Genomic DNA, 56,260 nt, shown 5'->3' with positions numbered 1-56,260 from the left:
AATGCGGCGGAGGCCAACTGCTTCTACATGCCCGCCATGCTGCTGCCCGCGCTCCGGCATCTTGCGGATCAGGATGACGTCCGCCTGATCGAGGCGTGGCGGGATGACACATTAATCGGTCTGCTCCCTGTCGCCATAGCGTCTCGTCATGGCCGCTACCCCATTGCCAACGTCACTAACTGGACCCATCGCCATTGCTTCTTCGGCGCGCCGATCATCCGTAAGGGACAAGAAATTCACGCCTGGGAGCATTTCTTGTCCGCACTGGACGGGGCGGACTGGGCACCCCATTTTCTGCATCTGACCGGCCTGGATTCAGACGGCGCAAACGTCGCTGCACTACAGGAGGTATGCGCTCGCCAACGCCGTGGCCTGCGCTCTATCCACGGTTATGCACGCGCCTTTCTAAAAAGCCGGCTCTCCGCTGACGAGTATTGGGAAACTCATATTCGCGGCAAAAAACGCAAGGAAATCCGTCGCCTCCAGAAGCGTCTGAAGGAATTGGGCACGATGACGAGCAGCACCCTGACCCATGTAGACGATATTAGCGCGTGGTGTGATGCGTTTCTGGCGCTTGAACTGGCCGGATGGAAAGGTGTCGAGGGCACCGCCATGGCCTGCAACCCCGCGGACGCCGCCTTTTTTCGGGACTGCATTGCCTCAGCCTTTGCGGATGGAACAGTCGATTTCCTGCGCCTTGATTTTGACGGCAAACCTATCGCAATGTTGGTCAATTTCCTGATGGGCGAAGGGGCCTTTTCCTTCAAGATCGCTTTCGATGAAACAATGGCGCGCTTTTCGCCCGGCGTGCTCATTGAAATCGACAATCTGCGCCATGTGCTGGACAGTGGTGGCGCGGACTGGATGGACAGTTGCGCCGCGCCCGGTCATCCGATGATCGACAGCCTGTGGGCCGAACGTCGCCACATCGTTCAATATCGCGTCGCCCTGCGCGGTATCCGGCGATCAATCGCATGGCATGCCCTGCAAATCGTCGATAACATCACGGCGCGGCTGCGTGCCCTCAATGGCAAGAAATAACCATGACAATACAGGCTGATATAATTCCCCAGGTCTTTCCTGACACGACGCGAGCGTTGTTCGAACAGGCATATCCCGATGCCCACGTCCGGCTTGGCCACAATCTTTCGGGTCATGCGCTGCTCACACGCGAAGCACTGGCTGCGTTGGCCGAACGGTTGCCCAACGATCGCGTCGAATATAATCGCGGCGACCTGCCAATTGGCATTCGTCCTGAAGACACGCCAGCCAATGGACTATCCGTTAGCGACACGATCCGCAGTATAGACGACAACGGGTCCTGGATGGTGCTCAAAAATATCGAACGCGACCATGGCTACAGGTCATTGCTGGAAAGCGCTCTGACCGAAATCGCTCCGCTGGTAGAGGCCCAAACTGGGCCGATGCTGCATATGGAGGCCTTCATCTTCCTCTCCTCTCCGAACAGCGTCACGCCCTTTCACATGGACCCGGAACATAACATCCTGCTGCAGATCGAAGGCGAAAAGACCATGACGGTCTTTCCCCCCGGCGACGAGGCGCTGGTGCCACCCCGCCAGAGCGAGAGCTTCCATGGCGGCAGCCACCGCAATCTTGCCTGGAACGACGCATTTCTGGCCAAGGGAACAAAGGTGCACCTTACCCCCGGAGACGCCCTGCTGGTTCCAGTCAAGGCACCGCATTTCGTACAAAATGGCCCGTCGGTATCCATCAGCTTTTCCATTACCTGGCGTTCGAAACGCAGCGTGGCCGAGGGCGAACTGCACAGCCTGAATGCAACGCTTCGCCGATGGTCCCTGCCCCTTGTATCCATTGGCAAGGCTCCCGAACGGCAAGCGCTGGCTCGCCTGTTCTATCGCATCATGCGCAAACTGGGCGTCTGAATATCCGGCGGAGCAGATGCTCAACCTCAAGCATCGGTGAAAAGCGCTCCATGTTCCACCACTGTAATATCTCATGCCCGGTCGACAAGCTTTGCTTATATTGATCATTGCCAGCCAACAGAGAATAAAGACTGCACTCCATATCGGCATAGCGGGCTACTGCGGCGACATGGCACATCAGTCCCGGCTTTGCCTTTGATGAAAGGCCGGGCGCAAACGCCGACTGATAATTCATCGCCCGCCCGCGATAGACAAAATTCAGCAGATAACCGAGGATATGCCCGCCCTGTGCCACGCGCAGCAATTCAACTTCGCCATTATCCATGCCGCGCAGTACCAGCGCATGCGCAAAGGCCTGGAACAGCGGCTCATCCCAAGCATTATCGGCATGTCGCCCCGCATTCAACGTCATCATTTCGGCCAGCCAGCCATTGGCCTCCACCACAGTCGATGCACGCGTCACATGCAGATCATCCCCGCCATATTCACGCATCGAACGGCGGATCTGCCCGCGGCTATTGGCGCTCAGCAAAGACAGATAATCGCCCTTCGCCACACGGACCGCGTCCAGATCGACAAAATAGGCCGGGGATCGGCTGGTCACTATCCTGCGATGAAACGGCCCCGCCGCCGCAAACGGAGCATCGGATAGCATTCCGGCAAGCCGCAGCACCCGCCAATCATTGCGCCTAAACAATTGGCGCATGATGGCCGCTTCCGTCCCTTCAGAAGCGTCATCGGACTTCAATACGCCATTATATTCGATAAAAGCCCGGTCGGCTGGACGATCACCCGCCTGATTGAGGAACAGCGTGGGCACCCGACCCAGTGGCCGGCGTGCCATCCCATGCCCGATCAGCGCCAGTGCAATGTCCCGCCGATCGCTTTGGACACTCAGCAATTCCGGACGCGCGCCAGTGGTGGCAAGCCATGCCCCCATCCAGGTCCAGCCCAGAAAGAAGCTCCCCTGTGATCGCGCTTCAAGCCCCTGCCATCTATCCGCCAGAACGCTCTGGTCCCCAAGCGCCGATAGCTGGACATCAAGCGCGGGCATTACCATGTCTTTTGCTCAAGACTGCCGCAAAGCCGCCACTTCAACCTCAAACTTCATTTCCGGCTTCACAAGGCCAACCACGAGACAGCTGGCCGCCGGTCGAACCTCCCCAAACTTCGCGCCCAGCACCGGCCCGATTTCGTCCCAATAGGCCATGTCGGTAATATAATAGGTCGCCCGCACTACATCGGTAAGCGCAAAACCGCCTTCTGCCAGCGCCTTTTCAACCACGGCCAGCGCATTCCTCGCCTGATCCTTCACATCATCCGGCATTGCACGGGTTTCCGGATCATAACCCGTTGTGCCCGCCACAAAGCACCAATCCCCCTGCACCACCGCCCGGCTGTAGCCGACGGTCTTTTCAAAAGGCGAGCCGGAGGAAATCAAAGTACGTGTCATGGCGCGTGGGAATCCTGTTGTTCTGGGAGCGATTCGATCAGGCCGAAGCCAGCGCCTGCTCATAAAGCTCTGGCTTGAACCCCACAAGCAAGGTTCCGCCAAGGTCAAGCACCGGGCGCTTTATCATTGAAGGCTGCGCGATCATTAACGTCTTTACCTTGTCCGCATCCAATCCTTGCTTGTCAGCGTCAGGCAGCTTCCTGAATGTCGTGCCCGCCTTATTCAGCACCACGTCCCAACCAACCTTGTCAAACCAGTCATCCAGCCGCGCTGCATCGATTCCGACAGCCTTATAGTCATGAAAATCATAGGCGATGCCATGGCTTTCCAGCCACACCCGCGCCTTCTTGATGGTATCGCAATTCTTGATGCCGTACATGGTGACCGTCATTGAACGATAATCCCCTTCATTCCCATGCGAGTGTTCGGTTCCGTAACCAAGCATTATTCAAAAGGAAAAATCAACCGCGTACCGGCGGTCCGCGCCCCGCATGCACCAGCGTTACGCCTGCTCTGGCAGCGCCCAATCGATCGGCGGCAGGCCGTGACTTTCCAGAAATGCGTTTGCTTTTGAAAAATGCCGGCAGCCCAAAAAGCCATTATGCGCCGACAGTGGCGACGGATGTGCCGCCTTGAGTACCAGATGGCGGGCGCTGTCCACGAATGCAGCCTTTTTTTGCGCGTAGCTGCCCCACAGCATGAACACGACCGGTTCATAACGTTTGTTCACCTGTGCAATTACGGCGTCGGTGAAGCGTTCCCACCCCTTGCTCTGATGCGAAGCGGCCCGTCCCATTTCCACCGTCAACACACTGTTTAAAAGCAGCACGCCTTGCCGTGCCCAAGCTTCAAGAAATCCGTGTCCCGGCCGGGCGATACCGAGGTCGCTATGCAATTCCTTGAAAATATTGACCAGGGAGGGCGGCGTTCGCACCCCCGGCTGCACCGAAAAGCACAATCCGTGCGCCTGCCCCTCGCCATGATAGGGGTCCTGTCCCAATATCACCACGCGTACGGATTCCAGCGGCGTTAGATCCAGCGCGCGGAAATACTCGCTTCCTTTAGGAAAAATCCGCTTGCCGCGTGCCTTTTCGTCCAGCAGGAAGGCTTTGAGCCCCTGCATATAAGGACTGGCAAACTCGCCCGCGAGCGGTCCGCGCCAGCTTTCATGCAATTTCACTTCGCCGCTCATGAACGTCCCTTTGCCAGCACCTGTTTGACAGCCATCCTGCCGTGCGGTGTGCGCAAAGCAGGATCGCCCGTCAACCGGTCCTGAAGCATGTCCAAACGGGGAGTCGCATCTATTTCAGAGTGGTGATGCCCACCGGCCCTGGCTTGGTTGAAGGGTTGGACGCATTCTGCTTCTTGGGTTTTTCCGCCTTGGGTTTACGAATTTCGCGGCTCGATTTCTTCTGGCTCTTGGCCATGACGACTTCCTTCATGGGCGTGGTGCCCAGGCAATGCCTAGACCCTTGACACGCCAATAGCCCGAAAAATCTTTGCGCGCAGAATGTAAAAAGGCATCAACAGGCCGCATGCGCCAGCCTGTCATTCAACCCAAGAGATTGCTTGACTGGCAGGCGCCGGACTCAATGCCCACCCATGTCTTCAGGTTGTGTAAAACGTCGCTGGCAGAGCGGCTCAATGCTGGAAATTGCATGCTCCCCAATGCGACCAAGATGCTTGTGGCGAGCGCAACGCCGGTCAGGACCATATGCCTTTGGCTTTTGGAGCGGGATTTATGCAACGCCGGGATTTTCCAGACTCCCCGCTCCCAGTCATAATCGCTCAGGCTCTTTCGGCCTTCCAACGCGTATCGCCGCCACGCCAATCGCCCGCGCAGATCGAATCTGTAAAACTCTACCAATGTGCAACCCCTCTTTTTGCGCGCAGCATATTAATTGCTGCGGCCTTGGCCATTCCACATTGGCTCTACGGCGTTGGATATAGGGGGGTGCCGTGAGCGCCGCCGACGCCGTTCTGCTGAAGCGGCTTCTGGATAGCCAATAAGGCTCGCCTGCCTGAAACAACCCAATCGGCGCATTTCCCCGCTGGCATATATGCGCCCGCGCGCTACATAGGGCGATATGTGGCAGCTCTATCAATTCCCCCTATGTCCTTTCTCCCGAAAGGTACGGCTGTTGCTGGGTGAAAAGGGAATCGGGTACGATCTGGTGCGCGAATCCCCATGGTTGCAGCGGGACGAATTTCTCGACATGAACCCGGCGGGCAGTACCCCTGTCATGGCCGATGTGGAACGCAACATAACCCTCATCAATTCACAGGCGATCTGCGAATATTTCGAGGAGACAGTCGAAAAATTCCCGCTGATCAGCGGTAGCGCGACGAACCGTGCCGAAATCCGGCGGCTAACCGCGTGGTTCGACGAAAATTTCTATGGCGATGTAGTGGCTCCGCTCCTGCATGAGAGGATGCGTAAACGAATCGTCGACCGCGCCGCTCCTGATGCGCGGACCTTGCGAGAGGCGATGAAGCGCGCCAATACGCATATGGATTATATGGACTATCTGCTGGACTATCGAAACTGGATGGGTGGCGCAACGATGAGTCTGGCGGATATCAGCGCGGCGGCGCACATTTCAGTCGCGGATTATCTGGGAGGCATCGACTGGATTGGGCACGAACCGACCAAGCGCTGGTATGCCGGTTTTAAATCCCGCCCATCCTTCCGTCCCTTGTTGTCAGAACGAATGGAAGTGATTGCGCCCCCCTCCCATTATGAAAAGCCGGATTTTTAAAGCGGATAAACCGACCATAATGTAGCCTGGGCAGCGACGCGCGGACCTTCCGACCTTCATTGAAAGTCAATGCCGTTAACCCCCTGAAGGGCGAAAAATATTTTTGTGCAGAGCCTGTTCGCTGCGCCTGCCAGCACCGTATACGCGCAAAGCCGCAGAGGGCCTTGGTTTGTCACAATATTGTGATCTCAGCTGCCGGTGGGACGAGTCCTTTTGGCGGCGAATCGAATCGTCGAAGCCTGTTTTACCCTCTTGCATCAAGATTCATCTGTGGCACTATCTGTTGTATCAGGGCTTACGGGGGTGACCCAACAGATTGTGTTTCATGGCGACGACTTGTTTCGGTGCCCGGTCTCATCTTTGCCCGTTGGACAGCGGAAATTTTGTAAATTCGTGGTCCAAATTGCTGACGGATAATGCTAGACCGGACGCTTGCCTCAAAAGCGGTTAGCCGAGTCGAACGGAACGGGAACATTCGGGGGCGAACATGGATTTCAGAGATACCCAGGAAACAGGTGCAGGCGACGTGACAATGACACAGGACAGCGAAGTGTTGGAAGCGCCGGCAAAAGCCGCGCAGGCGGCAACGGAAAAGTTGGCGGAAGCCATGGCCTCCGCAGCGACGGAAGAGACCAGCCACACGGTGCGGCCGCAGCTTTATCCCGTGAAAAAAGATGAAAGCCGTGACGCGCTGCTGACCGATTTCGGCAAGGAAACGCTCAAGGACCGCTATCTGCTGCCCGGCGAGAGTTTTCAGGACCTTTTTGTACGCGTCGCGTCGGCCTATGCCGATGATGCCGAGCATGCCCAGCGCATCTACGACTATATCAGCCGCCTGTGGTTCATGCCGGCAACGCCTGTGCTGTCGAACGGCGGCACCGGACGCGGTCTGCCGATCAGTTGCTACCTGAACTCTGTTGACGATAGTCTTGAAGGCATCGTCAACACATGGAACGAGAATGTGTGGCTCGCCTCGCGCGGTGGCGGCATCGGCACCTATTGGGGCCATGTACGCGGTATTGGCGAGCCGGTAGGTCTCAACGGCAAGACATCGGGCATCATCCCCTTCGTTCGGGTCATGGATTCGCTCACCCTCGCAATTAGCCAGGGCAGCCTGCGCCGGGGGTCTGCGGCCTGCTATCTCGACGTTTCGCATCCGGAAATTGAGGAGTTCCTTGAAATCCGCAAGCCGAGCGGCGACTTCAACCGCAAGGCGCTGAACCTGCATCATGGGGTGCTCCTGACCGACGCCTTTATGGAGGCGGTGCGTGATGGGACCGAGTGGGAGCTGAAATCCCCCAAGGACGGCTCTGTCCGGGCGAAGGTCGATGCGCGCTCGCTGTTCCAGAAACTTGTCGAAACCCGTCTTGCCACCGGCGAACCCTATATTGTTTTCTCCGATCAGGTGAATCGGATGATGCCCCGGCATCACCGCGAATTGGGGCTGAAGGTTTCAACGTCCAACCTGTGCAGCGAAATCACCCTGCCGACCGGACGCGACCATCTGGGCAACGACCGCACGGCGGTATGCTGCCTTTCTTCGCTCAACCTGGAAACCTGGGACCAATGGAACGGCGACAAACAGTTCATCGAGGATGTCATGCGCTTCCTCGACAATGTGCTGCAGGATTATATCGACCGCGCGCCCGACGAAATGGCTCGCGCGAAATATTCGGCAAGCCGCGAACGCTCGGTTGGCTTAGGGGTCATGGGTTTCCACAGTTTTCTGCAGGCACGTGGCCTCGGTTTTGAATCCGCGCTGGCCAAGAGCTGGAACCTCAAAATCTTCAAGCATATCAACGCGCGGGTGAATGATGCGTCGATGATGCTGGCGCAAGAGCGTGGTCCCTGCCCCGATGCAGCCGAAATGGGCGTGATGGAGCGGTTTTCCTGCAAGATGGCAATCGCACCGACCGCGTCGATCTCTATCATCTGCGGCGGCACCAGTGCCTGCATCGAACCGATCCCGGCGAACGTCTATACGCATAAGACGCTATCGGGCAGCTTTTCGATCAAGAACCCGTATCTCGAAAAACTGCTGCAGGAAAAGAGCAAGGACAGCGCCAATGTCTGGAACTCGATCCTCGAAAAAAATGGTTCGGTACAGCATCTCGACTTCCTGACGCCCGAAGAAAAGGACGCGTTCAAGACCAGCTTCGAAATCGACCAGCGCTGGCTACTCGAACTGGCCGCCGATCGCACGCCCTATATCGATCAGGCGCAATCGCTGAATCTGTTCATTCCGGCGGACGTCGACAAATGGGACCTGCTCATGCTCCACTATCGCGCGTGGGAGCTGGGCATCAAATCGCTCTATTACCTGCGGTCCAAATCGGTTCAGCGCGCGGGTTTTGCAGGCGGGGTAGAGGCGGACAACACCGCCGACGCGCCGAAATTCGAAATCGGCGAAAGCACGGATTATGATGAGTGCCTTGCATGTCAATGACGGGGGCATTGGCAATGCGGGGCGCTCCTCGCATGTCAATGACGAGGTGAGGGCATAGGTACATGGCCTATATCATCCCCTTCCTTGTCGCCGCCGTCTTCATCGGCATAGGCTTGTTCCTGCTTCTCTGGGGCAAGGTGACATTGAAGCCGGATCGGCGCAAGGTGATGGACAGCCACGGGCATATACGCAGTTCCTTTTCTCTGCGCGTCACACGGGGCATCGGCCTTGTCTTCATTCTGGGTGGCATACTCACCATATTAGGTGCGTTTCACCTGTTCGACAGCATATTAAACTATTGAATTTACTCGGCGGGAGTAGCCCACATGCCTCTTCTTCAAGCGTCCAAACAGTATAAGCCCTTCGAATATCCCTGGGCGTTCGATTTCTGGAAGCGCCAGCAGCAAATCCACTGGATGCCCGAAGAAGTGCCGCTGGGCGAGGATTGCCGCGATTGGGCACAAAAGCTCACCGACCATGAGCGCAATCTGCTTACGCAGATCTTCCGCTTTTTCACGCAGGCCGATGTCGAGGTGCAGGATTGCTATCACGACAAATATGGCCGCGTGTTCAAGCCGACCGAGATCAAGATGATGCTGACCGCCTTTTCCAACATGGAAACGGTCCACATCGCCGCATACAGCCATCTGCTTGACACTATCGGCATGCCCGAAAGCGAATATGGCATGTTCCTTCAGTACAAGGAGATGAAGGACAAGCACGATTATCTGTCCACATTCGGCGTGGATAGCGATGAGGACATCGCCCGCACGCTCGCCATGTTCGGCGGCTTTACCGAAGGACTGCAACTGTTCGCCAGCTTCGCCATGCTGATGAACTTCCCGCGTTTCAACAAGATGAAGGGCATGGGCCAGATCGTCACCTGGTCGATCCGCGACGAAAGCCTGCATTGCGAAGGCATTACCAAGCTGTTCCACGCCTTCGTCAAGGAACGCGACTGCATGACCCGCGCGGTGCGTGAAGACATTATGGACGTGTGCCAGAAAACCGTCCGGCTGGAGGATGCATTCATCGACCTGGCCTTTGAACATGGCCCGGTCCCCGGCATGACGGCGAAGGAAATCAAGAAATACATCCGCTACATCGCCGACTGGCGTCTGGGCCAATTGGGATTCCAGCCGATCTACATGATCGACGAACACCCCCTCCCCTGGCTCGCCCCGCTCCTCAACGGCGTCGAACACGCCAACTTCTTCGAAACCCGCGCGACGGAATACAGCAAGGCCGCGACACGGGGGAACTGGAACGAAGTCTGGGACAGCTTCGACCGGCGCAAGAAGGTCAAGGCGAATGATGACGCCCCAGCGAAGGATGACGGCGAGGACATGTTCTCCAAGGCGGGGATCGCGGCGGAGTAAATGGAGAATCTTTGGACGGTCCTTGCGACGGCGTTGGTGACGCTGATAGGAGCCTATTTCGCTTATTGGCTTACTGGGAAACCTCGGCTGATTGCTTTCAGCCCAAATTCGGCTTGGTTCGAGCTTAAGCAACAAAATGATAACCCACCGTTTACTCTTAAGGCGGGACAACTTATCGTTCAGAATCAGGGTCGCAAAAGCGCTAATAGGGTTCAGCTAACAGCCCAACCCGGACCTCATCCATGGGGGTATTCGATTTTCCCAAGTGTAGATCATGAAATTAGAACAGGTGCTCGTGACGAGTGGATTCTAGAAATGCCTTACTTGGGCCCAGGAGAAATCGTAACAGTACAAGTTCTGAACGGCCCTTTAATAGATACTGTTCGATCGTTGGAAGGTCCTGCCAAAATGGTTCCGGTAATTCATCAGCGTTTGTTGCCAAAATGGTTCAATTTAGCTGCTTTAACTTTGCTTATTATCGGATTAATCACGGCTATATATGGATTATATTCTGTCGCACGATTTTTGATACAGATTGCTACCATGGCGGCGGATTAAAACAAGACGCAGCACTCCCCCTCTCCCGACCCTCTCCCCTAAAGGGGAGAGGGCTTTGGTCAGTCTCCCTCTCCCCTTTAGGGGAGAGGGTCGGGGAGAGGGGACTGTCCGGCCCACAAGGGAAAGCACCTGAAGAAATGCGCGACCAGACCGCCATCGACCGTGCAAAATCCCTTCGCCTCGCCCAAACTCCGCCGGAAACGCGCCTCTGGCTTGCTCTGCGCGCCCGCCGGTTTCAGGGGGTCAAGTTTCGCCGCCAGAAAGTCATCGGTCCCTATATTGCCGACTTCGCCTGCCGCGATCCGATGCTGGTCATCGAACTGGACGGCGACAGTCATGGCACGCAGATCGCGCATGACGCCCGCCGGACGGCATTTCTGGAAATGCAGGGCTATCGGGTTATTCGTTTCACCAATGCGGAGGTGATGAGGAATCTTGAGGGCGTGCTGGAGGCGATTGGGCAGCTTGTAGGCCCCTCTCCCAACCCTCTCCCCTGAAGGGGAGAGGGCTTTAAGCTTCTCCCCTTCAACCAGTCTCGGGAATCGGTACGGCCCGATGCCCTGGCGATCGCTGCGCCAGTCCTCTGGCCCAACGGATGGTGGGTCGTTCGACATAGCGGTAGCAGAGCGCCGCCGCCGCCAGCACCAATGGAAACGCCGTCGCCAATGCGGCCAGCGTCGCCACCTGGTTTAACCCAAGCGGCAGCACCACGAACCAGGCGAACGCCAGCATGATCGGCATGTGCAGCACATATAATCCATAGGACCGCTCACCGATCCAACGGAAAAGGGAGAGCGTATAAAGACGGTTGGCCAGTGCCGTCACCCGATAGCGATCCCCCGTCGCGGCGAGCATATAGGTTCCCGACCAGATCAGTAATGGCAACCAATTATGCCCCAGCCCGCGCAACAGGGCGAGGACCGCCACCACCAGCGCGACCAGCACCGGTAAACGCGCCGTGCGTGCCCAATCCCACCCGTGCGCGCACAAGATGCCCAGCGCGAACAGGTCAAGCCGCATCGGCAGAAACGCCGGAACCTTCGCTGTCCAATAGGCCTTTGCCGCGAACCGCAGCAATTCGATGATGATCAAAGAGATGACAATCAACGGCCATCGTCCGCCCCTGCGAAAATCAAGGACAGAAGCGAGGAAGGGCGCGACCAGATAGAATTGCCATTCCAGCGAAATCGACCAGAGCGGCCCTGAAAAGCTGAGCGCCGAAAGCGGCAGAACGGAATCGGGGATTGCGCCATGCAGCATGGTGAGATGAAGCAACAGGTGCGACCAGAAATCGCGCGCCAGCACATCGCCCCGGATTGCGAAATTATCCGCCGCTGGCGCCCCGAAATGGGATGCCCCTATCACTGGCCCATAAAGATCTGTCGTCGCCCATCCAAGCAGCAGCGCGATCAGGAAGAGCGGGTAAAGCCGCATGAATCGGCGAAACAGATAGCCGCCATAAGGTTCGGGATGGCGGTTGATCAGCAAGGTAATGACAAATCCGCTGAGTATCACGAAAATATCAACGGCCTTACCGCCATCGTTGATCGGTCCCATATGGATTTCGGAAATCAGCAGGATATGGCTGACAAAGACCCAGCTCGCAGCAAAACCGCGCAAGACCTCGAACTGCTGGATATGCCTTGTCACGCGCATTGCCCTCTTGGCCGGGATCGACAGGGCATAACCGTTTCACAGTCGCTGGAAATTCGCCAAGAGGCCGGACGTGCCATCGACACGTCGATCTGCACCTATTTCAAACCGACGCACGAACAGGATCTGGAGTGAACCTGTGCTGAGACGTTAAAATCCGGCGCCGATCAGAATTTGAAGGCTGTGCCGATATAGACGGCCTGGCTGTCCTGCCGGTCATCGGTCAGGGGTGCAAGGCGGTTGGCGGATCCGCGATACCGAACGCCTGCTTTCAGGTCCAGATTGCGGGTCAGGGAATAGGAGCCGGCCACATCGACGGAAATCGCTTCCGTACCGGCCAGCGTTTGTGGCGAGGTGGCGATCGGGCGTTCGCTGTCCAATTGAACACTGGTGCTGAACTTCTTCTTGCCGGTCAGGCTGAAGCTGTCGGCGGCTTGCGAACTGCTAGCGCTGGTTTCAATTGCGACCGGCGGAATTTCGGCCCTGCCCACCGAATCGGGCAATGCAAATTTCTTCCACCCACGCGCAACGCCCAGATTATAGGACACTGGCGTGATACTCATGGTTGTGGATAGCCCGCGATCAGAAAGCGCGGAGAAAACGCCAGCACGAACGGCAATGGTCACAGACCGGCTGCCGCTCATCGATCCACTGGTGGGCGTGAAACGGAAGGAGTGATTCGACTGCAACGACGCCTTGGCATAAGTTGCCGCAAGCCGGGGATCAGGATTGGCAGGGGTGAAGGAACCGATGCTGCCCAACCGGCTAAGCGATACGGAATGCGATTCGCCCGAACCAGTGACCAGATCAGCCACGGCCCCGATTGCAGGTGACAAGGCAAGGGCGGCCACGGCAAAGGCCGCTCCAGTCCAAAGCACATATCCCCGACGCGTACGCATGATCCCCCAATACTCCTCCGTTAATTTTATGATGTATCCATATCACCATTTTGCCGGTCACGGCTAGTCCTGTGAGTCGGTTTTCTGCGGCTTTGTGGCATTAAACACACAGGCCGGATGCTGCTTTAGCAAGAATCGCCTGTGCGACAGGCTTGCTCCAGCCGCAAGACCAACTATAGAAGCCTTCGAGACATCCAGATTTTTCAAGGAAAAGCTTCATGCTTCGCCCGATTTCCATGCCGGCCATCCGCACCGTTCTTATCATTGCCAGCCTGTCGGTGCTGGCGGCCTGCGGATCGCGGCAAGAGCGTCCCAAGGCCGATCTTGCCGCATCGCGGGTGACGACGATTGGCGTCAACAGCTATTTGTGGCGGGCGACTCTTGACACTTTATCCTTCATGCCGCTCCTGCAAACCGACTCCAATGGCGGCGTTATCGTCACCGACTGGTATGCCAATCCGACCGCGCCCAATGAACGCATGAAGCTGACCGTATCGATACTGGATCAGGATTTGCGTGCCGATGCCCTGCGCGTTGCGGCCAGTCGTCAGGTCAGTCAGGCGGGACAATGGGTCGATGCGCCCGTTCAGGCGGCAACCGTTCAGAAACTGGAAGAAATCATTCTGTCCAAGGCACGCGACCTGCGACGCAGTGCCATTGGCGGCTGACGCCCTACGCGGCAGACCTTATCTTGGGAGTGAATATGCAAAGGCGCTTCAACCCGCTTGAGGCCGATGCCCGCTGGCAGAAAATCTGGGACGAACAACAGAGTTTTCGCGCCTCCGACGATAGCGTCAAACCGCGCAGTTATGTGCTGGAGATGTTTCCCTATCCCTCCGGCCGCATCCACATTGGCCATGTCCGCAATTATTCCATGGGCGACGTGCTGGCGCGCTTTCGTCGTATGACGGGGCATGAGGTGCTGCATCCGATGGGCTGGGACGCTTTTGGCATGCCTGCCGAAAATGCCGCCATGGAAAAGAAGGTGCATCCGGGAAGCTGGACGCGCCAGAATATCGCCACCATGCGGGCGCAATTGAAAAAGCTGGGTTTCGCGCTGGATTGGTCGCGCGAACTTGCGACCTGCGAACCTGAATATTACGGTCACGAACAGGCGCTGTTCCTCGATCTGTACGAACATGGTCTGGTCTATCGCAAGGAATCGGCGGTCAATTGGGATCCGGTCGACATGACCGTGCTCGCCAATGAGCAGGTGATTGACGGCAAGGGCTGGCGTTCGGGCGCAACGGTCGAAAAGCGCAAGCTTTCGCAATGGTTCCTGAAGATCACCGATTTTGCCGACGAATTGCTCGATGGTTTAAAAACGCTCGACCACTGGCCCGAAAAGGTCAAGCTGATGCAGGAAAACTGGATCGGCAAGAGCGTGGGGTTGCAGTTCAGTTTCAAGCTGGATCAGGCTGTGAATGGTCATAGCGAAGTTGCGGTTTTCTCTACGCGTCCCGACACGATTTTCGGCGCAAGCTTTGCCGCCATCGCTGCCGATCACCCCATCGCGCAGGCGCTGGCGGAAAATGATGCGCTGCTGACCGCGTTCATCGAGGAATGCCGCGCCACTGGCACCGCCGCAGCCGACATCGAGACGATGGACAAGAAGGGCCACGATACCGGTCTGTCGGTCGTCCACCCCTTCAATCCAGACTGGAAACTGCCACTATTTGTCGCCAATTTCGTGCTGATGGACTATGGCACCGGCGCAGTCATGGGCGTGCCCGGACACGACCAGCGCGATCTGGATTTTGCGCGTAAATATATGCTGCCGGTCGAGCGCGTCGTCGCGCCTGAGGGACAGGAAGACGCGCCAGTTCATGACGAGGCCTATACGGGGCCTGGCCATCTGGTGAATTCTCAATTCCTGAACGGCATGGATGCCGAATCCGCCAAAAAGGCCGTTATCGACCGCGCCGAAGCCGAAGGATGGGGGCATGGCACGACCGTTTGGCGGTTACGCGACTGGGGCGTATCGCGCCAGCGTTACTGGGGCACCCCGATCCCGATCATTCACTGCGATACATGCGGCCCGGTCGGGGTTCCCAAGGCACAGTTGCCGATCATCTTGCCCGATGATGTCAGCTTCGATGTTCCCGGCAACCCGCTGGACCGGCACCCGACATGGAAGCATGTGGACTGCCCCAAATGCGGCAAGGCAGCGCGGCGCGAAACCGATACGCTCGACACCTTCGTCGATTCAAGCTGGTATTTCATCCGCTTTGCCAGCCAGCCCAGCGACAAGCCCTTCGATGCGGAAACCGTCAAGAAATGGATGCCCGTCAGCCAGTATATCGGCGGCGTCGAACATGCGATCCTGCACCTGCTCTATGCCCGCTTCTGGACCCGCGCACTCAAGCACATCGGCATGCTGGACATATCCGAGCCATTCACCGGCCTGTTCACGCAAGGCATGGTGACGCATGAAACATACAAAGCGACCGACGGCCGCTGGCTATCCCCGGATGAGGTGGAAAAGCGCGGCGACCGGGTGGTCGTCCTCGAGACCGGTGAGAATGCGACGCTCGGCCGGGTAGAAAAAATGTCCAAGTCGAAGAAGAATGTCGTCGATCCCGATGACATTATCGAACAATATGGCGCGGACGCGGTGCGCTGGTTCATGCTGTCGGATAGCCCGCCGGAACGCGACCTGCCGTGGACTGCGGCAGGAATTGAAGGTGCATGGCGTTTCGTCAATCGCTTGTGGCGGCTTTTTGGCCAAATCGATGCGGCGGCAACGGGTGAGGACAAGCCGCTCGATCGCAAACTGCACCAGACCATCGACGGCGTGGCCAAGGACATTGAGGCGCTATCATTCAACAAGGCGGTGGCGAAAATTTACGAACTTGCGAATGCCGTTGAGAAAGCTGCTCCATCGGCATCGCGCTCCGCCGCCATTCGTGCGCTTGCCCTGCTGGTGGCACCCATGACGCCGCATCTGGCCGAGGAAGCCTGGGCCGACATGGGCGAGCAGGGCCTTATCGCAGATGCACCCTGGCCGAACGTCGATCCTGCGCTGCTGGTCGAGGATGAAGTTACTGTTGCCATTCAAGTGCAGGGCAAGTTGCGCGACACGCTGACCGTCGCCAAAGGCACGCCGAAGGACGAACTGGAGCGTCTTGCACTGGCATCGGTAAAGATTGTCCGCTCGCTTGATGGCGCAGTTCCGAAAAAAGTGATTGTCGTTCCCGATCGATTGGTCAATCTGGTCATATGAAACGCCTTCTTCCCTTGTTGCTGATCGCCGCCAGCCTGTCGGGCTGTGGCTTGCGTCCGCTTTATGCCGGCGGCAGTGAGGGGGCGGTCGCACAATCGCTGCGCGATATTGAAGTGGCCCCGATTGAGGGAAAAGGCGGCTGGCTTGTCCGAAACGCGATCAACGATCGTCTGGCCGCCGTGCCCACAGCATCCCCTCGCTATCGTCTGGTCGTCAAACTGGATGACGAAATTACAGGCTTTGGCGTGCGTTCCGACGATGCCGTGACGCGCGAGCGACGCACCCTGCGCGCTCGATACCAGTTGATCGAACTGAGCGGAAAAACGGTAGTGCTTGATGCAACGGCCGGTTCAGACGCCGGGATTGACGTCACCAGTTCGGAATATGCGACCATCGCAGCGGAAAATACCGCGCTTGAACGTTTGGCACAGACAGTCGCCGATCAGATCATTTCGCGCCTTGCGCTCTATGCGACGCGCGGCGCGAATGACCAGTGAAGGCCAATAAAGGCCAGATTGAACGCGCACTTGATGCGCCACCCGCCGATATTCGCCTGTTCCTGCTTTACGGTCCGGACGAGGCAGGTAGCCGGGCGCTGGCAAAACGGCTGGAACGGGCCATGGGGCCAAATGCCGAGCGTATCGATCTGGACGGGGCGACCTTGAAGGGTGATCCGGCACGCTTGGCCGATGAAGCCGCTTCGATCTCCATGTTTGGTGACGCTCGTTGGCTGCGTCTGACCCTGTCGGGCGATGAGGCGTTGCCTGCAATCGAAGGACTGTTGAATGCCGCTCAAGCTGGCAATCCGGTCGTGGCGATAGCGGGAGAAATAAGGAATACATCGAAAATTCTCAAGCTTGCGCTCGACCACAAGGCCGTCATGACTTGCGCCAGCTATATGCCCGAAGGTCGTGATGCCGAACAGCTTGCTGCCACGATCGCCCGCGAACTGGGATTACGTCTCGCACCCGATCTTGCCCGGAGAATCGCCGAACTGACCGGCGGCGACCGCACGTTGATGTCGGGCGAAATTGAAAAGCTCGCCCTTTATTTGAATGCCGCGCCGGACCATCCGATGGATGCGACGCACGATGCCATAGACGCATTGGCAGCCGAGACGACAGAACAGGATATTGGTGCGCTGGTCAATGCCACGCTGAGCGGCGATACAGCCAAGCTGGTCCACGAATTGCAGATTCTGGCGCAATTGGGTGCCAGTGAGGGTAGTATGCTGTGGGCATTGCTGCGCCGAGCCCATCTGCTCGCTGCGATTCGTGCAGAGGTAGAAAAGGGCAGCAGCCCGGACGCCGCTATGGCATCGGCCGGTCGTGCTGTTTTCTGGAAGGACAAGAGCGCTGTGCAGCGGCAAGTCCGCCTCTGGTCTTCCGATGGTATCGCGCGCATCATCCACCGCCTGGGTCAGGCAGAACGACTGTCACGATCCAGTCGGAATGCCGGCCCTGTTTTGATCGAACATGAACTGCTGATCATTGCCCGGCAGGCCGCCCGTGGACAATAGCAGTGCGGAGAATCCTCAACACGGACATTGATTCCCTATTTGTCCTGAAGACCTAGGAGTATAGTATCCCGTTCAACAGGGCAGATACCACGGGACGATCCCGCGCTGACGACATGGAAGGTCCAAACCATCGCCATTGCTGCCTATATCAATGCCATTGGCACTGCTGTTCCCGGTCATGACATCCATCAGCCTTTCATCGCATGGGCGCAAGCGCAACTGACCAGCGACACCGACCGCGCGCTGTTTCAGCGGATGGCGCGCCGTAGCGGCATTTCCCACCGCTGGTCGGTCCTGCCAAAAGCAAACGGCACAGGATCGCCGGTGGAGCCGGGCGGATTTTATGCGAGCGCCGAATTTCCTCCAACGTCGACGCGCATGAAATTCTATGCGCAGGCAGCGCCCGCACTGGCATTGCAAGCAATTGACGCTCTTGCAAAACAAGTGAAAACGGATGGTATAACCCATCTGGTCGTTGCAAGCTGCACCGGGTTCGTGGCGCCGGGCGTCGATCAGGTCATTGCCCACGCGCTCGGCTTATCGCCTTCGGTCGAGCGGCTGCTTGTCGGCTATATGGGCTGCTACGCCGCCGCCGCCGCGCTACGTTCTGCTCGGCATATCGTTCGGTCTGATCCGGGCGCACGCGTGCTTGCTATTTGCGTAGAGCTATCCAGCCTGCATCTACAAAAATATGACCGGCTGGAAACCCTTCTCGCCGCACTGCAATTTGGCGACGGCGCAGCGGCGGCACTGGTGACAGCAGATCCGGCGGGTTTGCGTATTGATGCTCCCTTTGCCGCGACGCTTCCCGATAGTCAGCACCTGATTCAATGGCATATCGGCGATCATGGCTTTGCCATGCATTTGTCAGGCGAAGTACCCAGGCGCATTGCCAATGCATTGGCGGAATCTGAAATGCGCGCAATATTATGCCCGGAGGGCGTCAAAGAGGTGGACGGCTGGGCTGTGCATGCAGGGGGGCGATCGATTCTGGATGCCGTGGCGCATGGGCTGGATCTGCCCGAACACGCCCTCGACAGTAGCCGGGCTGTGCTGGATGCATTCGGCAATATGTCGTCGGCTACACTCATGTTCGTATTGGCTGGAATGCTGGCAGACAAAGTTCCCCGGAATGGCATCGCTTTGGCCTTCGGTCCGGGACTTGCCGCCGAAGGTTTCTCATTCTCAAGTCCATGATGCACAACCTTTCCATCCGCGCGCTGGAAGAAGAGCAGATGGACTCAGTCGATCTGCCGGACGCAGATTATGCCGCAGCGCTGCAAGGGCTTGGCCGCGTCAATATCGCTACGCTTGCTGTGCGGCCTACGCTGGATTTTCTATGCCGCGCTGCACGACGAGACCGGCCCTTTCGTTTGCTGGATGTCGGCTTCGGCGATGGTGGAATGCTGCGCAGCATTTATCGCTGGAGCAGGCGAAATGGCTTGTTATGCGAACTGACCGGCATCGACCTGAACTCACGCAGCAAGGCGGTAGCGCGGGCCCTGCATCCGGCAGGCGCGCCGATACTATACCGCAGCGGTGACTATGCGGATCTGGCGCACGAACCGTGGGATTTCATCGTCAGCAGTCTGGTCACCCATCATATGAGCGATGCGGAACGACACGCTTTTCTGCTCTTCATGGAACGACACGCCACACGCGGGTGGTTCATCAACGACCTGCATCGTCATGGTCTTGCCTATCGCAGCTTCCCCCTGCTCGCCCGCCTGCTGCGTGTTCACCCCATCGTGCGGGAGGATGGGCAGCTCAGCATCGCACGTTCCTTTCGCCCGGCAGAGTGGCGAGCCATGCTTGCCGCGGCTGACCTGACCAGTGTTGCGCATGTGCGGCGCTATTTCCCGTTTCGGTTATGCGTCGAACGCCGCCGCTGATCATCGGCGGAGGACCGGCTGGCGCCGCCGCTGCAATCCGCCTCGCAAAAGCGGGATCCGGTTCGACGATTATCGAGCGGCAGGCCATAGCAGGCGATCCACTATGCGGGGGGTTTCTCAGCTGGCAAACCCTTGAAGCGCTGGAAACACTCGGTCTATCGGGTGACGAACTGCAAGGCCATGAAGTCCATACGCTGCGCATTTTTGCGGGACGCCGTATCTACGAACTACCGCTGCCCGCGCCTGCAAGAGGCGTTTCGCGCGGGCGGCTGGACAGCCTGTTACTTGCAAAGGCAGAAACTCTGGGCGTGGTCGTGCGGCGCGGCATTGCCATATCCGAATATCGGACGGAAACGGGCGAATTGCGATTCGACGATGGAGGAATTCTGACGCCGGAAAGCCTGTTTCTCGCTACCGGCAAGCACGATCTGCGCGGACTGCCACGCCCAAGGCATGCAGCGGGGAACGATCCGATGCTGGGCCTGCGCTTTCGGCTACCTGCATCCAACACCCTGATCGATATTCTGAGCGGCCATATTGAAATGCATCTATTCAACGGTGGCTATCTGGGGATTGTTGTACAGGAAGGGGCAATCGCCAATCTATGCATGGCCGTGCGCAAAAGCCGCCTGGGCGTCGCCCAAACCCGCCCCGCAGCGCTTTTTGCCGAACTGGCGCAGGATAGTCCCGCTCTGGCCGAACGGCTGGCAGGCATGCCTGCCGCATCGCATATCGATGCTATTGGCCGGGTCCCCTATGGCTGGCGTGCACGAACGACACAACCGGGTATCTTTCGTCTGGGTGATCAGGCTGGCGTCATTACCTCTCTTGCTGGTGAAGGTATTGGCATTGCACTGGCCAGTGCCCGGTGCGCCGTGGAATATTGGCGAGATGGCGGTAGTGCCGCCGCTTCCGCTTATCAACGCGCCTTTGCCCGCCAACTGCGTCGGCCACTTGCAATCGCGGAACTGCTGGGCAGCGTTGGTCGGCATCCTGATATTGCCGCCTTGCCCCTTGCCCTGCTGGCGGCGATACCCGGAGCAACGACGATGATCGCGCGGGCGACACGGGTGTAATAGGATATTGATCCAGCGGCGTTCGGACACCATATTCGCGCAATGGAAAAGAAGATTCTCTCTGATGCCGAATGGAAAGCCCGACTGACCCCGGAGCAATATCATGTTCTGCGCGAAGCAGGTACCGAGCGCGCCTTTACCGGAAAATATTATCATAATGAAGCCGAAGGCCGCTATTTTTGCGCAGGTTGCGGCGCGGAACTGTTCGACAGCGGCGAGAAATATGACAGCGGTTCGGGTTGGCCCAGCTTCACTGCGCCAGTCGATGGCGATGCAGTCGTCGAGCATATCGATATGAGCCATGGGATGCGCCGGGTAGAGATACGCTGTGCCAGTTGCGAGGGGCATCTGGGCCATGTTTTTCCCGATGGGCCGGGGGTTACCGGCCTGCGCTATTGCATGAACAGCGCTTCGCTAGATTTCAAACCGCATGGCGAAGACAAATAGACCATCCTTCAAAATCCCTGCCGTTCATCACCGGTAAAGCCGCAAAGCGCTTGTAGGCGGAGCAGGCAGCGCGTAATCGGGCACATAGATGGCGAAATCAAACAAGACACAGTCGCAGGGACGAATGCGCAGGATCGTAATGCGTATTCTCCAGATCGGATTGTTCACAGGAATTGCAGGGGGCATTGCGCTGATCGTGGCGGTCGCTGTGGCAATGTCGTCCTTGCCCAGTTACGAGGCCATGAAATCCTCGCCCAATGGTCAAATGATCCGTGTTCACGCCGCCGACGGCTCGGTCATCGTGTCCCTGGGACCAAGTTTCGGCAAATGGCTGCCCTATGGCCAGATTCCAAAGATCATGGTCGACGCCATGGTGTCCATCGAGGACAAGCGTTTTTATATGCACCCCGGCATCGATCCCATTGGCCTAACCCGCGCCACATGGCTTGCGATTTCCAATCGCGGGACCGGTCGAAGGATGCAAGGCGCCTCGACCATCACGCAACAGGTCGCCCGCAACATATTCCTGAACAACAGCTACAGTTTCGGGCGCAAAGCACGGGAGATGATCCTGGCAATGGCGCTGGAGCGTAAATTCTCCAAGCAGCAGATTCTGGAACTCTACCTTAACAAAGTGTATTTTGGCGGCGGCGCTTATGGAATCGATGCGGCAAGCCGCAAATTTTTCGGCCATCCAGCAACCGAACTCAGCCTTGGTGAAGCGGCCATTGTCGCTGGCCTGGTAAAGGCGCCCTCGCGCTATGCACCAACGGCCGATGCACAGGCCGCTATCGGACGGGCAGGAGTCGTTCTTGACGTCATGAAGGAAAACGGTGCGATAACAGCAGCACAAGCGGCAGCGGCCAACCCCGAAGACATCGTCATGGCGCCGGAAGCACCGCAGAACAGCGTCCGCTATTTCACCGACTGGGCCTTGCCGCAGCTTGATACGCTAATCGATGAAACCACGCAGCCGCTGGACGTGTGGACAACGATCGATCTTAAAATGCAGCGCGCTGCGACTCTGGCCGTCAGTAACAATGCTCCTGCCGGAACGCAGGGTGCATTGGTCTCGCTTGACCGCGATGGAGCGGTACGCGCTATGGTTGGCGGCCTGGATTATGTCAGTTCCAACTATAACCGCGCAACCCAGGCCGAGCGTCAACCCGGCTCAGCTTTCAAATTGTTCGTCTATCTGGCGGCATTGGAGGCTGGGTTTACCCCCGATACGGCTGTCGTGGATGAACCGGTCGATATTAATGGTTGGCAGCCGCGCAACAGTTCTCGCCATTTCAATGGGCAAATCGACGTGCGCACCGCCTTTGCCTATTCCGTCAATACGATAGCCGCAAAAATAGGCGCAGAGGTCGGATTTTCCGCCGTTGCCGATATGGCCCGCCGCTTTGGCATAACCACCCCGGTCAATACCCATCCATCCATGGTGCTTGGCACGTCGGAGGTGCGGTTGATTGACATGACCCGCGCATTTGCTTCCGTTGGTCGCAAGGGCGTGGCTGTCATTCCCTATGGCATAACCAAGGTGACGACTGCCGACGGCGACCTGTTGTACGAGCATCAGGACGACACCAGCCGGGTTCTGGTGGCGCCATGGGTCGCAGCTGGCATGACCGACCTGTTACAGACTGCGGTCAATACCGGCACGGGCCGCGCGGCACAAATCGGCCGACCAGTGGCGGGCAAGACCGGCACCACCAACAGCAACAAGGATGGCTGGTTTCTTGGCTTTTCGAGCGGCATTACCACGGGCGTATGGATGGGCCGCGACAATGCGCGCGCGGTCGGCGGTTTGCAGGGCGGGAGAGCGCCCGCCCAGGCTTTCGCCCAATATATGAAGGTAGCGGTCGCCAAACGGCCGGCGGAAGAATTCGACACCGCGCTTAAACTGCCCGAATGGCAATTGGAACCCGATGATGAAGCGTATTTCGGCGCTCCTGACAATGGGATGTATGTTGACGAAAACGGGATGCCGCTGGAAACCCTGCCTAATGACGGAATAGTGGGCGCGGCACCCCAGGTCCCAGGCGAAAGCGCTCCCGGCAGCGTGCCTACATCCCCCCGGCTTGACCAGAGATGGATCGACGAAGTGCTGGGCCGCCAGGATGGTAAAGGAACGCCTGCGTCACCCGCACCTCCGGCCACCCTCGCCAATCCTCCGCGTCAACAACCAACGGCGCCGCAGAGTCCGCCTCCCCAATAAGATCTCCTTACCTGCCGATACGGTGCAACATTGCGCCATGTTCACGAAGCCAACGTCGCGCAGGAGCAGGGTCCTCGCCATAAATTTGTGCATGGCGGGCATGAAAAGCGGGACTATGATCCATGTGCGCCAGATGCGCGACTTCATGCGCCACAGTCGCTTGCCGCACGAAGATCGGCGCGCAGATCAGCCGCCAGCTATACCGGATATTACCACTTGCGGCGCAACTGCCCCAGCGTGAACGGGGATCGCCAACTGACACCTGACCAAGACGCAGCCCTGCCCGTGCTGCGTAGAGCCCGGTTTCATGCGTCAGCTTTTCCCGCGCCACCTGTCTAAGCCAACGCAGGATCCGAGGCGAAATACTCGATTGAGGGCCGCCTACCACCAAGCTATCGCCCTCTTGCACCACGCGACGCGGGGCAGAGGACGACCAGTTGATCTGCACATCGCGTCCTTCAAAGGGAATAATAGCACCGTGCGATAGAATAATGGTGTCGGGCGCCGCAGCCAGTTGTCCTTCCAGCCAAACCCGCTGCTCGCTTACCCATTTGAGAGCCTTTCGCAGGCTGGCCTTGGGAGGAAGGCCAAGACGAATTTCCAGCCTGGCAGGGTCGATAGATAGCCGAAAGGATCGTGTGCGAGCATGGCGCCGCACACGCAAGGGATATTCGATACCCCCGACAGTCAGTCGGTCGTCAGAGCTCTCTTTCGACCACATGATGTTCCAGATCACCCGCCTGCGTCTCCGATACGGTCCATCCGCGAATCGACTGACCCGCACGATGCACCGCTTCGCGATCACCGCAGATCAGATAATGCCATTCAGGCAGCGACTTGTCCGCAGCACGCAATTTATAAGCACAGCTTTCGGGCAACCACGCAATGTCCTTCAACATGGGAAGAGTGAGGCGCAGGCAATCGGGAACAAAGGCCTTGCGATGGCGATAATCACTGCATCGGGCACTGTGCCGGTCAAGCAGCTTGCAGGCGACATTTGTGGGATAGATACGGCCGGTATCTTCATCCTCGACCTTGTGCAGACAGCATTTGCCGCAGCCGTCGCACAACGCCTCCCATTCGGCCCGATCCAACTCTTTCAGCGGCCGCTCCCAAAACGGCGTGTTCATTTCACCCAGCGATCAAGTTCAGCCGCCACTGCTTGCGGGGACCCTTCATCCTCGTCCGTGTTCGGCTGGTCTGTAGGCAGGATGGCGATGGGCTTGCCATCAGGCCCCATCAGATAAGGCGAGCGGCTGTGATTGACCAGATAATCGCTGGCTCCGTCCTTGCCGTCTTTTGCATAATAGACGGCGAATTCCTTTGCGACCTTTGCAATCTCCTCGGGCGTGCCGGTAAGGCCAATGAGTTTGGGATCAAAGGCAGAAACATAATTTTTCACAACCGGAACGGTATCGCGTTCGGGATCGATGGTGATAAAGATAGGTTGCACCCTGGCCGCACGCGCAGAATCCTGCTTGGCGAACTGACGATAGCCCTGCATCAGCTTTTGCAGGTCGAGCGGACATATATCCGGGCAATAGCTGTAACCGAAATACATTATCCGGTACTGGCCATCGAAATCCTTCCAGGAAACTTTTGCTCCATCCTGATTGGTCAGGGTGAATGGTCCGCCAATGCTGGCCCCGGCCAGCGGCGCTTCACCTTGCCGGGCCGCCCCGTCCTGTGAGCTGTTGCAGGCCGCAAGCGACAATGCAGCGAGAAAAGCGATCGAAAAACAAGCTTTGTTCATAGCGTAGCCAGCCATGCCTTGCTAAGAATAGAAATTCAATCACTTCCGACGAAATGAACAGGGTGGCGAGACATGCGTGGTCGACTTGGGATAGTTTTTGCTCTGACGCGAACAACGGTATTTGCAGGCTTGGCAGCGGCAGTTTTGATCCCAAGCTCGACCTATGCGCAATTTTCCGACAGCTATAATTTCCTGAAGGCCATCAGGGATCGTGATGGGGCCAAAGCCACTGAATTCGTCGATCAGCCTGGTACTACGGTCATCAATACACGGGATAGAGAAACAGGTGAAACCGCCCTGCACATTGTTATCTCGCGGCGAGATGCCGTCTGGCTCAACTTCCTTCTGGCCAAGGGAGCCAAACCCGATGTGGCAGACAATAGGGGCACTACACCGCTGATGTTGGCGGCGGAGCTTCGTTTTCTTGACGGCGCACAGCTATTGCTTGCCACAGGCGCGCAGGTCGACAAAACCAATGACAAGGGCGAAACTCCGCTGATCCGCGCGGTGCAGCTCCGCGACCTGCCGATGGTTCGATTGCTCATCGCAGGTGGTGCAAATCCTGAAAAAGCGGACACATTGGCCGGCATGTCCGCACGCGACTATGCTAAACGCGACAGCCGGAGTTCGTCGTTGCTGACAGCACTCGATACAGCAAAGCCGGCACAAAAGGCGACAGCCGAGGTAGAAGGGCCCAAATTGTAATTCTGGATCAACGAGCGACCATTTACCTCAGCGATAGAAAATATGATTGTCGATGGCGACGAGCTTGGTACGTCTCCAGCCCGGTGAGACACGGCGAGCATGAAAATAGAGAGCGCCCTTGGCTTCGTTAGTCCAGCTATTATCCAGCGCGATCTTTGCTATGGCAACGGCCCTGTGCCATGCCTTGCTTGAGGTATTGATCGCCGGCATCCGACCGCCACGGACGAAAGAAAACTGGCTTCGCTGGTAAATGACGCCACATAAACTGTCGGGGAAACGTGACGATTCGCTGCGATTGATGACCACGCGAGCGACAGCGAGCTGTCCCGCAAGGGGTTCGCCTTTGGATTCGAAATACACTGCGCTGGCAAGGCACTGCATTTCAGAATCAAGCGTACCGGAAACGTCCTGTTGTTTCACCAATTCAGCAAGGCTTGATGCATCCGAATCCATATCGGTATCGTCCAGAATGCGCGGCGTCACGGTCACGGAGCCATCAGCGTTATGAACGATGGAAACTGGAGATTGAGGCGCTGTGTCTTGCATGGCTGAAACAGCATCGGTGGAAGACAAGGTGCGGCTCGCCATGGCAACGGTTCCCGCGGAATCGGCGGCCCCGGAAGCAAGTGAGGGATCTGTTGCAACCAGTGAAGCAACTGCAGATATAATAATTGCCGCCAATGAGGCAGCCTTCAAACGCAAACTCATAAAGTCACATGTTCATGCGGTTGGTCGATCCTGAACACCCAAAAAACCTTAGACCCGGACGTTCGATCGCCCCCCGTCTGCGTGTTTGCCGATCATGTCCCCCCTGGACCGGATACGGTAACCTGCGCGTTGAGCAGGGGGCTCTTCGTCTGGCAGGCTGCCAAAGTCAATGCTTAACAAATTGTTTCAGCGGCGAACCGTTCCGGTTGCGGGATGTTAAGTTCTATTAACCATATATCGGGGTCTGACTTGGTACGACGCTCAATATATTGCGTGCGTTCGGTCTGCGATTCGCTCCCCGTTGGGCCGCAGGGGACCAGCCTGTATCCACCAGCATAATCGGGAATCCGTTCGAACAGTCCGGTTTCAATCCCTCTTTCGAGGCATATCAACAAAATGGTTCCGGCAACTTCATCGCCCTTGCGTACAATGGTAGCAAAGCCTCCCTCCTGTCCTGCGCGGCGGATCAGAGCGCTTGCTAGCATGCGGCTGGTCAGCCGGTCAGACACGGTTGGAACGACCACCCTTTGCCGGTTCGGGCGCATAGCCGGAAAGTGAGGAGAGCGGTATATGCGACCGCATGAAGGTTCCGGTTCCGCGTGCCACCTCATCGCCGGCGGCGTCGATAAGCCGAGCGTCAGCGACATAAACGCGACGCTTGCCACTGATCCACCGTCCTTCCGCAACGACGGGTCCGGTGGTCAGCGGTTTGGTGAACAGCAGGTTGAACGCGGTGGTCAACAGAAATCGATCATTAACCAGGCTGTTCGCGGCATAAAAGGCCGCATCGTCCAGCATCTTGAAATAACTTGTGCCGTGAACTGCGCCAGCAGCATGGTAGAAATTCTCATCCACCAAAAAATCTATCCGACTGTGGCCCTGCTCGGTAATAGTCAGGCGTGATTTGAAAATCCGATTGATGGGTGCGGATAGATACAGCCGTTCCAGCGCGCGAAAATGCGCGGTTTCACCGCTAGCGGCCGGATGGCCTGTGGGCGGATCAAGCCGCGTCACGCGCCTCGTTTCCCGCCAGTAGGGCAAACAGCGCTTCGTCCGATCCCGCACCGCGCAATCGCGCCATGTGGCGTTCATCACGCAAATAACGCGACACGCGCGCGAGTGTCTTCAAATGCTCGGCACCACTGTCGATGGGTGACAACAGCGCAAAGACAAGATCAACAGGCAACCCATCCACAGCATCGAAGGTGACCGGCTCTTCAAGCAATACAACCACAGCTCTCATACTCGTCAAATTATCGAGTTTCGCATGAGGAATAGCCACACCGCCGCCGAATCCCGTAGAACCAAGGCGCTCGCGTTCCATCAGGCGTTCGAAAACCACATGCTCATCAAGAGCATAAACTGTCGCAGCGATTTCGGCGATGCGCTGGAATAATTGTTTCTTGTTGCTTGCAATCAGGCGGCTATTGAGCGCCTTTGGCAGTAAAATATCATCAAAATGAGGCATAATAAACTCGAACGGTCGACCGGAAACTAAAGTACGTGTTCCGGTCGATCCTGTGTTGCATCTGAAACTGAAGCCCGGCCAGATAGGGACTGGGCGGGATCAGGTCAACTGCTTCTGGGTTCTACCCAACCGATTGTGCCATCACGGCGCCGATACACCATATTATAGTTACTGGTCCCGCTATTGAGGAACAACAGCGCGTTGGTATTCCGCAGGTCGAGCATCATGACGGCGTCGGAAACCGTTGCTTCGGGTATATCCACACGGGTTTCCGCCACGATCAACGGAGCTTCAGGCGCTTCCTCCTCCTCGTTTGCGGCCTCGAAAATTGTATAGGCTGCACCGTCGATTGCTCCATCAGGCACTCGCGCCGCTTCCGCCGCCAATGCCTGTCCATGACGGTCTTTCAATCGACGCATATAACGGCGCAGCTGCTTTTCGATACGCTCTGCCGCCTGTTCAAAAGCGAGGTGGGCATCTTGTGCCTCGCCCGCTCCTTTCAGTACCAGCCCTTGCATCACATGACATATGATATCGCAATGAAAGGCGCTGTGTGGCGCCAGGCCGAATGTTACCTGTGCGGAGATAGTTCGGGCAAAATATTTCTCGGCCATCGATTGCAACCGCTGATCAACATAGGTTTTCAGTGCGTCGCCCGTATCGATCTGATGTCCGGAAACACGAATATCCATCGTTTCTTCTCCTTCAAACCGGCTAATCCAGACAGGATAGCCGGACCTTCATGCAGAAGAACCGGAATCAAGCCACAAAGGCTTGTCCAGCGCCGCTACAAATGATGCATGCCGTTCCAGTTCCGCCGATGAGGCGCTGTGTGCGCGTGCCGGACGATGAGAACGAGCCTGAGTGGCAATGCTGCACAGACCATTTGCCTTCCTCTCAGTCTCAATACCCAGCACCAGCCCAATCTGCCGCCCACCGGTCAGTTCGATATAAAGTTGGGCCAGCAGTTCCGCATCCAGCAGCGCACCATGTTTAATACGATGGCTGCGGTCTATGCCATAACGGGTACAGAGTGCATCCAGGCTGTGCTTGGCGCCTGGGTGCAGTGTTCTGGCCATGGCAACAGTGTCAATCATCCGCGTCATGCTGATGCCGGTCCGACCGCAAAGCGTCAATTCATGGTTTAGAAAGCCAAAGTCGAACTTGGCATTATGCGCGACCAGCGGACTATCACCCAGAAATTCGAGCAGCGCATCGACGCCGGCCGGAAATAATTGCTTGTCGGAAAGGAATATATCGGAAAGGCCATGAACTGCCTCGGCCGCTGCGGGCATGGGCCGTTGGGGATTGTAATAAGCATGAAAGGTTTGGCCCGTGGGTACACGATTGACAAGTTCGATGCAGCCTATTTCCACAAGTCTGTCCCCAGTTTGAGGGTCGAACCCGGTCGTCTCTGTATCGAAGATGATTTCGCGCATGCTTTGAGTCTCTCCAATCCCTTATCGGCCTGCGCGGCGACTTAGACAAGCGGTCAACCGCCGGACGGCGGCTCGCGTACGCTCGAATGTCGTGCCTGTATCAATGATATAATCAGCCCGACGTCTTTTTTCAGCATCGGGGAGCTGTAATTTTTTGATCGCTTTGAATTTTGCCGGTGTCATGCCCGGGCGCCGCAACACCCTGCGTCGCTGTTTCCAGGCGGGCGCAGTAACCACGATTATACCTGCGAGGCTGGATGGGGGGCCTTTTTCGAACAAAAGCGGAATATCCAGCACGACCATTGGACGTGCGCGGTAACGACGCAGAAATTTTTCCCTCGCCCGGGCAACCGCAGGATGGATAATATGTTCCAGAGCACGTAATTCTGCGGGATGACCAAGCACGACTGCTCCCAATTTCTGCCGGTCGACACCTTGGGGACCAGTTGTGCCGGGAAAGCGCGCCTCGATGATTGGCACGAGTGAACTGCCAGATTGCTGCAGTTTGTGGACTTCGGCATCGGCATCGAACACCGGGACTCCCTCCTTGCGGAACATGGCCGCGACGGCTGACTTGCCCATGCCGATGGAGCCTGTGAGGGCATATACGCTCATGCCGTAAGCAGCGCCCTCAATTCGAAATCATGATCGCGCGGCGCCTCTGCACCAAAAAAAAGCATAAAAGCTGTCGCCGCCTGACCTATCAACATATTCAGACCATCCAAAGTCCGCAAACCGCGGCCAGCCGCTTCGACCAGCAAAGCCGTTTCAAGCGGCGCATAGACAATGTCATAGATAATGGCCTCGCTCGGCAAGCCCGACAGATCGGGATTCAACGGGTCATATCCTGCCATGCCGAGTGCCGTGCTGTTGACGACCAATGCAACCGCCGGCAATGGCGCAAACAGAGGAAGAACATTACCTTTGATTCCCAATTCCTTAAGCAACCCCCAAGCGCGGTCTTCGCTACGATTGAGAATGGTCACATGGGCTATGCCAATATTGCGCAGAGCGACAAGAATCGCGCGTGCCGCCCCTCCCGCACCGTAAACAGCAGCTGTTTTACCCTTCAGCATGATATTATTGAGCGGTTCGGCAAATCCGCTAATATCGCTATTGTGTCCGCTGGGCCTTTTGGCGCCATGGGGGACAATGATGTTCATAGCTCCTACGCTTGTGGCAAGACCTTCAGGATCGTCCACAAGAGGCAATATCTTTTCTTTATGTGGGATAGTCAGGTTTGCCCCACGCCACAGCGGATCGGCGCGCCTTTCATCGAGCCATATCTCAAGACCGTCTGGCGGGACCAGCGTTTTGCGGTAATCCGCCTTTATACCCAGCTTTTTCAGCCAGAAATTATGAATGATCGGCGATTTGCTATGCGCAATCGGATCACCAATTACCTCAGCATAAGGCAGTGTCATGACGTCAGCACTCCCCTGATCCGAAGATACTCCAGCAACGGCAGCAACGGCAATCCCTGAATCGCGAAGTGGCTTCCGTCGACCCGCACAAAAAGCTGCGCCCCGGGACCTTCAATCCGGTAGCAACCTACACACCAGCGGCAATCGTCCCAGTCGGCGTCTAAATAGGTAGCGATGAACGAGTCCGACAATGGTCTCATTGTCATCTTGACGCGTTCCAGATGCCGCCATACCGGCTCTCCACCCTGCGAGATAACGGCAGCGCTATGCAAATAGTGGGACTTGCCGGACAAAAGCTTTAAAATTCGAGTCGCATCTTCACGATTTTCCGCTTTGTCGATCAATTCACCTGATTCAAGGGCCAGTGTTTGATCGCATCCCAACACCAGATCATCGGGCCGTCGACGTGAAATGCGCATGGATTTGAGTTCGGCCAGTGCATCGGCCAAACTGCGTGCATCAAGACCGTCCGCGCGAAGGGCCGCTTTCGCCGTATCTTCATCAACACCGGGCGCGATGGCTTCATGCGGCACTCCTGCTGCGGTCAGCATCATCCGTCGGCTGGCACTTTGAGAAGCGAGGACAAGCATTTCTTCAGCCGTCAGCTTGAGCGATATACCGCTCGTTGTATATATTGATAATCGCAGCGGCTGTTTCTTCGATCGATCGACGCGTGACATCGATCACCGGCCAGCCATTATCCGCAAATATCCGTCGGGCGAATGCCACTTCTTCCTTGACCTTTTCCTGATCGACATAGGTCGTTTCGGGTGCCTGGTTCAGCGATAAAAGTCGATTGCGCCGTACCTGGATCAATCGATCGGCACTGGTGGTCAGGCCAACGATCAAGGGGTGTTTCAACGTAAAGAGAGAGGGCGGGGGCGGAGATTCCGGCACCAGTGGAATATTCGCCGTCTTGTAGCCGCGATTGGCGAGATAGATTGACGTCGGCGTCTTTGATGCACGCGATACAGCGGCAAGAAGTATATCCGCCTCTTCCCAATTTTCCCAATTGACGCCGTCGTCATGGGCAATCGTGAACTGAATAGCGTCGATCCGGGCAAAATAGGCATCGTCCATAATATATTTGCGGCCCGTGCGATTTCGCGTTTCCTGTCCCAATATGTTGGACATGGCATCCATCACCGGATCCAGCGCGGCAACGATCGGAAGCCCGAAGGCGCGACAACGATTTTCCAGTTTTCGTCGCAATTGCTGGTTAGCCAGCGTAAAAAGGACCAGCCCGGGATTTTGGGAAATTTCCTCCAGTATCCGTTCCAGATGAACTTCGGACCGAACCATGGGCCAGAAATGCCGGATAGTTTCGACATTGTCGAACTGCGCGATCGCCGCCTTGGCGATATTTTCCAATGTTTCGCCTGTTGAGTCGGACAAAAGATGAAGGTGAAGCCGCGTCATCCCGACATCTTTGTGGATAGGTTGTGCATAAAGCAAGGGATAGAATGCTACTACCGCGGTACGGAAATTTTCATGTGCGCTGACCGGATTTTTGTCCACAGCTCGTCTACAGCTTGGTTATTTCACCCACAGCCTGTGTGTAACGTGGAAAGCCGACGAGACTCGCCTCTGAATCTTCATCCTCTTTGAGACAAGCTGTTGGCAAGAGCGGGCTTAACGCATAAACCCCGCTCTTCCATGAACCTACTATCATCATCTATCCTTATATCATTCTTTTAAGATTATAGTGAAGAAGGAACACCCTGGTTGACTGACCCGAACGCCCAGACATTGTTACGCGTACTGCATGGCGAAAAACTGGACATTCCGCCTTTGTGGTTGATGCGGCAGGCCGGACGCTACCTGCCGGAATATCGCGCTTTGCGTACTGAAAAGGGTGGATTTCTGGAGCTGGTCTACGACAGTCCAGCGGCAGCAGAAATCACATTGCAGCCGCTTCGCCGCTTCGGCTTTGACGGTTCGATCTTGTTTTCCGACATATTGATCGTCCCTTATGCGCTCGGGCAGGATTTGTGGTTCGAGGCGGGAGAGGGGCCAAGGCTTGCGCCGCCGCTGTGCGAAAATGACCTTGCCGGGCTGACTTTGCGCCGGGAAAAGCTTGCACCAATTTATGAAACTGTAAAGCTGGTGAAGGCGGAATTACCGCAACATACCACTTTTCTGGGTTTCGCTGGAAGCCCATGGACAGTGGCGACCTATATGGTCGCTGGCGCAGGCAGCAAGGATCATGGATTGGCTCGTCGTCTGGCTTACGGCAATCCTGTGCGTTTTGGCAAAATCATTCATGCGATCATTGATCTGACGGTTGAATATCTGGCCGGGCAAGTGGAATCGGGGGTCGAAGCTATTCAATTATTTGATAGTTGGTCGGGCAGTCTGTCCCCACTTGAATTCGATAAATGGGTAATTGAGCCAAATCGCGCCATTGTGGAGCAATTGCGGGTTCGCTGCCCGGGAATCCCGATCATTGGTTTTCCAAAGGGCGCCGGCGGAAAACTGGCTGCTTATGCGCAGGGAACAGGCGTGGATGCCATTGGTCTTGATGAAACCGTGGATCCGCATTGGGCAAACCAGGTTCTCCCAAAAGGACTTCCGGTACAGGGCAATCTGGATCCCCTCGCGTTGATTGCAGGTGGTGAGGCATTGAAAACTGCGACCGAAAATATTGTGTCGGCATTTGTGGATCGGCCGCATATCTTTAACCTGGGCCATGGGATATTGCCGGATACGCCGATCGAACATGTTGAAATGCTGATAAAATTAGTCCGCAAGGAGGACAAATGACAGGTTTTCTCGGCAACGCCTATCTCTGGGTTCTTGCAGGTCATATCATTTTCGTCATCTTTTTGATGGCGGGCCTTTTCATGATGCCGCGTTTTTTCATCTATCATCAGGAATGCGCGGTTGGTTCGGATGAAGAACAGAAATGGATTCGGCGCGAAGGGAGATTACGCAAGATCATCCTCAACCCGTCGTTGATCATCGTGTGGGTTTTCGGTTTGATGCTGGCTTTTCATACCAATGCCTGGGCCGAGGGCTGGTTTCATGCCAAATTATTCTTTGTGCTGGTTCTGTCGGGGTATCATGGCTGGGCGGTTGGTTATTCAAAGAAGCTCGCGGCAGGCTTGCGGCCCTTTAACGACAAGAAGCTGCGGATGTGGAATGAGGCCCCCGGGATATTGGCGGCGATCATTGTTGTTCTTGCCATCGTTCGGCCCTTCTGACGGACCTGTCCGTTCCAAATCCCGTTGACTAACGAAGAGTCCCGGCGTAACGCGGAACCATCGTTCTTTGCCGTTCGCGCATCAAGAATCCCTTCCCCAAAAGCGCGATCCGGCTCTTCTCACCATTCCAGATTTCCGGATTTACCACCCATGCACCTTAAAGAACTCAAGAGAAAAAGCCCGGCCGAACTCGTTTCCATGGCGGAAGAACTGGGTGTGGAAGGTGCTTCGACCCTGCGAAAGCAGGATCTGATGTTCGCGATCCTGAAGGCTGAGGCTGAAAATGGCGAGCAGATCATGGGTCTGGGCACAATTGAGGTGCTGACCGATGGCTTCGGTTTCTTGCGCAGTCCGGAAGCCAATTACCTTGCGGGTCCGGATGACATCTATGTCTCGCCTAATCAGGTGCGTAAATTCGGTCTGCGCACTGGTGATACGGTCGAAGGCGAAATCCGCGGCCCGAAAGACGGCGAACGCTATTTCGCACTGACAAAGCTTACAGCTGTCAATTTCGATGACCCGGAGGTCGTCCGCCATCGCGTCAATTTCGATAATCTGACACCGCTCTATCCCGATGAAAAACTGCGACTCGACACGTTAGATCCCACCGTCAAAGACAAGTCGGCTCGCGTCATCGACATTATTGCACCGCAAGGCAAAGGCCAACGCGCTCTGATCGTTGCTCCGCCGCGCACGGGTAAAACAGTGCTTCTCCAGAACATCGCCAAGGCGATCACAGACAATCATCCAGAGGTTTATCTGCTCGTTCTGCTGATTGACGAGCGGCCCGAGGAGGTGACCGACATGCAACGCAGCGTGAAGGGCGAGGTGATTAGTTCGACCTTCGATGAACCCGCTTCGCGTCACGTCCAGGTTGCTGAAATGGTGATTGAAAAAGCCAAGCGTCTGGTGGAACACAAGAAAGACGTCGTCATTCTGCTCGATTCCATCACCCGTCTTGGTCGCGCCTATAACACCGTGGTCCCCAGCTCCGGCAAGGTGTTAACTGGCGGTGTTGACGCCAATGCACTGCAACGCCCCAAGCGTTTCTTTGGCGCTGCCCGCAATATCGAGGAAGGGGGTTCGCTCTCCATCATCGCCACTGCACTGATCGACACCGGCAGTCGTATGGACGAGGTCATATTCGAAGAGTTCAAGGGCACCGGCAACAGCGAAATCGTGCTGGACCGTAAAGTATCCGACAAGCGTATCTTCCCCTCGCTTGATGTCGGCAAATCCGGCACGCGCAAGGAAGAATTGCTGGTTGAAAAGGACAAGCTTTCCAAAATGTGGGTTCTTCGCCGCATCCTTATGCAAATGGGCACCATCGACGCCATGGAATTCCTGCTGGACAAGATGAAAGACAGCAAGACCAATGAAGATTTCTTCGACAGCATGAACCAGTAAGGGCAGAGAGCGTTACCCAGTCATGATCGATTTCATTACAGCTGGTGCTGCCGCGGCAGCCTCTCTTGGGACGCCTGCCGAAATTTGGGCCAGCATAGTCCATGATTTCACCAATCTGGATAATCCATCAGCTCTGGCAGCTTTTGGTCAGGTTTTGTTGATCGACCTTATGCTGGCAGGGGACAATGCTATCATTGTCGGTGCGCTGGCCGCTGGTTTGCCAACCGATCAGCGGCGCAAGGTCATCCTGATCGGGATTGGCGCGGCACTGGCCCTGCGCATTGTCTTTGCATTGGCCGTAAGCGTGCTGATGGGCGTTGTGGGCCTGATCCTGGCAGGCGGCTTGTTGTTGCTGTGGGTAGCATGGAAAATGTGGCGCGAATTGCACGCGACAGGGCAAAGTGCGGGATCGCCTGAAATAAAAGGCGATGAGCATAGCGGCCTTCGTCCCGCGAAGAGCTTTGCCGCAGCCGCATGGGCAGTGGCATTGGCCGACGTTTCCATGTCTCTCGACAACGTTCTGGCTGTTGCAGGTGCAGCCCGCGAACATCCGGGCATCCTCATTATCGGACTGTTACTTTCGGTTGCGCTGATGGGACTCGCTGCGAACGTTATCGCCCAATATATCGAGCGTTACCGCTGGATCGCGTATGTTGGTCTGGTCATCATCCTTTATGTTGCAGCCAAGATGATCTACGATGGAATTGTCGATCATCAGGTCGGGATACTGACGCTTCTGGCGTGAACTATTTTCACCCATATGGTTATACGCTTCTTATCTCCGCAACAGGGCGAAAAAGCTTGGCAACCTAACGAACTGGTGATTTCAGCTGGCCAGGCGATAAGGCGTGGCCCACGCGTATCAGCCTAAATGCTCCGCAAAAAAATCTGCTGTTCGTTGATCGGCCAGCTTGGCGCCAGCATCATTGCGGCGCTTTCCTGTTTCAGCGGCGAAGCCGTGATCGAGGCCGGGATAATCATGCAGCACGACTTTGGGATGGCTGTTCAATCCGTCATGCACAATTTTTTGCGTTTCAGGTGGCACAAAATGATCGGCGGTCGGAACATGCAGCATGACAGGGTGTGCGATGGCATGCGATTCATGCAGCAAGTTATCGATACCCACGCCGTAATACCCTACGGACGCGCTGATGTCGGTACGGGTCGCCGTCATGAAGGCCAGGCGTCCGCCAAGGCAGTATCCGACACATCCCACCTTGGCTCCGTTGCCGAGAGTTTTGCGCGCTGCATGGATGACGGCTTCTATGTCACGGACACCAAGCCCCTGGTCAAATTCGCCCATTAGTTGCAGCGCTGTCTGGAATTCATCCGGGATGTCGGAGTCCAATTCAACGCCGGGCTTGATGCGCCAGAAAAGATCGGGCGCATAGGCAATATAGCCTGCTTTGGCCCATGCGTCGCACTTGCTTCGAATACCGGCATTCACCCCGAATATCTCCTGAATGACAATAATCGCCGCTTTGGGTTTGCCTTCGGGTTGGGCAACGTAGCAGCCAAAAACACTATCGCCTTCCAGGGTGGGGACGGAGATCATTTCGCTCATGCCAAATCCTTTTCTGATTTCTGAGTCGGAACCGCTACCGCACTATGTCACGTCACGGCGAGACTTCAAATATTTGCGCTATATTGAAAAACTGGCAATCTGCCCGATCATGCGGCATGAAGGAGACAGGTTGCTGCAATGCCGCCTTGATAACACCGGGAGCTAGAAGTCCATGAATGTCACCGTGAACGTGGATTGCACGCCAGAGGAAGCGCGCACCTTTTTGGGGCTGCCTGATGTGTCGCCCATCCATGAAAAATATATTCAGACTATGTTGGAAACGATGAACGGTTCAAACAGTGTAGAGCAGATGGAAAAACTGTTCAGCAACTTTTCGCCTATGATGGGCGATGCCGGAATGCGTCTGTTCCAGCAGATGATGAATCTTGGCATGGGCGGGGGCGGGAGCACCGACAAATCCGATAAATGAACCCGCACGCGCGATGTAAAAGCTGCCAGATATGACGGAGCGCGCCACCATTTTCGCTCTATCGAGCGGGATGCCGCCTGCCGCCATTGCCATAGTCAGAATAAGCGGCTCGCTGGCTGCCATGGCAGTGAAATCGATGGCCGGGAAATTGCCATTGCCGCGCAGGGCAAGTGTGCGGACACTGCGTCATCCGACTACCGGGGAGCATCTGGATCGCGCGTTGGTGCTGTGGTTTCCGGGACCTGATACCGCTACAGGAGAAGATCTAGCCGAACTGCATTTGCATGGTGGTCGGGCGGTAGTTCAGGCAGTGATTTCCGCGTTGGCGGGGCAGGACGGCATGCGAGAAGCTTTGCCCGGAGAATATACGCGTCGTGCTTTTGAAAATGGACGAATTGACTTAAGTGAGGCTGAAGGTCTTGCTGATCTGCTTTTTGCCGAAACCGAAGCGCAGCGCCGTAGCGCTATTGCAATGGCAGAGGGTTATTTTTCAAGGCGAGTCGCACAGTGGCAGACAGATATACTTGGGATTTCCGCCCTGGTTGAGGCCGAGCTGGATTTTTCGGATGAAGACGATGTGTCGGGGAGTGCCGAGGAAAAGGTTGCAGAGGCGCTTGGCAGGATAGTAGCGGAAATAGAAGGCGAACTGCTGCGTCCGACTGCGGAGCGTTTACGCGACGGTGTTCGCGTGGTGCTGGCTGGCCCCCCTAATGCTGGTAAATCGACTTTGCTCAACGCGTTGGTTGGGCGTGATGCAGCCATTGTGTCCCCCATTGCCGGGACGACCCGGGATCGGATCGAGGTGCCGGTCGCTATTGGAGGTTTCCCTTTTCTCGTCACGGATACTGCAGGCTTGCGGGATAAAAGCGGTGACGAGATCGAAGGCATTGGCATAGACCTTGCCCGTCGCGCCATGGTGGAAGGTGATATCGTTCTATGGCTGGGGCCGCCGGAATTATGTCCGCAAGATCTCGTAGACCGGTTGATCCGTATAGAGACGAAGTCTGACTTGCCTGGAGAGCGGGCGTATCCGGAATCTGACATCAGCTTGTCGGCCTTAACGGGCGAGGGGATGAGTGTGCTGCAAAAAATGCTTGTCGAACGTGCGCAAACATTGTTGCCTCGTGACGGGGAATACGCTCTGAACAAGCGTCAGCGCGTGGCGCTGACGCAGTTGAAGCATGAACTTGCGATGGGCATGAAAACGAGTGATTATTTGGCTGTTGCAGAACATCTGCGGGTGGCTCGGGCTGCACTCGACGCGGTAACGGGTCGGGCTAGTACAGAAGACATGCTGAATACGCTTTTTGGTTCTTTCTGCATCGGAAAGTGAGAGACGTTTCACGTGAAACAATTTTGACCCAAGGAATTAAATTAGGTATGAGCGCCGCTATGCGGACGATGTTTGACGTGATTGTGGTTGGCGGAGGCCATGCCGGTTGTGAAGCTGCCGCAGCTGCTGCGCGCAAGGGCGCGCGCACGGCGCTCGTCAGTTTCTCCCGGGAAACGATCGGTGCAATGTCCTGCAACCCGGCGATTGGCGGCTTAGGCAAGGGACATCTGGTCCGCGAGGTCGACGCGTTTGACGGCCTGATCGCGCGAGCAGCAGATTCCGCGGCCATCCACTATCGCATGCTCAACAGCAGCAAGGGGGCGGCAGTGCAGGGTCCGCGCATTCAGGCGGATCGCAAGCGCTACAAGGCTGCCATACATGAGCTGCTCGACGCGCAGCAGGGACTGGAGATCATCGAAGCCGAAGTTGTGGCGCTGGATATAAACAGTGGACGGGTGAGCGGCTTGCGCCTCGCCGATGGTTCTGTTCTGCCAGCGTCATCCATTGTGTTGGCGACAGGAACCTTTCTGAACGGCAAGCTTTTCCGCGGAGAGGATGTCGCTTCTGGAGGACGGACCGGCGAGCGTTCAGCCGTCACTCTGGGCCAACAGCTTCGGGATGCTGGCCTGCCCATTGGCCGATTGAAGACAGGTACGCCGCCCCGGATCGATGGCCGCACCATCAATTGGGCTGCATTGCCTCAACAGCCGTCCGATAGTGGCGAATGGACAATGTCGGCGCTGACTTCGCGGCGCCCTTTGCCCCAGATATTTTGCGCGATCACCCGAACTAATGAACGCACCCACGAGATCATCCGGACTGGCCTTGATCGCTCACCATTATTTAGCGGAGCGATAGAGGGGAGGGGGCCGCGCTATTGTCCTTCCATCGAGGACAAGATTTTTCGGTTCGGAGACCGCGATGGTCATCAGATCTTTCTGGAACCAGAGGGATTGGATAACCACCTCGTCTATCCCAACGGCATCAGCACATCATTACCAGTCGACATACAGGAAAGCATGATCCGCAGCATGGCCGGTCTGGAGGCCGCGGTGATCGTCGTTCCCGGCTATGCTGTCGAGTATGACCATATCGATCCGCGCGCACTCGACAGCAGTATGGCGGTGCGTGGCATTCCAGGTCTTTATTGCGCGGGCCAGATCAACGGTACGACGGGTTACGAGGAGGCCGCAGCGCAAGGGCTCGTCGCCGGTATCAATGCTGCGGCTTTTGCCCGAGGGGAAGACGCTCTTATCCCTGACCGGGTAAGCAGTTATATTGGAGTGATGATCGACGACCTGACTTTGCAGGGAGTGACCGAACCCTACCGTATGCTAACCGCCCGCGCAGAATACCGTTTACGCCTGCGTGCCGACAATGCGTGTACCCGGCTGACGGGGGTGGGTATCGCGCATGGCGTGGTTGGCCAGCAGCGACATGCATGGTTCAAGGACAGGACCGATGCGAGATCGGCGATTAAAGCGCTGCTGCATCGGGTGGTGACTGCTTCCGAAATGATGAAGCTCGGTTGCGCTGTGCGGCAGGATGGGTCGCGTCGATCGCTATTTGAATGGGCCCGCTTCCCGGAAGTTGGGCTGGCGCAACTTACGGAACATGTTCCAGAGATGGCAGACCTGCCCATCGATCTATGCAATGAAATCTTTGAAGACGCGCATTATGCGCCCTATCTGGAGCGGCAGGAAGCGGAGATCCGAACGTTACGCGCTAATGAGGCAGTCCACCTTCCTGCATCCCTTGATTATCGGACGGTCGCTGGCCTATCGATTGAAATGATAGAGCGCCTTGAAGCGGCGGCACCCGAAACGCTTGCATCGGCCGGACGCATCCGTGGGATCACGCCAGCCGCTCTTGCCGCCATCTTGATTCACGCGAGACGGAAGGCTGCGTGACTGAGGATGACGCGAAGCTCTGGTTGGACGATTCTGGTGTTTCACGTGAAACAATGGATCGGCTGACGGCCTATGTTGAGCTTCTTCTGGAGGGGATGCAGCAGCAAAATTTGATCGCTGCGTCGACCCGTGATCATGTCTGGGCGCGCCACATTGTCGATAGCGCTCAGCTCCTGCGCCACGCCCCGGATAATGATGGCGGCACATGGCTTGATCTTGGATCGGGCGCAGGTCTGCCAGCTATTGTCATAGGCATTTTGAGTGACTGGTGCGTTGAAATGGTCGAGTCCCGTAAAGGGCGCATTGCATTTTTGAACCATGTTATTGTGGAGCTCGGATTGACGCGGGTAACGGTGCATGGTTTGCGTCTGGAGTCGCTTGAGGTTACGGCCCCGGTCTCGGTCATCAGCGCTCGTGCTTTCGCACCGTTGGACAGATTGTTTGAAAAAGCGGTCAGATTCTCGAGTGACCGAACGATTTGGCTTTTGCCAAAGGGCAAAAATTGCCAGAATGAATTGCAACAGGTGCGACCCGCGTGGCAGGGGCTGTTTCACGTGGAACCGAGTATCACTGATCCGGAAAGCGCTATATTGCTGGGCCGGTCAGTCCGGAAAAGGGGCAGAAAATGATACGCTTGGCAGTTGCAAACCAGAAGGGCGGTGTGGGCAAAACCACCACTGCTATCAATCTGGCCACCGCGCTCGCCGCGACCGGATGGAAAACCTTGCTTGTCGACCTCGATCCGCAAGGTAATGCGTCAACTGGGCTGGGCGTCGGCCAGGCTGAACGCGATTGGTCAAGCTATCATTTGCTCACCGGAGAGTGCGGTCTGGCTGAAGCGGTTATCGCAACGCGGGTTCCCAATCTCGATATCATCCCATCGACGCAGGATTTGTCGGGGGCGGAGATCGAACTGATTGACTATGAAGAACGCACGCATCGACTCGATCACGGTCTTGCCCAGGCACCTGAAGGGCGCTGGGATATTTGTCTGATCGATTGCCCGCCTTCGCTTGGGCTATTGACCGTAAACGCGATGGTCGCGGCACAATCGTTGCTGGTCCCGCTACAATGCGAGTTTTTTGCGCTGGAAGGGCTTAGTCAGCTACTGCAAACTGTTGAGCGAATTCGCGGTCGTTTCAATCCAAATCTTTCCATATTGGGAGTTGCTCTGACCATGTATGATCGGCGCAACCGTTTGACGGAACAGGTGTCCGACGATGTGCGGGCGTGCCTTGGCAATGTGGTGTTCGATACCGTCATTCCCCGAAATGTGCGTCTGTCGGAAGCCCCGAGTCATGGCTTACCGGCGCTTATATATGATTATCGCTGTTCCGGGTCGGAGGCTTATATGCAATTGGCGCGGGAGCTGATCGGGCGGCTCCCGCCTATGCGGGATATAGCCGCATGAGCGACGCGGACAAGACAGGCGAAAAGGTTGCAAAGCCGCTTCGCCGGGTATCGGGTCTTGGCCGGGGCCTCAATTCGCTGCTGGGTGACGTGGCGCGTGAAGAGCCTGTTGGAACACCGTCAGGTTCCTCAGGAAAATCGATACAAAGTATTGATATATCTATGATTTCTCCACATCCCGAGCAGCCGCGTCGACATTTTGATGCCGATGCGATGGCTGAACTGGCTGACAGTATTTCGCGGCGCGGCGTTATTCAGCCCATCATCGTTCGGCCGCTGGATAGAGGGTATCAAATTGTCGCCGGCGAACGTCGCTGGCGTGCAGCGCAACGGGCGCAATTGCATCGCATTCCTGCCATCGTGCGGGATTTCAGCGATACCGAAACGCTGGAAATCGCGCTCATTGAAAATATTCAGCGCGAAGATCTCAATCCCATTGAAGAGGCGGAGGCCTATCGGAAACTGATAGCTGAATTCGGTCATAGTCAGGACGCGCTGGGACGCCTTGTCGGCAAATCGCGCAGCCATGTGGCCAATCTTATGCGGTTGCTCGATCTGCCATCCCAGGTGCAGTATATGGTGACGCGCGGTGAGCTGAATATGGGGCACGCCCGCGCCTTGATTGGCGCTCCCGATTGCGAAGCCCTGGCCAGGATCGTGGTGGAAAAGGGTCTGTCGGTTCGAGAAACAGAAAAACTGGCAAAGCAGGCGAAGCCAGTGCGCAACAACAAGGTTTCCCAAAAGCCGCCGCGCAGGGATGATGCCGATTTGACCGCGCTTGAACAACATCTCTCTGACCTGTTGGGTCTACATGTCCAGATTCATCACAAGGGCAGTGGTGGAACGCTGACGCTGGGTTATTCCAATCTGGATCAGCTCGATATGGTTTGCCTCCGTTTGAGTGGAGAGGGCATCTGACTGCCCTTCATTTCCGTTTTGCTCAATCCATCGATTGCAGCCCACCCGTAAGCGTTTAATTGCCGCAATATCTTTGCTTGTATTGCCGTCATGCCGCCCAGCGCAACGACAGGTCGCCGTGCCTGTCGCGCAAGAAAGGCGAATTCTACCCGCCCTAATTCCGTCGCCTGCGGGTGTGATCGTGTAGGGAAAAGAGGAGACAAGAACAGGAGGTGCGCGCCCGAACGTTCCGCTTGGCAGATTTCGATCAGGTCATGGACGGGAGCCGTTCGAATCAAATGGCGATGTTGGGATTTGTGCAGGGTTCGCCCGTGAAAACCATCGGCTTTCCATGCAAGTGCCAGACGTTCCGACCCCGCGATAACCAGAATAAGCTTTCGGCGCCGCGTGATGCTCTGCACTTGAAGGAATAATGATCGTCTTGCGGATTGTGACAAGCCATAGTGCCGGAAAATGACTCCTGCGCCGCGGGGCAGGCGCTTGACTGCTGCCAATAGCGCTTCATCGTTGATGCGTTCATCACTCATCAGCCAGAGACGGGGCAGATGCACTTTCGTGACATTTCGGGACTGGTGGCATAGCATTGCTCTGCCTATAGCAGCCGTTATGACTGGTGAAAGCAACGATAATGAAGCAGCGCAGCGCCTGGCTCGTGTTTGCGATCGGATAGATCGGGCGGCTTGCAACGCAGGCCGTAAAAGCGAAGACGTCGTTCTTATCGCCGTTTCCAAGACGCAGGGCACCGACGATATTGTACCGCTGATTCATGCGGGTCAGCGTGTATTTGGGGAAAACCGAATACAGGAAGCGCACGCAAAATGGCCTGCTCTGCGGGAGGTTTATCAAGACATCAGCTTGCATATGGTCGGCCAACTGCAATCGAACAAAGCCGAAGAGGCGGTCGCCTTATTTGACTTCATCCATTCGCTCGATCGCCCGTCACTGCTCATGGCAGTCGCCCGGGCCATGGATAAGCTCGGTCGCCATCCGCCCTGTTTCATTCAGGTGAATATTGGGGATGAGTCACAAAAAGGTGGGTGTGCTATCGACGCTTTGCCAGCTTTAATCGCTGCTGCACAGGGCGCTGGAATCCCCTTAGCGGGCCTGATGTGCGTACCTCCTGCCAACGTCGAAGCTGCGCCCTATTTCGCGCTTCTGGCGAAAATCGCGCGCGACCATGACCTTACCGGACTGAGTATGGGGATGTCGGGTGATTACGAAACTGCTGTGATGCTGGGCGCGACCCATATTCGCGTGGGTACGGCCCTGTTCGGCGCGCGCAAATAGCGCATTCCTATTTCCTTTCGCCCGCGAACCAGCGTTCAACATCTGCTTTGATTCGTGTGCGCGTAGCGATGCTTTCCCGGATGCGGGCAATCGCCTGATCGATCGGCTTGCGTGATTCCGGCGTTAGATGGGCGGTCGCATAGGCGTCGAGCTTGTCGAGCATGGCTTTGTCCTTTGATCCACCGGCCAGCCGCGCCACATAGCGGGAGCGCGAGGAGGTATCGACCAGCTTTTCCACCTCCGGCAGATGGGCAAGCGCGAAATCGACCGCCATGTCGGGATAACGGCTGCTGACACGTGAAATGAGCGCGGCGCTGTTGGTTGCGCCCGGCTCATCGGTCAGGGCCAGATCAAGCGCCTTCTGCGCGAGCGCCTTATCATAGGCGGCTCCCAACAGGCTGAAAAGGCTGCTCTTTTCCAGCTGCGACGGAGCAGCGTTGGCCATGGCGCGCAGCTTGTTCCAGGTGGCCTGGTCGGCATGCCGGGCGGTGACATTGAGCCAGGTTGTGCGTAGCGGTCCATCCAACGCCGACCGATCATGATCGAGCTGTGCGAAACGCTCGTTCGCAGTCTCCAGCACCATGGAATTTCCCATCGCGCCCAAGTTAATGAGCAGATTACTGCGCAGGATCGCGTTTTCGCTGCTTTCGCCTGCGGCCGGGGCAAACCCTAAGCGGCGCAATGCCGGTTCAAGCCTCGTGGTCGCAAAGGCCGCGATTTTCGTTTGCAAGGGAGGATCGCCGTCAAAGGTCGAATAGAGTCCATAAAGATAGTCCGATACAGCATTCAACAACTTGGGCTGTGCGTCGCCGGGCACCGCGTCGAGCAAATCAAGCGCTTTGGATATTGGCTGCCTGTCGGCATAGGCCATCGCAAAATTATCGCCCAGCAGGCCGAGTTGGTCGATCGGTTCCAGCGCCGTGAAATTGCCCTTGAGAGCAGAAAGCGTCGTTTCATCGTACAGCACGCGATAATAGCCGCTTTGCCCCGCATTCACGATCAGTGGACCGCAGCCAGCCAGTGTCATATTTCCTGAACCATCGGCGATGATTGCGCGGCTTTCTGTCTGGCCGGCAATGCGGGCGATGACGGGAACGTGCCACATGAGTGGTGTCTTGTTCTTGCGGTCGCGGGTGAACTCCCCTTGCGAGAGTGACAGTTTGGTCATGCCGTTCTCGCAAGCCGCTTTCTTCACCTCGATAAGTGGAATGCCTGGCTGAAGCGTGAAATCATGCGCGATCTGCGTCACGCCCTTGGCGCCAGCCTTTTCTACAGCGGTCCAGAGGTCATCGGTCACGGTATTATGATAGGCGTAATCCTTCATATATTGCCGAATGCCGCTCCGCCATACGTCCTCACCGGCAAATCCCTCCAACATGGTAATGACGGCCTCGCCTTTCTGATAGGTGATGGCGTCGAAGGCCTGACTGGTTTGTTCCACCGTCTGGATCTTCTGGATAACGGGGTGGGTGGTAACAAAAGCATCGAGCGACCTGGCGGCCTCTTTGCTGTCGACCTTATCCAGTTCAACATGCCATTCCGGGTTGAAATGGGCTGTCGTTTTGCTCTCCATCCAGCTTGCGAATCCTTCATTCAGCCAGAGATCGTCCCACCAGGCCATGGTCACGAGATCGCCAAACCATTGGTGCGCCATCTCATGTGCCAGAACGACGTAGATGCGTTGCTTATCGGCTTCAGTCGTGATCTTTGGATCATCGAGCAGCACACGTTCAAACGAAAAGATCGCCCCCCAATTTTCCATGGCGCTGAAGAATTGGCTCTGGCCTGGGCCTGCCACATTATCGAGTTTGGGCAGCGGAAAATCGATGCCGAAATAGTCATTATAAAAAGGAAGAATTTCCGCTGCCGCCTTCAATGCATATTGCGCCTTGTCGGCGTTGCCTTTGCCCGTCACGATGCCAACTTCGGTCTTGCCCGCCATCATGGCCGTGCGTTCCAACTCACCGACACCGAAGAAGAGTAGATAGGACGACATTTTCGGGGTGGTGGCGAAGGTCACTGCCACCCTGCTATTCCCCACCTTTTGACGGGATTTGATCGGCATGTTGCTTATGGCGAGTTGATCGGCAGGCACGATCGCCGTCAGGTCGAATGTTGCTTTATATAATGGTTCGTCCCAACTGGGCACGAATCTCCGCGCATCGGGGGCTTCGAATTGGGTGAAGAGGGCTCGTTTCTTTTCGCCGCCAATTTCATAATCGAGTGCGAACAGCCCGGCGGCCTGGGTGTATATCTTGCCGGAATAAGCGATGTTCAGCCGGTACTTTCCAGGCGCTAGGCTTCTGGGAAAGGTGAATGTCGCCGTCTGCGCATCGGGGTTGATGCTGACCTTGGGCGTGATCGCCTTGCCCCCGATGGCGCTTATGTCAGCGCTCGAAATGTCCAGATCCGCCGCATTCAGTGTCAGACTGGAGGATGGCTCCAGAAGGTCCAGGTCAATCGCCACCCTGCCGGTGAAGCTGAGTTTCGCAGCATCAGGCGTGACGGAAAGGGCATAATGAGTTGGACGGGCATTGACGGGAAGCTGGGTGGGCACATCGCCAACATGCGCTCCAGGAGGAACGGTATCCTGCGCAAGGAGGGCGGGCGTTGCTGTAGCAAGAGCGAGAGGTGCCGTCGCAGACAGGCAGGCATACCGGAAAAAGGGTGAAAACATGGGCAAATCTCCGGGGGAATGACATTGATATACCACGATTATTCGAGTCGCGGATGATGCATGTCAATCCCGCATTTAAGAAATGCGGTATGTCGTTGCGTCCCGGCCGGCGCATATGTGTATGACTACTGGCTTTGCAAACGCTTAATCCATCAGCGAAAGCATCTTGCTGATCGGGACAAAGGCAAATGCGACTGAGCTGTCGGCTACGCCATATGGCATGAAGATATGCTTTCCATGCTTCATGGCGCCACATGTATAGACGACATTGGGCACATAACCCTCACGATCCTCATCAGCAGCTGTCAGAACAGGTTCGCGTGTGCGGGCGAGGACTTTCGAGGGGTCGGTTTTATCCAGCAATATGGCACCGATAGAATATTTGCGCATCGCGCCGACACCGTGTGTCAGCAATAGCCAGCCCTCGTCCAGCTCGATAGGCGAACCGCAATTGCCGATCTGTACCAATTCCCAAGGATAGACGGGCTCCAACAGTTTCTCGCCATCGTCCCAATGGCCGAGGCTATCCGATTTCAATAGAAAGAGATTCTGTCCATCCTGTCTGCCAATCATCATATATTGGCCATCTATGGTGCGGGGAAACAGAGCCATTCCTTTATTGCGCGCCGCCGACCCGGTCAGTGGAACAAGATCGAAACTGCGGAAATCGCAGGTGCGCAGCAATTCAGATTGAATCTCGCGTCCGCTATATGCGGTATAGGTGCCCATCCATTCGATCGAGCCATCGTCGTGTGTGAATTGAACCAGACGCAGATCCTCCAGGCCGTTTGCCTGCGCCGGGGTGATCGGAAAAATGACCGTCCCAGACAGAGTGGCGTCTCGGTGGCGAAATACGGTGACGGGACCTTCAAGCTGGATATCCTCGCTCCGATGCGCGTCTGTAGCCGTTGCAAAGGGCGGTTCGGGCGCAAGACTGAAATCGCCGTCTTCGGTGATGATGCCTTCCCGGAAAGCGACTGAACTGATATGGCCTTCACCCACTGCGCGCAGTGACATGATAACGCGCCGTGACCCGTCGGAGATGCCGCTTTGGTCATGATGGGGCACCACGCTGGGGTTCATCAATGCGGCGGCGGCATAGCTGTATTCATGGCAGAAATAGGCCCCGATGAGCTGTCTTTTGTCATCGCTTATGTTGCTGCTGTCCAGATCGAGTTGCGCTTCGATTTCCTCGTAGCGGGTCATGAAAACACGACGGGTTTGCCAATGGCGCTTCTCGAAATCTTTGAACACCGCTGCAAGTTGAGCGCGCGCGATATGCTCATCCATTTTCAGCACCGCATCGACAAGCCGTTCCGAACGGCTGGCAATGGGCCCTTTCGCCTGCCAAGCCAAGTGAAAGGGTCGCACCACGACGCGCGACGGATCGGCATAGAGGCGAAGACGATGGTTATGGACACTCAGCACGGCGCACCCCCGACGTTTGAACATCGTGCCACAACTTTGTTTTCAGGCCGCGGCACTCGAACTATGTGGCACGTCCACGCTGCTTTGGGAAAGCCGCAAAATTGCACAAGACGCCAATTGCAGTGCGAGGATCGATTCTGCGCCCTGGTTACGATTAACCCCCGTTGGCATCAGCCCGTCAAAACAACCGCCGTCCTCTCTGCTGTTAAGGGGAAGGTCCAGGTCGTTGCGTCCTAGAAACCAGTAGTACGCCTTTTCCGCCTCATGGCGCCAGCGGCGGTTGCCGGTGACCATGAATGCGGCTGCGCAGGCGTCTATTGTAGCATGGGCCTCCAGCGGCTGTTGATCGAACGGAAGGGGCGGGAGATATTCGCGACCGAAACTGTCTGTGCCGATGGCGCGGAAATGCCCTTCCGGCGCGGTCTGCTGTTCGACGATCCATTCCAGTGTCGCAAGGCCGCAATCCATAAAGTCTGCCCGACCCAGTGATTTCCCGGCACGTAGTAAGGTTTCGGATAATCGCGCATTGTCATAAGCAAGTACCGCTTCGAACCAGGCCCAATCGGGACGCCGTGAAACGTGCAGTAGCGAAAGAAGCTGTTCACCAAATTGTTCAAGCAGGCGTTTTGAAAGGCCATGGCCGGGATGTGCATCCTGCATTGCCGCCGCGCCCAGCATCGCAAAAGCTTGCGCCCGCGGCGAGCCCAGTTCGTGCGAATGCCCTGCCACCTGATCGAAAAGGGTTGCCGCCCAATCGCAATGCTTGCCAGCGCTCGCATCGCGCGCGGTAACTCCGATGGACCATATCGCCCGGCCAAAGCTGTCCTCCGAGCCCTCCTCTTCGACCCAGCTCCTGTCAAAGCGCATGAAATTCCGGAATCGCCCGCGCTCCGGGTTCCAGGCGTGCTGGATAAAGGATGCATAGATACTGGTCAGCGCATCGCGCTCACCTTCGCTCATGCCTGGCATCTGACTCATGAGAATCAGTGCTCGGGCGTTGTCATCCAGACAATAACCATGTTCTCGATTGGGGACTGAATAGATACTGTGTTGTAACATCCCTGTGGCATCTGTCATGCGGATGACCGCCGCCAGATCGGGCTCCAAATATTCGAGCCGCGGTGCGGCAGGAATGCGCACGGGTCGTGTCATTTCCACTTCGCCTAGCAAAGCCGCCGCCGTTTCCGCCATCTTCGACCAGATCATGGTCCGTCCGCGGGCATAGGCTCGCTCGGCCAATGCGGCCCGCGCAGGATTATCGGCCAGTAGTGCATTGACTGCGTTGGCCATGGCCTCACTGTCACCGAAACCCACTAGAACGCCGTGGCTATCGGCCAATATCTCCGTAGCATGGATATAGGGGGTTGATACGACCGGTTTGCCCAGCGCGATTGAATATGACAGCGTTCCCGACGTGATCTGCGCGGGGTTATTGTAGGGCGTTACATAGATATCGGCTGCTTGCAGATAATCCAGTAACGCATCATGGTCGACGTAGGTGTCGATGAAACGAACATGATCCATCAGGCCAAGGTCGTGCACCAGGGCGTGAAGGAATTTACGCAGCGTCTCGCCTTCCTGTCGGATGATGTTCGGATGGGTAGCACCCAAAACAACATAGAGGGCGTCGGGATGTTCAGCCACAATCGAGGGCATAGCCCGGATCATGTGATCGATACCTTTGTCGGGCGCAATCAGGCCAAATGTCAGCAATATTTTGCGTTCCGCGAAGCCGAAAAGCGCCTTGACGCTGTCTGGATCGACATAGGTCCGGTCAGGTACGCCATGGGGAATGACTTTTATCATCCGGTCCGGAACACCATGCACCCGGGTCAGAATTTCCCGCCCCATGTCGGACATGACGATAAGGCGTGCGGAGCGCCGGATGACTGCTTCGAGTACGCGACGTTCGTCGGGATTCGGCCGCTCCAATATCGTATGCAGCGTGGTGAGCATCGGAATGTCCGTGCGACGCAGCAGGTTCAGCAGCATTTCACCCGCAGGGCCACCGAAGATTCCATATTCGTGTTGAAGCCAGATCGCGCTCGTTCCGCTGGCTTCGATTGCGCGCGCCGCAGCAAGGTAACTGGCCGGATCATGTTGAGCAACGGTCGTAACCCCGGAAGGATATACAAGGCCGTCATGCCCCTCATCCATTGCGTACAAGTCGATCCGCATATCGGGAAAGCGCGCTCGCATCGCTTCGACCGTGTCTGTGGTAAAGGTTGCAATGCCGCATCGGCGCGGCACGCTGTTGCCGATTACGGCAATATGTCCCGGAAGTTTTATCTGGGCTTTTTGTCCTGAGGCTTCATTGTTCATGCCAACCCCTTTTGCGTGCGCACGGTAAAACCTCTTGCTCTAATCCAGACCCTTTCAAACGACTCAAGATGCGAAGCGTTGCGCTTTTTGTGCGGCGCAGCAAGATAAAACTTCGAGCGGTGGCAAAATCGCGGTTGGTTGTGGTGAACGGATTACGCGATGATAAAATATCATACTTCGAAATCAGCCCCTGCCACGATAACCGGGCACATCCTGTAGTGGTAGCCACATGCCTGCTGGGGGCTCTGCCGATTGCCAGAAGACATCGATGGGAATGCCGCCGCGGGGATACCAGTACCCGCCGATGCGCAGCCAGACTGGCCGCATTTCGGAAAACAGCCGCTCTCCTATGCCAACGGTGCAATCCTCGTGAAAGGCGGCATGATTGCGAAATGAGCCTAAAAACAGTTTCAGCGATTTCGATTCGACAATGGTTTCCCCCGGCGCATAGTCAATAACCAGATGGGCGAAATCGGGTTGGCCGGTGACAGGGCAAAGCGACGTGAATTCAGGCGCTGTAAAACGAACCAGATACGGCCTGCCCGGACGTGGATTGGGAACATAGTCCAATACCGCCGCTTGCGGGGAGTCTGGAAGCACGCTGTTCTGGCCGAGATATTTTGGGTTCATCCAAGGATTCTTTGTGCAAGGGGTCAAGCGGGGCGTACTATAAGCGCAGGACCCATATTTGAACAGGCGGCCACAAGAATAGTGGAGATTTTACTAATCGCTTGCATTCTGGCGATGTTTCGGAGAAAAAGTTGAAAGCCCGGTAGAGGCTGCCTTTTTCTCCCCAGGTCCAATCTGGAAACCGCTTTTGCCAGGGAGAGTTTTGATGGACATGCTTGTTTCGACCGAATGGCTTGCCAATGAACTGGGGGCGTCGGATCTGCGCGTCGTGGATGCCACGCAATATATGCCGGATGATCCGCGCACGGCGCTGGCTGAATATGAGGCAGGCCATATTCCAGGCGCTGTCTTCATGGATCTGGCTAATCTGGTCGATAGCAATAGTCCTGTCGATAATACGCTCCCGCCGCCGGAAAAGTTTGCAAGTCGCATGCAATCGCTTGGGCTTGGCGATGGTAGCCGCATCGTCCTTTATGACGAGAGCCCGATCAAAAGCGCAGCGCGTGCATGGTTCATGCTGACCATGTTTGGTGCCTATGATGTGGCAATTCTGGATGGCGGGCTTGCCAAATGGAAGGCGGAGGGGCGTCCCCTGACGCAGGGCAAGGAGGCATTGCGCCACCGTCATTTTACGGTCTGGAAAGATGACAAGGCCGTCCGAACGAAAACTGACGTGGCTGCCAATATTGCCAACGCCGCCGAGGAAGTCGTCGATGCCCGTTCCGCCGCCCGCTTTACCGGCATGGAACGCGACCCGCGGCCCGGCATGGCGCCGGGGCACATTCCCGGTTCGAAGAACTTGCCTTACGGTGAGTTATTCAATGCGGATGGCACGTACAAGACGGGTGCGGCGCTGAAGGCGGTCTTCGATGCGGCTGGCGTTGACATGACAAAGCCCATGGTTACCACATGTGGATCGGGAATGACTGCATCGGTCATTGCCTTTGGCGCCCGCTTGCTGGGCAAAAAGGATATTGCCCTGTATGATGGAAGCTGGGCAGAATGGGGCGCCGATCCTGCCACCGAAAAAGCGACCGGAGCAGCGTGCGTAGTCTAGGTAAAGACAAAAAGAAGCGAGGCGAGACCGGCGATGCGACCCGGCTGGTGGAAGCGGGACGGCGACCGGAATGGACGAAGGACCCTTCGGGCACAGGCGCAATCGTAAATCCGCCGGTATGGCGCGCATCCACCATATTATATGACAGCGTCGCGGACATGCGGGCGCGGGTGCATGACACCCATGAAAGACTGTTTTATGGGCGGCGGGGAACGCCGACGACCTGGTCTTTGGCTGACGCACTGACGGAATTGGAACCCGGCGCGGAAGGGACGATGCTCTATCCCTCCGGTGTCGCTGCCATCGCTTGCGCACTGCTGGCGGTATTGTCGCCGGGCGATGAGTTGCTGATGGTCGACAGTGCCTATGATCCGACCCGCGCCTTTTGCGACAACATTCTGCGGCCGATGGGCATTGCCACTGTCTATTATGATCCATTGATGGGCGACGCGATTGCCGGACTGGTCACAGAGCGGACCCGCGCCATTTTCATGGAAAGCCCCGGCAGCCTGACGTTCGAGGTCCAGGACGTACCCGCTATCGTTGCAGTGGCAAAGGCGCGGGGGCTTGTTACCCTGATCGACAATACTTGGGCAACGCCGCTCTATTTCCGGGCAATGGGCCATGGCGTCGATATATCCATCCTCGCCTGCACCAAATATATAGCGGGACATAGTGATCTGATGTTGGGATCGGTTACGGCCGTTCCCGCCCTGTGGCAGAAAATTCGCAAGACAGCCTATGCATTCGGCCAGACGGCAAGTCCCGATGATTGTTACCTTGCCAGCCGGGGGTTGCGCACCTTGTCGGTACGCCTTGCCCAGCATCAGGCGGGGGGGCTTGCAGTTGCCCGGTGGTTGCAGGACCAGCGGGAGGTTGCGCGCGTGCTGCACCCCGCTCTTCCCGATAGTCCGGGACATGCTATATGGAAGCGCGATTTTACGGGGGCAAGCGGGCTTTTTTCCATCGTCCTGAATGGCGGTGACGATGCGGCTCGGGTGGCGATGATCGATGGGCTCCAGCATTTCGGAATTGGCTATAGCTGGGGCGGCTATGAAAGTCTGGCCGTGCCATCGGATCCCCAAAATTATCGCGCAGCGACGCAGTGGCAGGCGGAAGGTCCGCTCGTACGACTGCATATCGGGCTGGAAGACCCCGCAGATCTGATCGCTGATCTTGCGGCTGGGCTGGAACGTTTCCGGGAATGCCGCTGATGTCACTCAGGCCCCTCTTCGCCGGCTGGGGCATAGACCTGCCGACAGGATGGGACGCGATTGAAGTAGGCACAAGTGCGGGTATCGCTCTCCTTATACTCCTTCTTTCCTGGTTTCTGGCGCGCTGGGCTCGTCCGCGCTTGTATCAGCTGTGGCTGGACAAGGCGGGAACGCATGGGGAGGGCCTGGGTAATCGGATAGGGCCCATCCTTCGTTATGGCTGTGCCTCCTTTTTCCTGGCGCTCACCGCGAACATATGGCCGTGGGGAAATCACGCGGCGCTGCTATTGGGGATCATACTGGCGATAACGACGGCAATGCTGGTGCTTCATGTATTGCGCGGTTTGCACATGCCAGGCTGGGTCAGCATCCCTGTTACGCTGATCGTGGCGATCGCCATCATTTCAAACAAGGTCGGCGGCTTCTTCCCGCTGACTGATGCACTTGAACGTATTGGTTTTGATGCAGGCACACGCCGTTTTTCGCTGCTCAGTCTGCTGACTTTGACGGTGACGGCGGTGGCGCTGTTCGCGGGCGTGCGATTGGCCAACCGAATCATCGAACACGGTATTTCGCGGATGAAGGACCTGGACGCCACGCAAAAGCTGTTGGGGCAGAAGCTGGCGGGAATCACGATCATTGTTATCGCGTTCTTTGTCGGCATCGACATTGCGGGTATTGATCTTACGGCCTTTGCTGTTTTTTCAGGCGCATTCGGGCTGGCGGTTGGTTTTGGTCTGCAAAAAACCTTTGGCAATCTGATTGCCGGGATCATCCTGCTCATGGATCGGTCGATCAAGCCGGGCGATGTCATCGTCGTGGGCGATAGCATCGGCATGGTCAACAAGATCGGCGTACGCGCAGTCTCCATCATAACACGTGATGGCAAGGAACATTTGATTCCAAACGAAAACCTGATGACGCAGGAAGTGGAGAACTGGTCCTATTCCGACCGCAATGTGCGTGTGCGTATTCCAGTCGGCGTTTCTTATAGCAGCGACATCAAGCTGGCGCAGAAACTGATGTTGCAAGCAGCATCCGATTCCCCCCGCGTGTTGCGTTCACCCAAGCCCAACGTCTGGTTGAGCGGTTTTGGTGATAGCAGCGTCGATCACGAGGTTCTGGTTTGGATCAGCGATCCCGAAAGCGGGATTGGGGGAATTACATCGGATGTGCTCACCCGCTTGTGGGGGCTGTTTCAGGAACACGGGGTCGAAATCCCCTTCCCGCAACGCGACATCCATGTTCGCAGCATGCCCGATAATATCGTGATAGAACGCAGGACCGATATGCAGGACAAGCCAGCATGACGCAGCAGCATTTATAGTCGATCTGAAAAATATCAGATCTGAACTATAGCTGAATATGCAATGCAACAAAATCAAGGCAAATTGACTGAAACAGCTCTTTCTGAACGACTTGTTCATCGCTGATTCATGTTAATAATATCTCGCCTTTTCATGATGTTGTATCTTCGCAACAACCTCGGCAATATTCGTTCTCTGTTACATTTTTAGTGTTGTGCATCGCAGCGTCCGGGTGCAGCTACGCCGCGTCCGGTCGCCATGCCAGATGGGATGACATGGCGGCCGGCCGGCCTGTCGCCCGTAATGGGTGGACTGCACCAAAGTGAAAAGGATTATATATGCGTAAGACCCTTATCGGCCTTGGCAGCCTTGCCATCGCCCTTGCCGCCGCAACGCCTGCTTTCGCGCAAGGCGACAGCAGCGATGGCATCATCATCACCGGTGGCGCTAGCGTCGTTTCCGACTATCGTTTCCGCGGTGTGTCGCAGACCGGTGAAGATGCCGCAATTCAGGGCACGATCGGCGTTGCTCATAGCAGCGGCCTTTATGCCGGCGCATGGGGTTCCAGCGTCGATCTGACCGCCAGTGACGGCGCTCGCCTCAATACCGAGCTCGACTTCTATGCCGGGTACAGCAGAGAAGTCTCGCCGGGCATCACCGCCGATGTTGGTCTGCTCTATTATTTCTATCCCAAGACAGGCAGCAGCAATGCCGCAACTGATTATTTCGAACCCTATGCATCGCTTTCCGGTGATCTGGGTCCGGTCAATGCGAAAGTCGGCCTGGCCTACGCATGGGGCGGACAGAATGCTTTGGGCAATGATGACAACATCTATGCCTATACCGATCTGAAGACGGCGATCCCCAGCACGCCCTTCACGTTGAAGGGCCATGTCGGCTATACCGACGGCAGCCTTGCTTCGACCTCCGGTGCGATCAGCGGAAACTATTGGGACTGGTCGGTCGGCGCGGAAGCCAGCTACAAGATGCTGACTTTCGGTGTTTCCTATGTCGACACCGACGTCAGGAATGCTCCGTTCAGTGTAAGTCCGGGAGCGAATGCTATCGGTTCCGATAGCGGCCTTGTCTTCTCGGTGGGCGCAAGCTTCTGATTTTGTAAGAAATCATGAAAAAAAGGCTCGCGGCGCGAATGCGCGTCGCGGGCCTTTATGGGATGGCCCGCCCCTTTTCCCCGGCATCGGTTATGATGTTGGTGCTTAAGAAGGAAAGGAGCGGACCG

General features: G+C 56.6%; 59 protein-coding genes (1 of these 59 cut by a window edge). 33 read left to right on the top strand and 26 right to left on the bottom strand.

Translation table 11 applies throughout. From position 1 onward, the window contains the following. Positions 1 to 1,041, top strand: partial view of a GNAT family N-acetyltransferase gene (locus tag L3X40_RS05125; RefSeq protein ID WP_237364682.1) — the 3' portion only. Its footprint begins 72 nt before the window's first position; the window shows 1,041 of its 1,113 coding nt (coding positions 73-1,113); its start codon lies off the left edge, out of view; the stop codon is at positions 1,039 to 1,041. 2 nt (positions 1,042 to 1,043) lie between these two features. Continuing rightward, positions 1,044 to 1,904: a cupin-like domain-containing protein gene (locus L3X40_RS05120; RefSeq protein ID WP_237364681.1), complete on the top strand. Its 861-nt coding sequence runs from the start codon at positions 1,044 to 1,046 to the stop codon at positions 1,902 to 1,904. On the opposite strand, the gene L3X40_RS05115 is transcribed toward L3X40_RS05120, so the two are convergent. The 5 genes from L3X40_RS05115 to L3X40_RS22305 form a co-directional block, all read right to left on the bottom strand. Continuing rightward, complete coding sequence (locus L3X40_RS05115; protein WP_237364680.1) at positions 1,882 to 2,958, bottom strand: GNAT family N-acetyltransferase; 1,077 nt, start codon at positions 2,956 to 2,958, stop codon at positions 1,882 to 1,884. The two genes, L3X40_RS05120 and L3X40_RS05115, sit on opposite strands and share 23 nt — an antisense overlap. A 15-nt stretch (positions 2,959 to 2,973) precedes the next feature. Further along, on the bottom strand, positions 2,974 to 3,357 hold the full coding sequence (locus tag L3X40_RS05110; protein WP_237364679.1) for a RidA family protein: 384 nt from the start codon (positions 3,355 to 3,357) through the stop codon (positions 2,974 to 2,976). A gap of 37 nt (positions 3,358 to 3,394) precedes the next feature. Then, a complete protein-coding gene (locus L3X40_RS05105) occupies positions 3,395 to 3,748 on the bottom strand; it encodes an ArsC family reductase (RefSeq protein ID WP_237364678.1) in 354 nt (117 codons plus the stop codon). Positions 3,749 to 3,859: 111 nt separating this feature from the next. Beyond that, on the bottom strand, positions 3,860 to 4,549 hold the full coding sequence (gene ung / locus L3X40_RS05100; RefSeq protein WP_237364677.1) for a uracil-DNA glycosylase: 690 nt from the start codon (positions 4,547 to 4,549) through the stop codon (positions 3,860 to 3,862). A gap of 109 nt (positions 4,550 to 4,658) precedes the next feature. Continuing rightward, on the bottom strand, positions 4,659 to 4,784 hold the full coding sequence (locus L3X40_RS22305; RefSeq protein WP_272907924.1) for a hypothetical protein: 126 nt from the start codon (positions 4,782 to 4,784) through the stop codon (positions 4,659 to 4,661). A gap of 660 nt (positions 4,785 to 5,444) precedes the next feature. Here L3X40_RS22305 and L3X40_RS05095 point away from each other — a divergent pair. From L3X40_RS05095 to L3X40_RS05070, 6 genes are all read left to right on the top strand, one after another. Then, positions 5,445 to 6,116 (top strand): glutathione S-transferase family protein, encoded by a 672-nt coding sequence (locus tag L3X40_RS05095; RefSeq protein WP_237364676.1) that lies wholly within the window; start codon positions 5,445 to 5,447, stop codon positions 6,114 to 6,116. 487 nt (positions 6,117 to 6,603) lie between these two features. Then, positions 6,604 to 8,562 carry a ribonucleoside-diphosphate reductase subunit alpha gene (locus L3X40_RS05090; RefSeq protein ID WP_237364675.1) on the top strand — a complete coding sequence of 653 codons (1,959 nt, stop codon included), beginning with the start codon at positions 6,604 to 6,606 and terminating at the stop codon, positions 8,560 to 8,562. Between the two features lie 62 nt (positions 8,563 to 8,624). After that, positions 8,625 to 8,864, top strand: coding sequence for a hypothetical protein (locus tag L3X40_RS05085; RefSeq protein ID WP_237364674.1), 240 nt, complete (start codon positions 8,625 to 8,627; stop codon positions 8,862 to 8,864). A 24-nt stretch (positions 8,865 to 8,888) separates the two neighbouring features. Then, the gene (locus L3X40_RS05080; RefSeq protein ID WP_237364673.1) at positions 8,889 to 9,941 is read left to right on the top strand and encodes a ribonucleotide-diphosphate reductase subunit beta; all 1,053 of its coding nucleotides are present in this window, start codon (positions 8,889 to 8,891) and stop codon (positions 9,939 to 9,941) included. After that, on the top strand, positions 9,942 to 10,499 hold the full coding sequence (locus L3X40_RS05075; protein ID WP_237364672.1) for a hypothetical protein: 558 nt from the start codon (positions 9,942 to 9,944) through the stop codon (positions 10,497 to 10,499). A gap of 137 nt (positions 10,500 to 10,636) precedes the next feature. Further along, positions 10,637 to 10,996 (top strand): endonuclease domain-containing protein, encoded by a 360-nt coding sequence (locus L3X40_RS05070; protein ID WP_237364671.1) that lies wholly within the window; start codon positions 10,637 to 10,639, stop codon positions 10,994 to 10,996. A gap of 28 nt (positions 10,997 to 11,024) precedes the next feature. Here the strand turns inward: L3X40_RS05070 and L3X40_RS05065 are convergent, their stop codons facing one another. Next, complete coding sequence (locus L3X40_RS05065; protein WP_237364670.1) at positions 11,025 to 12,149, bottom strand: acyltransferase family protein; 1,125 nt, start codon at positions 12,147 to 12,149, stop codon at positions 11,025 to 11,027. A gap of 170 nt (positions 12,150 to 12,319) precedes the next feature. After that, positions 12,320 to 13,051: a hypothetical protein gene (locus tag L3X40_RS05060; RefSeq protein WP_237364669.1), complete on the bottom strand. Its 732-nt coding sequence runs from the start codon at positions 13,049 to 13,051 to the stop codon at positions 12,320 to 12,322. A gap of 218 nt (positions 13,052 to 13,269) precedes the next feature. Between L3X40_RS05060 and L3X40_RS05055 the strand changes: the two genes are divergently transcribed. From L3X40_RS05055 to L3X40_RS05015, 9 genes are all read left to right on the top strand, one after another. After that, on the top strand, positions 13,270 to 13,719 hold the full coding sequence (locus tag L3X40_RS05055; protein ID WP_237364668.1) for a DUF3576 domain-containing protein: 450 nt from the start codon (positions 13,270 to 13,272) through the stop codon (positions 13,717 to 13,719). 35 nt (positions 13,720 to 13,754) lie between these two features. Further along, entirely contained in the window at positions 13,755 to 16,274 is a 2,520-nt protein-coding gene (leuS, locus tag L3X40_RS05050) for a leucine--tRNA ligase (protein WP_237364667.1), read from the top strand. Beyond that, on the top strand, positions 16,271 to 16,771 hold the full coding sequence (gene lptE, locus L3X40_RS05045; RefSeq protein ID WP_237364666.1) for an LPS assembly lipoprotein LptE: 501 nt from the start codon (positions 16,271 to 16,273) through the stop codon (positions 16,769 to 16,771). The genes leuS and lptE overlap by 4 nt, the downstream gene beginning before the upstream one ends. Continuing rightward, positions 16,768 to 17,793 carry a DNA polymerase III subunit delta gene (holA, locus tag L3X40_RS05040; protein WP_237364665.1) on the top strand — a complete coding sequence of 342 codons (1,026 nt, stop codon included), beginning with the start codon at positions 16,768 to 16,770 and terminating at the stop codon, positions 17,791 to 17,793. Before lptE ends, holA begins: the two co-directional genes overlap by 4 nt. A gap of 129 nt (positions 17,794 to 17,922) precedes the next feature. Next, a complete protein-coding gene (locus L3X40_RS05035; RefSeq protein ID WP_237364726.1) occupies positions 17,923 to 18,990 on the top strand; it encodes a type III polyketide synthase in 1,068 nt (355 codons plus the stop codon). After that, positions 18,990 to 19,685 carry a methyltransferase domain-containing protein gene (locus L3X40_RS05030; protein ID WP_237364725.1) on the top strand — a complete coding sequence of 232 codons (696 nt, stop codon included), beginning with the start codon at positions 18,990 to 18,992 and terminating at the stop codon, positions 19,683 to 19,685. The genes L3X40_RS05035 and L3X40_RS05030 overlap by 1 nt, the downstream gene beginning before the upstream one ends. Beyond that, on the top strand, positions 19,664 to 20,761 hold the full coding sequence (locus L3X40_RS05025) for an NAD(P)/FAD-dependent oxidoreductase (RefSeq protein ID WP_237364664.1): 1,098 nt from the start codon (positions 19,664 to 19,666) through the stop codon (positions 20,759 to 20,761). The genes L3X40_RS05030 and L3X40_RS05025 overlap by 22 nt, the downstream gene beginning before the upstream one ends. A gap of 42 nt (positions 20,762 to 20,803) precedes the next feature. Continuing rightward, positions 20,804 to 21,208, top strand: a complete 405-nt coding sequence (gene msrB, locus L3X40_RS05020; RefSeq protein WP_237364663.1) for a peptide-methionine (R)-S-oxide reductase MsrB — start codon at positions 20,804 to 20,806, stop codon at positions 21,206 to 21,208. 88 nt (positions 21,209 to 21,296) lie between these two features. Continuing rightward, positions 21,297 to 23,426, top strand: coding sequence for a transglycosylase domain-containing protein (locus L3X40_RS05015; RefSeq protein WP_237364662.1), 2,130 nt, complete (start codon positions 21,297 to 21,299; stop codon positions 23,424 to 23,426). A gap of 7 nt (positions 23,427 to 23,433) precedes the next feature. Here L3X40_RS05015 and L3X40_RS05010 read toward each other — a convergent pair whose 3' ends face one another. Genes L3X40_RS05010 through L3X40_RS05000 form a run of 3 tightly spaced genes read right to left on the bottom strand, consistent with a single transcriptional unit; the run spans position 23,434 to position 25,179 of the window. Continuing rightward, a complete protein-coding gene (locus L3X40_RS05010) occupies positions 23,434 to 24,147 on the bottom strand; it encodes a M48 family metallopeptidase (RefSeq protein WP_237364661.1) in 714 nt (237 codons plus the stop codon). Further along, positions 24,125 to 24,556: a YcgN family cysteine cluster protein gene (locus L3X40_RS05005; protein WP_237364660.1), complete on the bottom strand. Its 432-nt coding sequence runs from the start codon at positions 24,554 to 24,556 to the stop codon at positions 24,125 to 24,127. Before L3X40_RS05005 ends, L3X40_RS05010 begins: the two co-directional genes overlap by 23 nt. Then, entirely contained in the window at positions 24,553 to 25,179 is a 627-nt protein-coding gene (locus L3X40_RS05000; RefSeq protein WP_445177155.1) for an SCO family protein, read from the bottom strand. The genes L3X40_RS05005 and L3X40_RS05000 overlap by 4 nt, the downstream gene beginning before the upstream one ends. Positions 25,180 to 25,251: 72 nt before the next feature. Here L3X40_RS05000 and L3X40_RS04995 point away from each other — a divergent pair, with 72 nt between their 5' ends. Then, a complete protein-coding gene (locus L3X40_RS04995) occupies positions 25,252 to 25,884 on the top strand; it encodes an ankyrin repeat domain-containing protein (protein ID WP_237364658.1) in 633 nt (210 codons plus the stop codon). Between the two features lie 27 nt (positions 25,885 to 25,911). On the opposite strand, the gene L3X40_RS04990 is transcribed toward L3X40_RS04995, so the two are convergent. The 10 genes from L3X40_RS04990 to L3X40_RS04945 all read right to left on the bottom strand — a co-directional run bounded on the left by L3X40_RS04990 (position 25,912) and on the right by L3X40_RS04945 (position 32,342). After that, on the bottom strand, positions 25,912 to 26,592 hold the full coding sequence (locus L3X40_RS04990; RefSeq protein WP_237364657.1) for a cell wall hydrolase: 681 nt from the start codon (positions 26,590 to 26,592) through the stop codon (positions 25,912 to 25,914). Positions 26,593 to 26,765: 173 nt separating this feature from the next. Further along, the gene (locus tag L3X40_RS04985; RefSeq protein ID WP_338331127.1) at positions 26,766 to 27,101 is read right to left on the bottom strand and encodes a DUF1491 family protein; all 336 of its coding nucleotides are present in this window, start codon (positions 27,099 to 27,101) and stop codon (positions 26,766 to 26,768) included. Next, entirely contained in the window at positions 27,094 to 27,606 is a 513-nt protein-coding gene (locus tag L3X40_RS04980) for a PaaI family thioesterase (RefSeq protein ID WP_237364656.1), read from the bottom strand. Before L3X40_RS04980 ends, L3X40_RS04985 begins: the two co-directional genes overlap by 8 nt. Then, positions 27,593 to 28,060, bottom strand: coding sequence for a PTS sugar transporter subunit IIA (locus L3X40_RS04975; RefSeq protein WP_237364655.1), 468 nt, complete (start codon positions 28,058 to 28,060; stop codon positions 27,593 to 27,595). The genes L3X40_RS04980 and L3X40_RS04975 overlap by 14 nt, the downstream gene beginning before the upstream one ends. A gap of 104 nt (positions 28,061 to 28,164) precedes the next feature. Further along, a complete protein-coding gene (gene hpf, locus L3X40_RS04970) occupies positions 28,165 to 28,752 on the bottom strand; it encodes a ribosome hibernation-promoting factor, HPF/YfiA family (RefSeq protein ID WP_237364654.1) in 588 nt (195 codons plus the stop codon). 48 nt (positions 28,753 to 28,800) lie between these two features. Beyond that, positions 28,801 to 29,499: a DNA polymerase III subunit epsilon gene (dnaQ, locus tag L3X40_RS04965; RefSeq protein ID WP_237364653.1), complete on the bottom strand. Its 699-nt coding sequence runs from the start codon at positions 29,497 to 29,499 to the stop codon at positions 28,801 to 28,803. A 21-nt stretch (positions 29,500 to 29,520) separates the two neighbouring features. Next, the gene (coaE, locus tag L3X40_RS04960; RefSeq protein WP_237364652.1) at positions 29,521 to 30,114 is read right to left on the bottom strand and encodes a dephospho-CoA kinase; all 594 of its coding nucleotides are present in this window, start codon (positions 30,112 to 30,114) and stop codon (positions 29,521 to 29,523) included. Further along, positions 30,111 to 30,923 carry a shikimate dehydrogenase family protein gene (locus L3X40_RS04955; protein ID WP_237364651.1) on the bottom strand — a complete coding sequence of 271 codons (813 nt, stop codon included), beginning with the start codon at positions 30,921 to 30,923 and terminating at the stop codon, positions 30,111 to 30,113. Before L3X40_RS04955 ends, coaE begins: the two co-directional genes overlap by 4 nt. Continuing rightward, entirely contained in the window at positions 30,920 to 31,513 is a 594-nt protein-coding gene (locus L3X40_RS04950) for a Maf family protein (protein WP_237364650.1), read from the bottom strand. Before L3X40_RS04950 ends, L3X40_RS04955 begins: the two co-directional genes overlap by 4 nt. A 4-nt stretch (positions 31,514 to 31,517) precedes the next feature. Then, the gene (locus tag L3X40_RS04945; protein ID WP_237364649.1) at positions 31,518 to 32,342 is read right to left on the bottom strand and encodes a pyruvate, water dikinase regulatory protein; all 825 of its coding nucleotides are present in this window, start codon (positions 32,340 to 32,342) and stop codon (positions 31,518 to 31,520) included. 306 nt (positions 32,343 to 32,648) lie between these two features. On the opposite strand from L3X40_RS04945, the gene hemE reads away from it, so the two are divergent. The 4 genes from hemE to L3X40_RS04925 all read left to right on the top strand — a co-directional run bounded on the left by hemE (position 32,649) and on the right by L3X40_RS04925 (position 36,278). Next, positions 32,649 to 33,686, top strand: a complete 1,038-nt coding sequence (gene hemE / locus L3X40_RS04940) for a uroporphyrinogen decarboxylase (RefSeq protein WP_237364648.1) — start codon at positions 32,649 to 32,651, stop codon at positions 33,684 to 33,686. Continuing rightward, complete coding sequence (locus L3X40_RS04935; RefSeq protein WP_237364647.1) at positions 33,683 to 34,126, top strand: CopD family protein; 444 nt, start codon at positions 33,683 to 33,685, stop codon at positions 34,124 to 34,126. The genes hemE and L3X40_RS04935 overlap by 4 nt, the downstream gene beginning before the upstream one ends. 150 nt (positions 34,127 to 34,276) lie before the next feature. Further along, entirely contained in the window at positions 34,277 to 35,533 is a 1,257-nt protein-coding gene (rho, locus tag L3X40_RS04930) for a transcription termination factor Rho (protein WP_237364646.1), read from the top strand. Positions 35,534 to 35,555: 22 nt separating this feature from the next. Beyond that, complete coding sequence (locus L3X40_RS04925) at positions 35,556 to 36,278, top strand: YjbE family putative metal transport protein (RefSeq protein ID WP_237364645.1); 723 nt, start codon at positions 35,556 to 35,558, stop codon at positions 36,276 to 36,278. A 117-nt stretch (positions 36,279 to 36,395) separates the two neighbouring features. Here L3X40_RS04925 and L3X40_RS04920 read toward each other — a convergent pair whose 3' ends face one another. Beyond that, the gene (locus L3X40_RS04920) at positions 36,396 to 37,097 is read right to left on the bottom strand and encodes a dienelactone hydrolase family protein (RefSeq protein ID WP_237364644.1); all 702 of its coding nucleotides are present in this window, start codon (positions 37,095 to 37,097) and stop codon (positions 36,396 to 36,398) included. A 172-nt stretch (positions 37,098 to 37,269) separates the two neighbouring features. On the opposite strand from L3X40_RS04920, the gene L3X40_RS04915 reads away from it, so the two are divergent. The 6 genes from L3X40_RS04915 to L3X40_RS04890 are packed head-to-tail and all read left to right on the top strand — an operon-like array spanning position 37,270 to position 43,098. Continuing rightward, complete coding sequence (locus tag L3X40_RS04915) at positions 37,270 to 37,527, top strand: DUF6489 family protein (protein ID WP_237364643.1); 258 nt, start codon at positions 37,270 to 37,272, stop codon at positions 37,525 to 37,527. 31 nt (positions 37,528 to 37,558) lie between these two features. Next, a complete protein-coding gene (mnmE, locus tag L3X40_RS04910) occupies positions 37,559 to 38,860 on the top strand; it encodes a tRNA uridine-5-carboxymethylaminomethyl(34) synthesis GTPase MnmE (protein WP_237364642.1) in 1,302 nt (433 codons plus the stop codon). Between the two features lie 59 nt (positions 38,861 to 38,919). Continuing rightward, complete coding sequence (mnmG, locus tag L3X40_RS04905) at positions 38,920 to 40,770, top strand: tRNA uridine-5-carboxymethylaminomethyl(34) synthesis enzyme MnmG (protein ID WP_237364723.1); 1,851 nt, start codon at positions 38,920 to 38,922, stop codon at positions 40,768 to 40,770. After that, complete coding sequence (gene rsmG / locus L3X40_RS04900; protein ID WP_237364641.1) at positions 40,767 to 41,399, top strand: 16S rRNA (guanine(527)-N(7))-methyltransferase RsmG; 633 nt, start codon at positions 40,767 to 40,769, stop codon at positions 41,397 to 41,399. Before mnmG ends, rsmG begins: the two co-directional genes overlap by 4 nt. After that, positions 41,396 to 42,181: a ParA family protein gene (locus L3X40_RS04895; RefSeq protein WP_237364640.1), complete on the top strand. Its 786-nt coding sequence runs from the start codon at positions 41,396 to 41,398 to the stop codon at positions 42,179 to 42,181. The genes rsmG and L3X40_RS04895 overlap by 4 nt, the downstream gene beginning before the upstream one ends. Beyond that, a complete protein-coding gene (locus L3X40_RS04890) occupies positions 42,178 to 43,098 on the top strand; it encodes a ParB/RepB/Spo0J family partition protein (protein ID WP_237364639.1) in 921 nt (306 codons plus the stop codon). The genes L3X40_RS04895 and L3X40_RS04890 overlap by 4 nt, the downstream gene beginning before the upstream one ends. Here the strand turns inward: L3X40_RS04890 and L3X40_RS04885 are convergent. Next, positions 43,053 to 43,625, bottom strand: coding sequence for a thiamine phosphate synthase (locus tag L3X40_RS04885; protein ID WP_338331129.1), 573 nt, complete (start codon positions 43,623 to 43,625; stop codon positions 43,053 to 43,055). The two genes, L3X40_RS04890 and L3X40_RS04885, sit on opposite strands and share 46 nt — an antisense overlap. A 79-nt stretch (positions 43,626 to 43,704) precedes the next feature. Here L3X40_RS04885 and L3X40_RS04880 point away from each other — a divergent pair, with 79 nt between their 5' ends. Further along, positions 43,705 to 44,385 carry a YggS family pyridoxal phosphate-dependent enzyme gene (locus tag L3X40_RS04880; protein WP_237364637.1) on the top strand — a complete coding sequence of 227 codons (681 nt, stop codon included), beginning with the start codon at positions 43,705 to 43,707 and terminating at the stop codon, positions 44,383 to 44,385. Positions 44,386 to 44,392: 7 nt separating this feature from the next. On the opposite strand, the gene L3X40_RS04875 is transcribed toward L3X40_RS04880, so the two are convergent. The 4 genes from L3X40_RS04875 to queF all read right to left on the bottom strand — a co-directional run bounded on the left by L3X40_RS04875 (position 44,393) and on the right by queF (position 51,442). After that, entirely contained in the window at positions 44,393 to 47,062 is a 2,670-nt protein-coding gene (locus L3X40_RS04875) for a M1 family metallopeptidase (protein WP_237364636.1), read from the bottom strand. 144 nt (positions 47,063 to 47,206) lie between these two features. After that, positions 47,207 to 48,514, bottom strand: coding sequence for a glycoside hydrolase family 130 protein (locus tag L3X40_RS04870; RefSeq protein ID WP_445177154.1), 1,308 nt, complete (start codon positions 48,512 to 48,514; stop codon positions 47,207 to 47,209). An 18-nt stretch (positions 48,515 to 48,532) separates the two neighbouring features. After that, a complete protein-coding gene (locus tag L3X40_RS04865) occupies positions 48,533 to 50,812 on the bottom strand; it encodes a glycosyltransferase family 4 protein (RefSeq protein WP_237364634.1) in 2,280 nt (759 codons plus the stop codon). Between the two features lie 183 nt (positions 50,813 to 50,995). After that, entirely contained in the window at positions 50,996 to 51,442 is a 447-nt protein-coding gene (gene queF, locus L3X40_RS04860; RefSeq protein WP_237364633.1) for a preQ(1) synthase, read from the bottom strand. Between the two features lie 205 nt (positions 51,443 to 51,647). On the opposite strand from queF, the gene sseA reads away from it, so the two are divergent. From sseA to L3X40_RS04840, 4 genes are all read left to right on the top strand, one after another. Further along, positions 51,648 to 52,499 (top strand): 3-mercaptopyruvate sulfurtransferase, encoded by an 852-nt coding sequence (sseA, locus tag L3X40_RS04855; protein WP_237364632.1) that lies wholly within the window; start codon positions 51,648 to 51,650, stop codon positions 52,497 to 52,499. Continuing rightward, entirely contained in the window at positions 52,445 to 53,713 is a 1,269-nt protein-coding gene (gene metC / locus L3X40_RS04850) for a cystathionine beta-lyase (protein WP_237364631.1), read from the top strand. The genes sseA and metC overlap by 55 nt, the downstream gene beginning before the upstream one ends. After that, the gene (locus L3X40_RS04845; protein ID WP_237364630.1) at positions 53,713 to 55,023 is read left to right on the top strand and encodes a mechanosensitive ion channel family protein; all 1,311 of its coding nucleotides are present in this window, start codon (positions 53,713 to 53,715) and stop codon (positions 55,021 to 55,023) included. Before metC ends, L3X40_RS04845 begins: the two co-directional genes overlap by 1 nt. A 335-nt stretch (positions 55,024 to 55,358) precedes the next feature. Further along, complete coding sequence (locus tag L3X40_RS04840) at positions 55,359 to 56,132, top strand: TorF family putative porin (RefSeq protein ID WP_237364629.1); 774 nt, start codon at positions 55,359 to 55,361, stop codon at positions 56,130 to 56,132. Positions 56,133 to 56,260: the final 128 nt, after the last annotated feature.

It is taken from the genome of Rhizorhapis sp. SPR117, assembly GCF_021742065.1.
Note: the sequence above shows the minus strand (reverse complement) of the source record. Positions and strands in the feature narration are given on the sequence as shown.

Bases quoted from the DNA above. Each gene is read 5' to 3' on its own strand.
- L3X40_RS05120 (WP_237364681.1), top strand. From the start codon at position 1,044: ATGACAATACAGGCTGATATAATTCCCCAGGTCTTTCCTGACACGACG.
- L3X40_RS05115 (WP_237364680.1), bottom strand. From the start codon at position 2,958: ATGCCCGCGCTTGATGTCCAGCTATCGGCGCTTGGGGACCAGAGCGTT.
- L3X40_RS05110 (WP_237364679.1), bottom strand. From the start codon at position 3,357: ATGACACGTACTTTGATTTCCTCCGGCTCGCCTTTTGAAAAGACCGTC.
- L3X40_RS05105 (WP_237364678.1), bottom strand. From the start codon at position 3,748: ATGACGGTCACCATGTACGGCATCAAGAATTGCGATACCATCAAGAAG.
- ung (WP_237364677.1), bottom strand. From the start codon at position 4,549: ATGAGCGGCGAAGTGAAATTGCATGAAAGCTGGCGCGGACCGCTCGCG.
- L3X40_RS22305 (WP_272907924.1), bottom strand. From the start codon at position 4,784: ATGGCCAAGAGCCAGAAGAAATCGAGCCGCGAAATTCGTAAACCCAAG.
- L3X40_RS05095 (WP_237364676.1), top strand. From the start codon at position 5,445: ATGTGGCAGCTCTATCAATTCCCCCTATGTCCTTTCTCCCGAAAGGTA.
- L3X40_RS05090 (WP_237364675.1), top strand. From the start codon at position 6,604: ATGGATTTCAGAGATACCCAGGAAACAGGTGCAGGCGACGTGACAATG.
- L3X40_RS05085 (WP_237364674.1), top strand. From the start codon at position 8,625: ATGGCCTATATCATCCCCTTCCTTGTCGCCGCCGTCTTCATCGGCATA.
- L3X40_RS05080 (WP_237364673.1), top strand. From the start codon at position 8,889: ATGCCTCTTCTTCAAGCGTCCAAACAGTATAAGCCCTTCGAATATCCC.
- L3X40_RS05075 (WP_237364672.1), top strand. From the start codon at position 9,942: ATGGAGAATCTTTGGACGGTCCTTGCGACGGCGTTGGTGACGCTGATA.
- L3X40_RS05070 (WP_237364671.1), top strand. From the start codon at position 10,637: ATGCGCGACCAGACCGCCATCGACCGTGCAAAATCCCTTCGCCTCGCC.
- L3X40_RS05060 (WP_237364669.1), bottom strand. From the start codon at position 13,051: ATGCGTACGCGTCGGGGATATGTGCTTTGGACTGGAGCGGCCTTTGCC.
- L3X40_RS05055 (WP_237364668.1), top strand. From the start codon at position 13,270: ATGCTTCGCCCGATTTCCATGCCGGCCATCCGCACCGTTCTTATCATT.
- leuS (WP_237364667.1), top strand. From the start codon at position 13,755: ATGCAAAGGCGCTTCAACCCGCTTGAGGCCGATGCCCGCTGGCAGAAA.
- lptE (WP_237364666.1), top strand. From the start codon at position 16,271: ATGAAACGCCTTCTTCCCTTGTTGCTGATCGCCGCCAGCCTGTCGGGC.
- L3X40_RS05030 (WP_237364725.1), top strand. From the start codon at position 18,990: ATGCACAACCTTTCCATCCGCGCGCTGGAAGAAGAGCAGATGGACTCA.
- L3X40_RS05025 (WP_237364664.1), top strand. From the start codon at position 19,664: ATGCGTCGAACGCCGCCGCTGATCATCGGCGGAGGACCGGCTGGCGCC.
- msrB (WP_237364663.1), top strand. From the start codon at position 20,804: ATGGAAAAGAAGATTCTCTCTGATGCCGAATGGAAAGCCCGACTGACC.
- L3X40_RS05015 (WP_237364662.1), top strand. From the start codon at position 21,297: ATGGCGAAATCAAACAAGACACAGTCGCAGGGACGAATGCGCAGGATC.
- L3X40_RS05010 (WP_237364661.1), bottom strand. From the start codon at position 24,147: ATGTGGTCGAAAGAGAGCTCTGACGACCGACTGACTGTCGGGGGTATC.
- L3X40_RS05005 (WP_237364660.1), bottom strand. From the start codon at position 24,556: ATGAACACGCCGTTTTGGGAGCGGCCGCTGAAAGAGTTGGATCGGGCC.
- L3X40_RS05000 (WP_445177155.1), bottom strand. From the start codon at position 25,179: ATGAACAAAGCTTGTTTTTCGATCGCTTTTCTCGCTGCATTGTCGCTT.
- L3X40_RS04995 (WP_237364658.1), top strand. From the start codon at position 25,252: ATGCGTGGTCGACTTGGGATAGTTTTTGCTCTGACGCGAACAACGGTA.
- L3X40_RS04990 (WP_237364657.1), bottom strand. From the start codon at position 26,592: ATGAGTTTGCGTTTGAAGGCTGCCTCATTGGCGGCAATTATTATATCT.
- L3X40_RS04975 (WP_237364655.1), bottom strand. From the start codon at position 28,060: ATGCCTCATTTTGATGATATTTTACTGCCAAAGGCGCTCAATAGCCGC.
- hpf (WP_237364654.1), bottom strand. From the start codon at position 28,752: ATGGATATTCGTGTTTCCGGACATCAGATCGATACGGGCGACGCACTG.
- dnaQ (WP_237364653.1), bottom strand. From the start codon at position 29,499: ATGCGCGAAATCATCTTCGATACAGAGACGACCGGGTTCGACCCTCAA.
- coaE (WP_237364652.1), bottom strand. From the start codon at position 30,114: ATGAGCGTATATGCCCTCACAGGCTCCATCGGCATGGGCAAGTCAGCC.
- L3X40_RS04955 (WP_237364651.1), bottom strand. From the start codon at position 30,923: ATGACACTGCCTTATGCTGAGGTAATTGGTGATCCGATTGCGCATAGC.
- L3X40_RS04950 (WP_237364650.1), bottom strand. From the start codon at position 31,513: ATGCTTGTCCTCGCTTCTCAAAGTGCCAGCCGACGGATGATGCTGACC.
- L3X40_RS04945 (WP_237364649.1), bottom strand. From the start codon at position 32,342: ATGACGCGGCTTCACCTTCATCTTTTGTCCGACTCAACAGGCGAAACA.
- L3X40_RS04935 (WP_237364647.1), top strand. From the start codon at position 33,683: ATGACAGGTTTTCTCGGCAACGCCTATCTCTGGGTTCTTGCAGGTCAT.
- rho (WP_237364646.1), top strand. From the start codon at position 34,277: ATGCACCTTAAAGAACTCAAGAGAAAAAGCCCGGCCGAACTCGTTTCC.
- L3X40_RS04925 (WP_237364645.1), top strand. From the start codon at position 35,556: ATGATCGATTTCATTACAGCTGGTGCTGCCGCGGCAGCCTCTCTTGGG.
- L3X40_RS04920 (WP_237364644.1), bottom strand. From the start codon at position 37,097: ATGAGCGAAATGATCTCCGTCCCCACCCTGGAAGGCGATAGTGTTTTT.
- L3X40_RS04915 (WP_237364643.1), top strand. From the start codon at position 37,270: ATGAATGTCACCGTGAACGTGGATTGCACGCCAGAGGAAGCGCGCACC.
- mnmE (WP_237364642.1), top strand. From the start codon at position 37,559: ATGACGGAGCGCGCCACCATTTTCGCTCTATCGAGCGGGATGCCGCCT.
- mnmG (WP_237364723.1), top strand. From the start codon at position 38,920: ATGCGGACGATGTTTGACGTGATTGTGGTTGGCGGAGGCCATGCCGGT.
- L3X40_RS04895 (WP_237364640.1), top strand. From the start codon at position 41,396: ATGATACGCTTGGCAGTTGCAAACCAGAAGGGCGGTGTGGGCAAAACC.
- L3X40_RS04890 (WP_237364639.1), top strand. From the start codon at position 42,178: ATGAGCGACGCGGACAAGACAGGCGAAAAGGTTGCAAAGCCGCTTCGC.
- L3X40_RS04885 (WP_338331129.1), bottom strand. From the start codon at position 43,625: ATGAGTGATGAACGCATCAACGATGAAGCGCTATTGGCAGCAGTCAAG.
- L3X40_RS04880 (WP_237364637.1), top strand. From the start codon at position 43,705: ATGACTGGTGAAAGCAACGATAATGAAGCAGCGCAGCGCCTGGCTCGT.
- L3X40_RS04875 (WP_237364636.1), bottom strand. From the start codon at position 47,062: ATGTTTTCACCCTTTTTCCGGTATGCCTGCCTGTCTGCGACGGCACCT.
- L3X40_RS04870 (WP_445177154.1), bottom strand. From the start codon at position 48,514: ATGTTCAAACGTCGGGGGTGCGCCGTGCTGAGTGTCCATAACCATCGT.
- L3X40_RS04865 (WP_237364634.1), bottom strand. From the start codon at position 50,812: ATGAACAATGAAGCCTCAGGACAAAAAGCCCAGATAAAACTTCCGGGA.
- queF (WP_237364633.1), bottom strand. From the start codon at position 51,442: ATGAACCCAAAATATCTCGGCCAGAACAGCGTGCTTCCAGACTCCCCG.
- sseA (WP_237364632.1), top strand. From the start codon at position 51,648: ATGGACATGCTTGTTTCGACCGAATGGCTTGCCAATGAACTGGGGGCG.
- metC (WP_237364631.1), top strand. From the start codon at position 52,445: ATGGGGCGCCGATCCTGCCACCGAAAAAGCGACCGGAGCAGCGTGCGT.
- L3X40_RS04845 (WP_237364630.1), top strand. From the start codon at position 53,713: ATGTCACTCAGGCCCCTCTTCGCCGGCTGGGGCATAGACCTGCCGACA.
- L3X40_RS04840 (WP_237364629.1), top strand. From the start codon at position 55,359: ATGCGTAAGACCCTTATCGGCCTTGGCAGCCTTGCCATCGCCCTTGCC.